The organism is Ramlibacter sp. Leaf400, assembly GCF_001424545.1.
GTDB lineage: Bacteria > Pseudomonadota > Gammaproteobacteria > Burkholderiales > Burkholderiaceae_C > Ramlibacter.
This window is the reverse complement of the sequence record NZ_LMQL01000010.1, coordinates 443,565-498,987: the sequence shown is the minus strand read 5'-3', so window position 1 is coordinate 498,987 and position 55,423 is coordinate 443,565. Positions and strand designations below refer to the sequence as shown.

The 55,423-nt window shown below is 67.6% G+C and carries 60 protein-coding genes and 1 tRNA gene (2 of these 61 only partly in view); 36 read left to right on the top strand and 25 right to left on the bottom strand.

Translation table 11 applies throughout. The annotated features are described in order from the left end of the window. The 3 genes in view from glgX to glgB are tightly spaced (each overlapping or abutting the next) and all read right to left on the bottom strand, a layout consistent with a single transcriptional unit that may run on beyond the window. Positions 1–1,276 carry the 5' portion of a glycogen debranching protein GlgX gene (glgX, locus tag ASG30_RS13420; RefSeq protein ID WP_082522089.1) on the bottom strand. 887 nt of this gene lie to the left of the window's left edge, so the window shows 1,276 of its 2,163 coding nt (coding positions 1–1,276); the start codon lies at positions 1,274–1,276; the stop codon falls past the left edge of the window. Then, entirely contained in the window at positions 1,273–2,556 is a 1,284-nt protein-coding gene (locus tag ASG30_RS13415) for a glucose-1-phosphate adenylyltransferase (protein WP_055897338.1), read from the bottom strand. The genes glgX and ASG30_RS13415 overlap by 4 nt, the downstream gene beginning before the upstream one ends. Continuing rightward, entirely contained in the window at positions 2,553–4,490 is a 1,938-nt protein-coding gene (gene glgB / locus ASG30_RS13410; RefSeq protein ID WP_055897336.1) for a 1,4-alpha-glucan branching protein GlgB, read from the bottom strand. The genes ASG30_RS13415 and glgB overlap by 4 nt, the downstream gene beginning before the upstream one ends. Positions 4,491–4,793: 303 nt before the next feature. Between glgB and ASG30_RS13405 the strand changes: the two genes are divergently transcribed. Next, positions 4,794–6,026, top strand: a complete 1,233-nt coding sequence (locus tag ASG30_RS13405; RefSeq protein WP_156385535.1) for a hypothetical protein — start codon at positions 4,794–4,796, stop codon at positions 6,024–6,026. Between the two features lie 126 nt (positions 6,027–6,152). On the opposite strand, the gene ASG30_RS13400 is transcribed toward ASG30_RS13405, so the two are convergent. The 8 genes from ASG30_RS13400 to ASG30_RS13365 form a co-directional block, all read right to left on the bottom strand. Further along, complete coding sequence (locus ASG30_RS13400) at positions 6,153–6,866, bottom strand: ABC transporter ATP-binding protein (protein WP_055897330.1); 714 nt, start codon at positions 6,864–6,866, stop codon at positions 6,153–6,155. 1 nt (position 6,867) lies between these two features. Beyond that, positions 6,868–7,620, bottom strand: a complete 753-nt coding sequence (locus ASG30_RS13395) for an ABC transporter ATP-binding protein (protein ID WP_055897328.1) — start codon at positions 7,618–7,620, stop codon at positions 6,868–6,870. Next, positions 7,613–8,638 (bottom strand): branched-chain amino acid ABC transporter permease, encoded by a 1,026-nt coding sequence (locus ASG30_RS13390; RefSeq protein ID WP_055897325.1) that lies wholly within the window; start codon positions 8,636–8,638, stop codon positions 7,613–7,615. Before ASG30_RS13390 ends, ASG30_RS13395 begins: the two co-directional genes overlap by 8 nt. A 97-nt stretch (positions 8,639–8,735) precedes the next feature. Beyond that, on the bottom strand, positions 8,736–9,599 hold the full coding sequence (locus ASG30_RS13385) for a branched-chain amino acid ABC transporter permease (protein WP_055897322.1): 864 nt from the start codon (positions 9,597–9,599) through the stop codon (positions 8,736–8,738). 9 nt (positions 9,600–9,608) lie between these two features. Continuing rightward, complete coding sequence (locus tag ASG30_RS13380) at positions 9,609–10,232, bottom strand: LysE family translocator (protein ID WP_055897320.1); 624 nt, start codon at positions 10,230–10,232, stop codon at positions 9,609–9,611. A 145-nt stretch (positions 10,233–10,377) separates the two neighbouring features. Beyond that, positions 10,378–11,565 (bottom strand): ABC transporter substrate-binding protein, encoded by a 1,188-nt coding sequence (locus tag ASG30_RS13375; protein WP_055897316.1) that lies wholly within the window; start codon positions 11,563–11,565, stop codon positions 10,378–10,380. A gap of 101 nt (positions 11,566–11,666) precedes the next feature. Continuing rightward, a complete protein-coding gene (locus tag ASG30_RS13370; RefSeq protein ID WP_055897313.1) occupies positions 11,667–13,244 on the bottom strand; it encodes a benzoate-CoA ligase family protein in 1,578 nt (525 codons plus the stop codon). A 52-nt stretch (positions 13,245–13,296) separates the two neighbouring features. Next, the gene (locus ASG30_RS13365) at positions 13,297–13,776 is read right to left on the bottom strand and encodes a flavodoxin domain-containing protein (RefSeq protein WP_055897534.1); all 480 of its coding nucleotides are present in this window, start codon (positions 13,774–13,776) and stop codon (positions 13,297–13,299) included. Between the two features lie 119 nt (positions 13,777–13,895). Here ASG30_RS13365 and ASG30_RS13360 point away from each other — a divergent pair, with 119 nt between their 5' ends. The 4 genes from ASG30_RS13360 (at position 13,896) to ASG30_RS13345 (ending at position 19,056) form a co-directional block, all read left to right on the top strand. Next, positions 13,896–14,807 carry a helix-turn-helix transcriptional regulator gene (locus tag ASG30_RS13360; RefSeq protein WP_082522088.1) on the top strand — a complete coding sequence of 304 codons (912 nt, stop codon included), beginning with the start codon at positions 13,896–13,898 and terminating at the stop codon, positions 14,805–14,807. A gap of 101 nt (positions 14,808–14,908) precedes the next feature. After that, positions 14,909–16,600, top strand: a complete 1,692-nt coding sequence (gene boxC, locus ASG30_RS13355; protein WP_156385534.1) for a 2,3-epoxybenzoyl-CoA dihydrolase — start codon at positions 14,909–14,911, stop codon at positions 16,598–16,600. A gap of 97 nt (positions 16,601–16,697) precedes the next feature. After that, on the top strand, positions 16,698–18,122 hold the full coding sequence (gene boxB, locus ASG30_RS13350; RefSeq protein ID WP_055897310.1) for a benzoyl-CoA 2,3-epoxidase subunit BoxB: 1,425 nt from the start codon (positions 16,698–16,700) through the stop codon (positions 18,120–18,122). A 286-nt stretch (positions 18,123–18,408) separates the two neighbouring features. Next, a complete protein-coding gene (locus ASG30_RS13345) occupies positions 18,409–19,056 on the top strand; it encodes a hypothetical protein (RefSeq protein WP_055897307.1) in 648 nt (215 codons plus the stop codon). Between the two features lie 66 nt (positions 19,057–19,122). Here the strand turns inward: ASG30_RS13345 and ASG30_RS13340 are convergent, their stop codons facing one another. Next, entirely contained in the window at positions 19,123–19,515 is a 393-nt protein-coding gene (locus tag ASG30_RS13340; RefSeq protein ID WP_055897304.1) for a DUF488 domain-containing protein, read from the bottom strand. Positions 19,516–19,562: 47 nt separating this feature from the next. Here ASG30_RS13340 and ASG30_RS13335 point away from each other — a divergent pair. Next, positions 19,563–19,639, top strand: a tRNA-Pro gene (locus ASG30_RS13335). A gap of 83 nt (positions 19,640–19,722) precedes the next feature. Here ASG30_RS13335 and ASG30_RS13330 read toward each other — a convergent pair. From ASG30_RS13330 to ASG30_RS13315, 4 genes are all read right to left on the bottom strand, one after another. Further along, positions 19,723–20,265 (bottom strand): hypothetical protein, encoded by a 543-nt coding sequence (locus tag ASG30_RS13330; protein ID WP_156385533.1) that lies wholly within the window; start codon positions 20,263–20,265, stop codon positions 19,723–19,725. 44 nt (positions 20,266–20,309) lie between these two features. Further along, complete coding sequence (locus tag ASG30_RS13325) at positions 20,310–21,176, bottom strand: DUF4747 family protein (RefSeq protein ID WP_055897298.1); 867 nt, start codon at positions 21,174–21,176, stop codon at positions 20,310–20,312. Between the two features lie 73 nt (positions 21,177–21,249). After that, positions 21,250–22,317: a tyrosine-type recombinase/integrase gene (locus ASG30_RS13320; RefSeq protein ID WP_055897294.1), complete on the bottom strand. Its 1,068-nt coding sequence runs from the start codon at positions 22,315–22,317 to the stop codon at positions 21,250–21,252. Next, positions 22,314–22,550: a hypothetical protein gene (locus tag ASG30_RS13315; RefSeq protein WP_055897290.1), complete on the bottom strand. Its 237-nt coding sequence runs from the start codon at positions 22,548–22,550 to the stop codon at positions 22,314–22,316. Before ASG30_RS13315 ends, ASG30_RS13320 begins: the two co-directional genes overlap by 4 nt. 119 nt (positions 22,551–22,669) lie before the next feature. On the opposite strand from ASG30_RS13315, the gene ASG30_RS22565 reads away from it, so the two are divergent. Continuing rightward, a complete protein-coding gene (locus ASG30_RS22565) occupies positions 22,670–23,323 on the top strand; it encodes a hypothetical protein (RefSeq protein ID WP_156385532.1) in 654 nt (217 codons plus the stop codon). Between the two features lie 377 nt (positions 23,324–23,700). On the opposite strand, the gene ASG30_RS13300 is transcribed toward ASG30_RS22565, so the two are convergent. Continuing rightward, a complete protein-coding gene (locus ASG30_RS13300) occupies positions 23,701–25,269 on the bottom strand; it encodes a DNA cytosine methyltransferase (RefSeq protein ID WP_055897282.1) in 1,569 nt (522 codons plus the stop codon). A gap of 68 nt (positions 25,270–25,337) precedes the next feature. Between ASG30_RS13300 and ASG30_RS22780 the strand changes: the two genes are divergently transcribed. The 3 genes from ASG30_RS22780 (at position 25,338) to ASG30_RS22770 (ending at position 26,369) form a co-directional block, all read left to right on the top strand. Continuing rightward, positions 25,338–25,565, top strand: a complete 228-nt coding sequence (locus tag ASG30_RS22780) for a hypothetical protein (RefSeq protein ID WP_055897279.1) — start codon at positions 25,338–25,340, stop codon at positions 25,563–25,565. A 10-nt stretch (positions 25,566–25,575) separates the two neighbouring features. Beyond that, on the top strand, positions 25,576–25,803 hold the full coding sequence (locus tag ASG30_RS22775) for a hypothetical protein (protein WP_055897276.1): 228 nt from the start codon (positions 25,576–25,578) through the stop codon (positions 25,801–25,803). 131 nt (positions 25,804–25,934) lie between these two features. Next, positions 25,935–26,369 (top strand): hypothetical protein, encoded by a 435-nt coding sequence (locus tag ASG30_RS22770; RefSeq protein ID WP_162243728.1) that lies wholly within the window; start codon positions 25,935–25,937, stop codon positions 26,367–26,369. Between the two features lie 190 nt (positions 26,370–26,559). Here the strand turns inward: ASG30_RS22770 and ASG30_RS13280 are convergent, their stop codons facing one another. From ASG30_RS13280 to ASG30_RS13255, 7 genes are all read right to left on the bottom strand, one after another. After that, complete coding sequence (locus tag ASG30_RS13280) at positions 26,560–26,826, bottom strand: hypothetical protein (RefSeq protein ID WP_235579793.1); 267 nt, start codon at positions 26,824–26,826, stop codon at positions 26,560–26,562. Continuing rightward, the gene (locus ASG30_RS13275; protein ID WP_055897270.1) at positions 26,823–28,496 is read right to left on the bottom strand and encodes a ParB/RepB/Spo0J family partition protein; all 1,674 of its coding nucleotides are present in this window, start codon (positions 28,494–28,496) and stop codon (positions 26,823–26,825) included. The genes ASG30_RS13280 and ASG30_RS13275 overlap by 4 nt, the downstream gene beginning before the upstream one ends. 51 nt (positions 28,497–28,547) lie before the next feature. Beyond that, positions 28,548–28,859, bottom strand: coding sequence for a hypothetical protein (locus ASG30_RS13270; protein ID WP_055897266.1), 312 nt, complete (start codon positions 28,857–28,859; stop codon positions 28,548–28,550). Beyond that, positions 28,856–29,107 (bottom strand): hypothetical protein, encoded by a 252-nt coding sequence (locus tag ASG30_RS13265; protein ID WP_055897262.1) that lies wholly within the window; start codon positions 29,105–29,107, stop codon positions 28,856–28,858. The genes ASG30_RS13270 and ASG30_RS13265 overlap by 4 nt, the downstream gene beginning before the upstream one ends. After that, complete coding sequence (locus ASG30_RS22555) at positions 29,104–29,322, bottom strand: hypothetical protein (protein WP_156385530.1); 219 nt, start codon at positions 29,320–29,322, stop codon at positions 29,104–29,106. Before ASG30_RS22555 ends, ASG30_RS13265 begins: the two co-directional genes overlap by 4 nt. Continuing rightward, positions 29,319–29,843, bottom strand: a complete 525-nt coding sequence (locus ASG30_RS13260) for a DUF7673 family protein (protein ID WP_055897259.1) — start codon at positions 29,841–29,843, stop codon at positions 29,319–29,321. Before ASG30_RS13260 ends, ASG30_RS22555 begins: the two co-directional genes overlap by 4 nt. An 80-nt stretch (positions 29,844–29,923) precedes the next feature. Beyond that, the gene (locus tag ASG30_RS13255) at positions 29,924–30,634 is read right to left on the bottom strand and encodes an XRE family transcriptional regulator (protein WP_082522086.1); all 711 of its coding nucleotides are present in this window, start codon (positions 30,632–30,634) and stop codon (positions 29,924–29,926) included. Between ASG30_RS13255 and ASG30_RS22175 the strand changes: the two genes are divergently transcribed. Continuing rightward, entirely contained in the window at positions 30,525–31,022 is a 498-nt protein-coding gene (locus ASG30_RS22175; protein ID WP_327212924.1) for a YdaS family helix-turn-helix protein, read from the top strand. The genes ASG30_RS13255 and ASG30_RS22175 overlap by 110 nt on opposite strands. 203 nt (positions 31,023–31,225) lie before the next feature. Here ASG30_RS22175 and ASG30_RS13250 read toward each other — a convergent pair whose 3' ends face one another. Continuing rightward, positions 31,226–31,711, bottom strand: coding sequence for a hypothetical protein (locus ASG30_RS13250; RefSeq protein WP_055897254.1), 486 nt, complete (start codon positions 31,709–31,711; stop codon positions 31,226–31,228). Positions 31,712–31,901: 190 nt separating this feature from the next. On the opposite strand from ASG30_RS13250, the gene ASG30_RS22550 reads away from it, so the two are divergent. The 25 genes from ASG30_RS22550 to ASG30_RS13125 form a co-directional block, all read left to right on the top strand. Next, positions 31,902–32,381 carry a phage regulatory CII family protein gene (locus tag ASG30_RS22550; RefSeq protein ID WP_156385529.1) on the top strand — a complete coding sequence of 160 codons (480 nt, stop codon included), beginning with the start codon at positions 31,902–31,904 and terminating at the stop codon, positions 32,379–32,381. Next, entirely contained in the window at positions 32,381–33,445 is a 1,065-nt protein-coding gene (locus tag ASG30_RS13240; RefSeq protein WP_055897248.1) for a toprim domain-containing protein, read from the top strand. Before ASG30_RS22550 ends, ASG30_RS13240 begins: the two co-directional genes overlap by 1 nt. Then, on the top strand, positions 33,445–35,022 hold the full coding sequence (locus ASG30_RS13235; protein WP_156385528.1) for a primase-helicase family protein: 1,578 nt from the start codon (positions 33,445–33,447) through the stop codon (positions 35,020–35,022). The genes ASG30_RS13240 and ASG30_RS13235 overlap by 1 nt, the downstream gene beginning before the upstream one ends. Positions 35,023–35,258: 236 nt before the next feature. After that, on the top strand, positions 35,259–35,960 hold the full coding sequence (locus ASG30_RS13230; protein WP_055897243.1) for a phage tail protein: 702 nt from the start codon (positions 35,259–35,261) through the stop codon (positions 35,958–35,960). A gap of 101 nt (positions 35,961–36,061) precedes the next feature. Next, positions 36,062–36,703, top strand: coding sequence for a hypothetical protein (locus tag ASG30_RS13225; RefSeq protein WP_055897241.1), 642 nt, complete (start codon positions 36,062–36,064; stop codon positions 36,701–36,703). Next, positions 36,700–38,706: a phage terminase large subunit family protein gene (locus ASG30_RS13220; protein WP_055897238.1), complete on the top strand. Its 2,007-nt coding sequence runs from the start codon at positions 36,700–36,702 to the stop codon at positions 38,704–38,706. Before ASG30_RS13225 ends, ASG30_RS13220 begins: the two co-directional genes overlap by 4 nt. Beyond that, a complete protein-coding gene (locus tag ASG30_RS13215) occupies positions 38,707–39,009 on the top strand; it encodes a hypothetical protein (RefSeq protein WP_055897234.1) in 303 nt (100 codons plus the stop codon). It abuts the gene before it with no gap. Positions 39,010–39,077: 68 nt separating this feature from the next. After that, positions 39,078–39,305, top strand: a complete 228-nt coding sequence (locus ASG30_RS13210; protein WP_055897231.1) for a DUF6148 family protein — start codon at positions 39,078–39,080, stop codon at positions 39,303–39,305. A 1-nt stretch (position 39,306) separates the two neighbouring features. Further along, positions 39,307–41,025, top strand: a complete 1,719-nt coding sequence (locus tag ASG30_RS13205) for a phage portal protein (RefSeq protein WP_055897228.1) — start codon at positions 39,307–39,309, stop codon at positions 41,023–41,025. 78 nt (positions 41,026–41,103) lie between these two features. After that, a complete protein-coding gene (locus ASG30_RS13200) occupies positions 41,104–42,531 on the top strand; it encodes a S49 family peptidase (protein WP_055897226.1) in 1,428 nt (475 codons plus the stop codon). Between the two features lie 32 nt (positions 42,532–42,563). Further along, positions 42,564–43,469 (top strand): hypothetical protein, encoded by a 906-nt coding sequence (locus ASG30_RS13195; protein WP_055897223.1) that lies wholly within the window; start codon positions 42,564–42,566, stop codon positions 43,467–43,469. A 41-nt stretch (positions 43,470–43,510) separates the two neighbouring features. Further along, positions 43,511–44,461, top strand: coding sequence for a Mu-like prophage major head subunit gpT family protein (locus ASG30_RS13190; protein WP_055897220.1), 951 nt, complete (start codon positions 43,511–43,513; stop codon positions 44,459–44,461). Between the two features lie 22 nt (positions 44,462–44,483). Continuing rightward, positions 44,484–45,050, top strand: a complete 567-nt coding sequence (locus tag ASG30_RS13185; protein WP_055897217.1) for a hypothetical protein — start codon at positions 44,484–44,486, stop codon at positions 45,048–45,050. Positions 45,051–45,056: 6 nt separating this feature from the next. Further along, positions 45,057–45,341, top strand: a complete 285-nt coding sequence (locus tag ASG30_RS13180) for a head-tail joining protein (RefSeq protein ID WP_055897214.1) — start codon at positions 45,057–45,059, stop codon at positions 45,339–45,341. Further along, positions 45,341–45,784 carry a hypothetical protein gene (locus ASG30_RS13175; RefSeq protein WP_055897211.1) on the top strand — a complete coding sequence of 148 codons (444 nt, stop codon included), beginning with the start codon at positions 45,341–45,343 and terminating at the stop codon, positions 45,782–45,784. Before ASG30_RS13180 ends, ASG30_RS13175 begins: the two co-directional genes overlap by 1 nt. An 11-nt stretch (positions 45,785–45,795) precedes the next feature. Beyond that, positions 45,796–46,047: a hypothetical protein gene (locus ASG30_RS13170; protein ID WP_055897208.1), complete on the top strand. Its 252-nt coding sequence runs from the start codon at positions 45,796–45,798 to the stop codon at positions 46,045–46,047. Between the two features lie 3 nt (positions 46,048–46,050). Beyond that, a complete protein-coding gene (locus ASG30_RS13165; protein WP_055897207.1) occupies positions 46,051–47,025 on the top strand; it encodes a phage tail tube protein in 975 nt (324 codons plus the stop codon). A gap of 4 nt (positions 47,026–47,029) precedes the next feature. Next, positions 47,030–47,371, top strand: coding sequence for a hypothetical protein (locus ASG30_RS13160; protein ID WP_055897204.1), 342 nt, complete (start codon positions 47,030–47,032; stop codon positions 47,369–47,371). A gap of 110 nt (positions 47,372–47,481) precedes the next feature. Next, a complete protein-coding gene (locus ASG30_RS13155; protein ID WP_055897200.1) occupies positions 47,482–47,766 on the top strand; it encodes a DUF1799 domain-containing protein in 285 nt (94 codons plus the stop codon). An 8-nt stretch (positions 47,767–47,774) separates the two neighbouring features. Continuing rightward, on the top strand, positions 47,775–50,123 hold the full coding sequence (locus tag ASG30_RS13150) for a hypothetical protein (protein WP_055897197.1): 2,349 nt from the start codon (positions 47,775–47,777) through the stop codon (positions 50,121–50,123). A gap of 31 nt (positions 50,124–50,154) precedes the next feature. After that, entirely contained in the window at positions 50,155–50,760 is a 606-nt protein-coding gene (locus ASG30_RS13145; protein ID WP_156385527.1) for a hypothetical protein, read from the top strand. Next, the gene (locus ASG30_RS13140) at positions 50,757–51,347 is read left to right on the top strand and encodes a hypothetical protein (protein WP_055897193.1); all 591 of its coding nucleotides are present in this window, start codon (positions 50,757–50,759) and stop codon (positions 51,345–51,347) included. The genes ASG30_RS13145 and ASG30_RS13140 overlap by 4 nt, the downstream gene beginning before the upstream one ends. 5 nt (positions 51,348–51,352) lie before the next feature. Continuing rightward, a complete protein-coding gene (locus tag ASG30_RS13135) occupies positions 51,353–51,784 on the top strand; it encodes a DUF6950 family protein (RefSeq protein WP_055897190.1) in 432 nt (143 codons plus the stop codon). After that, a complete protein-coding gene (locus tag ASG30_RS13130) occupies positions 51,772–54,831 on the top strand; it encodes a phage tail protein (protein ID WP_156385526.1) in 3,060 nt (1,019 codons plus the stop codon). The genes ASG30_RS13135 and ASG30_RS13130 overlap by 13 nt, the downstream gene beginning before the upstream one ends. Positions 54,832–54,846: 15 nt before the next feature. Continuing rightward, positions 54,847–55,423: the 5' portion of a hypothetical protein gene (locus ASG30_RS13125; RefSeq protein ID WP_055897185.1), read on the top strand. Its footprint extends 506 nt past the window's final position; only the first 577 of its 1,083 coding nucleotides appear in the window; the start codon lies at positions 54,847–54,849; the stop codon falls past the right edge of the window.

Here is a 55,423-nt window from a genome sequence, read left to right as displayed (position 1 = left end):
GGTAGCGCCCGTTCCACTCGGACCAGCCCGCGGGGAAGCCGCCCACCTGGTAGCCGTTGTCGCCGATGTCCCAGGGCTCGGCGATCAGCTTGACCTTCTGCAGCACCGGGTCCTGCGCGGCGGCGGCCAGGAAGGGCGAGCGGTGGTCGAACTCGTAGTTGCCGTTGCGGGCCACGGCCGGCGCCAGGTCGAATCGGAAGCCGTCGACGTGCATCTCCTCCACCCAGTAGCGCAGGCTGTCCATCATCAGGCGCAGCGTGGCCGGGTGGCTGATGTCCAGCGTGTTGCCGGTGCCGGTGACGTCGTTGTAGTAGCGGCGGTCCTCGGGCACCAGCCGGTAGTACGAGGGGTTGTCGATGCCCTTGAGGAACAGCGTGGGGCCCAGGTGGTTGCCCTCGCAGCTGTGGTTGTAGACCACGTCCAGGATCACTTCGAGGCCGGCCGCGTGCAGCGTCTTGACCATGCGCTTGAAGTCGTTGGCGTCGTTGCCGGCGCAGTAGCGCGGCTCCGGCGCGAAGAAGGCCACCGTGTTGTAGCCCCAGTAGTTGGCCAGGCCCAGGTCGATCAGGCGGCGCTCGTCGTTGAAGGCATGGACGGGCAGCAGCTCGACCGACGTCACGCCCAGGCGCTTGAGGTGGGCGAGGGCCGGCTCGCTGGCCAGGCCGGAGAAGGTGCCGCGCAGGCCGTGCGGCACCTCGTCCATGAGCTTGGTGAAGCCGCGCACATGGACCTCGTAGAAGACCGTGTCCTCCATCGGCACCTCGGGCCGGCGGTCGTCGCCCCAGTCGAAGGCGTCGTCCAGCACCACGCACTTGGCGGCGCCGGGCGCGTTGTCGACCAGGTCCATGGCCAGGTCGCGCGCGGGGCCGCCCAGGGTGTAGGCGTACTGCCAGGCGCCGCCGCGCAGCGGGCGGTCCAGGGCCTTGGCATAGGGGTCCAGCAGCAGCTTGTGCGGGTTGCAGCGCAGGCCGTCCTGCGGCTGGTAGGGCCCGTGCACGCGCAGCCCGTAGCGGGTGCCGGCGGGCAGGCCGGGCACGAAGCCGTGCCAGACGTCGTCGCTGCGGCAGGGCAGGGGCAGGCGGCGCACCTCGCGCGTGCCGGTGCGGTCGAACAGGCACAGCTCGACCTTCTCCGCCACGCTGGAATAGACGGCGAAGTTGACCCCCTGCGCGGTCAGCGTCGCGCCCAGGGGCCACGGCCGGCCGGGCTCGCAGTGGTCCGGCAGCTGGGCTTCGAGGGGAGGCTTGTGGGCTGCGGCAACGGCCGCCGCCGTCATGCAACCACCTCCAGCTTGCCCTTGCCGGCGCGCACCGTGCCGCGCGTCGTGGCGTGGTGCCCGGAGCCGGGCCGGAAGTAGCCGGCCGGCACCACCACGATGCCGCTCTCGGTGACGTGGAAGCGGCGCCGGTCCTGCTCCAGGTCGAAGCCGATGCGCTCGCCGGCGGGCACGTCGTTGTCCTGGTCGATGATGGCGCGGTGCACCTGGGCGCCGCGGCCGATGCGCGAGCGCTCCATCACGATGCAGTGCTCCAGCCGGGCGCCGCGGTCGACGTGGACCGAGCGGCGCAGCATGGCGTGGTCCAGCGCCGCGCCGTCGACGATGCTGCCCGAGCCCACCACCGAGCGGTTGATCACGCCGTTCTCGATCTGCGCCGATTCCGCCTGGTCGGGGCTGGCGTAGATCGGCCAGCGCGAATTGGTCATGCGGAACTTGGGCGCCGCGCCCAGGGTGTCGAAGTGCGCCTGGAAGTAGGCGTCGATGGTGCCCACGTCGCGCCAGTAGCCGTGCTCCTCGTAGGGCTCGGTGCCGGGGATGTGGTTGGTGTCGAAGTCGTAGGCCACCAGCTTGTGGGTCTTCACCATGGACGGCAGGATGTGCTTGCCGAAGTCGCTGGTGCCGTTCTCGTGCATCTTGCGCAGCTGCTCCAGCAGCACGTCGGCGTTGAAGATGTAGTTGCCCATGGAGCCCAGCGCGTGGCTGGTGCTGCCCGGCATCGGCTTGCAGGCCTTGGGCTTTTCCTTGAAGTCGACGATCCGGTTGTTGTCGTCGATGTCGACGATGCCGAACTGGTCGCTCTGCGACAGCCGCACCGGCAGCGTGGCCACGCTGGCGTGGGCGCCGCTCTGGAGGTGGAAGTCGATCATCTGCCGCACGTCCATGCGGTAGATGTGGTCGGCGCCGAAGACCGCCACGATGTCCGGCTTCATGCTCTCGATCAGGTGGATGTTCTGGTACACGGCGTCGGCCGTGCCCTGGAACCACTCGGGGCCGTTGCGCATCTGCGGCGGCACGCAGGTGACGAAGTGCTGCGGCATGAAGCGCGCCATCGTCCAGGTCTGCCGCACGTGCTCGATCAGCGACTGCGACTTGTACTGCACCAGCAGGTAGACCGAGTAGATCTCGGAATTCACCAGGTTGGACAGCACGAAGTCCACGATCCTGTGCTTGCCGTTGAACGGGACTGCAGGCTTGCAGCGGTCCGCGGTCAGCGGGTGCAGGCGCGAGCCTTCCCCGCCGGCCATCACGAAGGCCAGCACATTTCGATGAACGGTCATTGGCGATTTCCTCCAGTCATGGGTGCTTCGGGCGCCTGTTCCACGAGCACCAGGGTTGCCAGGGGTGGCAAGGTGAGCGATGCGCTGGCCGGCAGTCCGGCCAGGGGGGTGTCGTGCGCGACCACGCGGCCGAGGTTGCCCATGCCGCTGCCGCCGTAGTGGGTGGCGTCGCTGTTGAGCAGCTCCTCCCACGTCCCCGCACGGGGCAGGCCCAGCCGCAGGCCCAGGCGCGGCTCGGGGGTCAGGTTGGTGACGGCCACGGCCAGCGGGTCGCCCGGGTTGCCGCGGCGCACGAACGCCAGCACGGTCTGCGGCTCCGAGGTCTCGACCGGCAGCCAGCCGAAGCCCTCCGGATGGAAGTCGTTCGCGTGCAGCGCGCCCAGGCGGCGGTAGGTCGCGTTGAGGTCGCACACCCAGCGTGCCACGCCCGCGTGCAGCGGCCGCGCCCACAGGTGCCAGTCGAGCGTGCGCTCGTGGTGCCACTCCTGCAGCTGGCCGAACTCGCCGCCCATGAACAGCAGCTTCTTGCCCGGGTGGGTCCACATGTAGCCGTACAGCGCGCGCAGGCCGGCGAAGCGCTGCCACTCGTCGCCCGGCTGGCGCCCGAGCAGGCTGCCCTTGCCGTACACCACCTCGTCGTGCGAGAGCGGCAGCATGAAGTTCTCGTCGAAGGCGTAGACGGAGGAAAAGCGGATGTCGTCGCCGTGCCAGCGCCGGAAGAAGTGCGGCCGCTGCGCGTAGCGCAGCGTGTCGTTCATCCAGCCCATGTTCCACTTCATGCCGAAGCCCAGGCCGCCGTGGTGCACCGGCCGCGAGACGCCGGCCCAGGCGGTGGACTCCTCGGCGATCATGTGGACGTCGGGGAAGGCGGCGTACACCGCGCTGTTGAGGTCCTGCAGGAAGCGCACCGCCTCCAGGTTCTGGTTGCCGCCGTGCTCGTTGGGGATCCACTCGCCCGGCTCGCGCGAGAAGTCCAGGTACAGCATCGACGCCACCGCGTCGACCCGCAGGCCGTCGAAGTGGTACTTCTCCAGCCAGAAGATCGCGTTGCTGATCAGGAAGTCGCGCACCTCGTAGCGGCCGTAGTTGAAGATCAGGCTGTTCCACTGCGGGTGGAAGCCCAGGCGCGGGTCGGCGTGCTCGTACAGCTCGGTGCCGTCGAACCGGGCCAGCGCATGCGGGTCCGAAGGGAAGTGCGACCCCACCCAGTCCAGCAGCACGCCGATGCCGTGCTGGTGCAGCGTGTCCACCAGCACCATCAGGTCCTGCGGCGTGCCGTAGCGGGCGGTGGGCGCGTAGTAGCCGGTGGTCTGGTAGCCCCAGGAGCCGTAGAACGGATGCTCGGCCACGGGCATCAGCTCCACGTGGGTGAAGCCCATGGTGCGGCAGTGCGAGGCCAGGCGCACGGCCAGGTCGCGGTAGTTCAGGACGCGGCCGTCCTCCTCGCGCTGCCAGGAGCCCAGGTGCACCTCGTAGATCGACATCGGCTGGCGGTGCCCCTGGCGCTCGGCGCGCCGGGCCATCCACTCGCGGTCGCCCCATTCGTGGGAGAGCTCCCAGACCTGGGAGGCGGTGTGGGGCGGGTGCTCGCAGCGGAAGGCGTACGGGTCGGCCTTGTCCATCCAGCCGCCGTGAGCGCCTTCGATGCGGTACTTGTAGTAGTCGCCCTGCCGGGCGCCTTCGATGCGCCCGTGCCAGAGGCCGCTGCCGTCCTCCAGCCGTTGCAGGGGTTCGCAGTGCCAGCCGTTGAAGGAGCCGGTGACGCCGACGCTGCGGGCGTTGGGCGCCCAGACGGTGAAGCGCGTGCCGCTGCCGTCCGGGTGCGCGCCCATGACGTCGTACTGGCGGAAGTGGTGGCTGGCCCGGGGGGCCTGTCGTTGCGTGCCCGTCGAGGGCGAGTTCACGGCGCCGGAAAGGATTTGCGAAGGCGTCATGTCCTGTAACTTGCGTGAGGAAAGATTGTGGGTGCCAAGGTCCGAGGAGGATGAAGGAAGCGCTGGCGAAATGCCGTAGGCAGACGCCTACAGAGCGGCGTCGATCCGGCCGACGCGGGTGCGGGCGCAGAGGTAGCTGAGCAGGGGGGCGATTCGGCGACGCCTGCGCGGCCTGCGGGCTGACAAGGCCGCGCCACGGTCGGGTGGCCCGAATGACCTTCAGGCTGGCCGCGCACGAAGTCTCTTCCCAAGCTGCGCGGCGCGGCGAACTTGCCCGCGACCCGAAGGAGAAGAGAAGTGTTGATGCGACCCCTTGCCCCCTTGTTGCTGGCCTGCCTGGGGGCCTCCGCCGCGGCCCAGGGTGGAATGCCCGGCCTGCTGCGCGACGCCTTGAAGGCGCTGCCGGAACGGCAGGCCCCTGCTGCTTCCCAGCAAGGCCAAGCCCCCGCCGCCCCCGCCCCCGCCGATGGCGCGGCGCCCGCGGCCCCCCAGATGCAGGCGCAGGCGCCCGCAAGCACGGCAGCGATGCCCGACATCGAGCAATGGAGCACGCAGCTGCCGCCGGCCAGCCCGGCTTCGCCGTACGTGGCGCTGCCCGGCCTGCGCTTCGAGGCTTTCTCCAACCCCTGCCCCGACGGCAAGGGGCGCTGCTGGGTGCCGATCGTCCAGCTGCCCGTGTCCGGCCGCCTCCCGACCGGCCAGGAAGTGCACGTCGCCTACCGGGCGGGCGGCAGGCCGTGGTTCACGGAACGCTTCCGCGGAACCGACGCCACCGCGCTGCTGCGGGACCGCAACAACACCTGGCTGCTGTACCGCTTCCGGTCGGGGCGCAACCAGGAGCATCTGGCCCGACACACCGGGCGGATCGAGTTCGAGGTGACCCACGTGGACGCACTCAATGGCAGCGCCCGCAAGATGGCGGGAGGCCACTTCAACGTGGGCAAGGAGGCCAGGCGCTCGGACGTCGCGGACAACGTCGACTACTACGTGTCCTACGACTGGGCGACCGAGATGGTGACGGTCGACTTCATGGGCAGCGGCAACCCGAACCTCGACTACCCCGGTCTCACGGTGAACGCCGTTTTCCTGCAGCCGGTAGAGAAGCAGGAATCGATGTCGCTGCACTTGTTCCACGGCGGCAAGGAGATCGCCTCCGCCACGCGCTGGCGCTGGGGCGAAGGGCAGGCGAACGCGCGCAACGGCAAGACTAGGGAAGGTTACGGCGCCGTGGAAACGGTCTGGGCGTTGCCCAACGTGGTCGCCTACGACCGGCGACCGGACAAGGGGCCGGGGTTCTTCGTCGTCGGCGAGAACCCGGGCGAGTACACGGTCAAGATCCTGCGCAACGGGGAGCTGGCGCGAGAGGCGAAGTTCATGGTCACGGCGGACGGCAGGATCGACCGCTCGCTGAACATCGCGGGCAACCTGCCGCACGGGTACACGGTGCTGCGGGCGAAGGCGCTCGGCACGCAGGACCGCGCACGGGCCAACTTCAGGGCGGATGGGTTCTGGGGGAATGCGGCCGGGTTGAAGTGAGGAGAGGAGCCGCAAGCGCTGGTTTCCCGCCTCCGCGGGAATGACGGGGGAGGGGCGGGAATGACCGATTCTTCTTTCGTCATCCCCGCGAAGGCGGGGATCCAGTGCTTTCCTCTGAACCGAGCTCTAGACGCCCAGGTGCTGCGTCAACACCTCGGGCCGCGACCGCAGCTCCTGCGACGTCCCGCTGAACACCACCTCGCCCTTCACCAGGATCAGGTTGCGGTTCGTCAGCTGCGTCACGTGCTTCCAGTTCTTGTCCACGATCACCGTGGAGATGCCCGACTCGCGGATCAGCCCGCAGATGCGCCAGATCTCGCGCGCGATGAGCGGCGCCAGGCCCTCGGTGGCTTCATCCAGGATCAGCACGTCGGGGTTGGTCATGAGCGCCCGGCCGATCGTCAGCATCTGCTGCTCGCCGCCGGACAGCTGCTGCCCGCCGTGCGACAGGCGCTCGGACAGGCGCGGGAAGGTCTCCAGCACCCTCTCATACGTCCAGTCCCGCTGACCGCGCGTGCCGGCGCGGGCCGCCATCTTCAGGTTCTCGACCACGCTCAGGTTGCCGAAGATGCCGCGGCCCTCGGGCACGTAGGCCACGCCCTTCTGCGCGATCTCGTACGGCGCGCAGCCGGTCATGTCGCGGCCCCGCACGTGCACCGTGCCGGCGCGCGGCTTGACCAGGCCCATGAGCGTCTTGAGCAGCGTGCTCTTGCCCATGCCGTTGCGGCCCATGAGGCCGATGGTCTCGCCGGGCCCGACCTGGAAGTCGATGCCGCGCAGGACGTGGCTCTGGCCGTAGTAGGTGTGCAGGCCGCGGGCGTCGATCAGGAGGTCCGCCATGTCAGTGCTCCTCGCCCAGGTAAGCCGCGCGCACGCCGGCATCGGCGCGGATCTGCGGCGGCGTGCCGCTGGCGATGACCTGGCCGTTGACCATCACGGTCAGGCGGTCGGCCAGCGCGAAGACGGCGTCCATGTCGTGTTCGACCAGCATGATGGCGTGGGCCGCCTTGAGCCGCTGCAGCAGCGCCACCATGCTTTCAGCCTCCACCGTGCCCATGCCGGCCAGGGGCTCGTCCAGCAGCAGCACCTGCGGCTCGGTGGCCAGCGTCATCGCGATCTCCAGCTGGCGCTGCTCGCCGTGGCTGATGGTGCCGGCCACGACGTCGCGGCGGTGTTCCAGGCCGGCCAGCACCAGGGCGTTCTCGGCGCGCTCGTTGGTGGCCGAATGCCCGGTGGCGCGGCTCAGCCAGCTGGCGGGGCGCTGCGCGCGCGATTGCGCCGCCAGGCGCACGTTCTCCCACACGGTGAAGGGCAGGAAGATGTTGGTCTTCTGGTAGCTGCGGCCCAAGCCGGCACGCGCGATCTTCTCGGGCGAGCGGCCGGTGGTCTCCGCGCCGCCCAGGTGGATGGTGCCGGTGGTCGGCGCAAGGTCGCCCGACAGCAGGTTGGTCAGGGTGGACTTGCCGGCGCCGTTGGGGCCGATCACCGCGTGGATGCGGCCGCGCCAGAGGTCGACCGACACGTCGTTCACCGCGGCCAGGCCGCCGAAGCGCTTGGTGAGGTTCTTCGCGGACAGCAGCACTTCGTCAGCCACGGCCGGCCCCCTTGCCGCGCAGCAGGCGATCGGCCAGGCCGAGCAGCCCGCGCGGCGCGAAAGCCACCACGGCGACGATGAACAGGCCCATCCACAGCTGCCAGTGCTTGCCGGCGCGAAAAGCCCCGACGTCGGGCAGGTCCTTGAACAGGTGCAGCAGGTACTCGAAGGCGAAGGCGCCGACGATGGCGCCCGCGAAGTTGCCCATGCCGCCGAGGATGACCATCATGATCGCGTGCGCGCTCATGTGGAATCCCATCAGCTCGGGGTTCACGAAGCCGGTCTGCGCGCCCCACAGGTAGCCCGCGAGGCCCGCGAGGCCGCCCGCCAGCGTGAAGGCCGCCAGCTTGTAGCCGAAGGTGCCGTAGCCCAGCGCGCGCATGCGGTGCTCGTTGACGCGGATGCCGGCCAGCACGCGGCCGAACGGGCTCCACAACAGCCGGCGCAGGAACAGGTACACGCCCACCAGGCAGGCGAGGGTGAAGAAGTAGAAGGTCTTCTTCTGCTCCAGGTCGAACACGGCGGCATCGGGCTTGAGGTTGATGTACACGCCGTCCGAACCGCCCGTGCGCAGCGACAGGCCCAGGAGGCCGATCTCCTTGTTGTCGAACACCAGGTAGAACAGCATCTGGGCGAACGCCATCGTGACCATGATGAAGTAGATGCCGTGGGTGCGCACCACGAAGAAGCCGATCACCAGCGCGAACGCCGCCGAGGCCAGCACCGCGCCGGGCAGGGTCCACCACAGGCTGACGGTGCCGCTGTCGGAGGACACCAGCGACAGGAAGTAGCCGCCGATGCCGAAGAAGGCCGCATGGCCCAGCGACACCAGGCCGGTGACGCCCTGGAGCAGGTCCAGGCTCATCGCGAAGATGGCCAGGATCATCATGCGGGCCATCATGGCCGCGTAGAAATCGGTGCTGACGAAGGGGAACACCGCCAGTGCGATGAAGCCCAGCACCAGCAGGAACTGCAGGCTGCGGGGCAGGACTTCGAGATGGGATTTGGCGGCGCTCATCGCGGCACTCCGTCATTCCCGCGGAGGCGGGAATCCAGTGCTTCCCGGGACCGACTGGACTGGGTTCCCGCCTTCGCGGGAACGACGATGATTTTTCTCATTGCTTGAACAAGCCTTCCGGCTTCCACAGCAGCACGGCCGCCATCAGCATGTAGACCAGCATCCCGGCGACCTGCGGCAGCAGCACCTTGCCGAAGGTGTCGACCGTGCCCACCAGCAGCGCCGAGATGAGCGCGCCGCGCACCGAGCCGATGCCGCCGATCACCACCACCACGAAGCACATGATCAGCACCTGCGAGCCCATGTTCGGGTAGACGCTGGAGACCGGCGCGGCGATCATGCCCGCGATCGTCGCCAGGCCCACGCCGATGGCGAACACGATGGCGTGGATGCGCTTGATGTTGATGCCCAGCGCCTCGGTCATGTCGTGGTTGAAGGCGCCGGCGCGGATCTTCATGCCCAGGCGGGTCTTCGAGATCAGGAAGTACAGCCCCAGCGCCAGCGCGATGCACACGCCCGACATGAAGAGCCGGTACACCGGGTACGACAGGTTGTCGGTGAGCGGGATCGAGGCGCCCAGCGTGGCCGGGATGTTGACGCCGTGCACGTCGTCGCCCCACAGGATGGAGCGCATCTCCTCGAAGACGTAGATCAGCCCGAAGGTGAGCAGCACCTGGTCGAGGTGGTCGCGGTGGTAGAAGTGGCGGAACAGCAGGCGCTCCAGCAGCAGCCCGAAGGCGACCGCGAGCACCGCGCCCAGCAGGATCGCCAGCGTCAGGCTGCCCAGTCGGCTGGAGAGCGACCAGGCCAGGTAGGCGCCCAGCATGTAGAAGCTGCCGTGGGCGAGGTTGACCACGCCCATGATGCCGAAGATCAGCGTGAGGCCGGCCGCCAGCATGAACAGCAGCAGGCCGTACTGCACGCTGTTGAGCAGCTGGAGCAGGAAGAGGGACAGGTCCATGCGTGAGGCCTAGGCGTTGCGGCGCGAGAGCAGCAGCAGGGCGCCCATGAGGGCGAACAGGCTGCCGCAGACGCGGTTGATCCAGCGAACCACGCCGGCCTGGCGCAGCCAGCCGGCGAAGCGGCCGACGCCTAGGGCGCAGGCCACCAGCATCAGGAAGTCGCCGGCCACGAAGGTGAACGACAGCAGCGCGAACTGCGGCAGCACCGGCGCGGCCGGGTCGATGAACTGCGGGAAGAAGGCGGCGAAGAAGAGGAGCGACTTGGGATTGCTCGCACCGACCAGCAGCCCCTGCATGAACAGCGAGCGGTGGGCGGGCGCCGGCGCGGCCGAGCCGAGCGACAGCGCATCGCCGCCGCGGAAGGTCTTGATCCCCAGCCACACCAGGTAGGCGGCGCCCAGCACCTTGAGGACGGTGAAGGCCGCCTCCGACGCCGCCAGCACCGCGCCCAGGCCGAGCGCCGACAGGGCCATCGCGCCCAGGCTGGCGGTGAGCGCGCCGGCCGACGACACCAGCGCGCGCGCCGGCCCGTGGTTCACGGCGTTGGCCAGCGTCATCAGCATGGTCGGCCCCGGCGTCACGATCAGCAGCCCGACGGCCGCCAGGTAGAGGAGGTAGGTGGGGGAGGACACAGGGGCCAGGGGCTAGGGGCTAGGGGCTAGGGGCTGGGGGCTGGGGAGAAGGCGGGGAAGGGAGCATAGTGGAAGGGGCTAGCGGCATTCCCTAGCCCCTAGCCCCCAGTCCCTAGCCCCTGCGAGCGCGCGCAGCGCGCGAGACTCAGCCCAGCTTGCAGCCGGCGCCCGAGTCGGCCAGTGCCTTGGCGGCGATGCCGACCACCTTGTTGTCCTTGTTCTCGACGCGGCGCAGGTAGATGTCCTGGACCGGGTTGTGGGCCTTGCTCATCGACCACTTGCCACGCGGGCTGTCGATGGTCTGCGTTTCCAGGGCCTTGTAGAGCGCCTGCTTGTTCGCGATGTCGCCCTTGACCGCGGCCATGCCCTGCGAGAGCAGCAGGCCGGTGTCGTAGCCCTGCACGGCGTACACGTCGGGCTGCAGCTTGAAGGTGCGGGCGAAGTCGCCGCGGAATTTCTGGTTGCGCGGCGTGTCCAGCGAGTCCGCGTAGTGCATCGTGGTCATGATGCCGTCGGCCGCGGGGCCGGCCGCATCGAGCACGCCTTCGGTCAGGAAGCCCGAGCCCCACAGCGGGATGCGGTCCTTCAGGCCCGCCGCCGCGTAGTCGCGGATGAACTTGGCCGCGCCGCCGCCGGCGAAGAAGCAGGCCACGGCGTCCGGCTTGAGCGAGGCGATCTCGGTGAGCAGCGCCTGGAACTCCACGTTGGGGAAGGGCAGGCCCAGCTCCTTGACGATGGTGCCGCCGGCCTTGGTGTAGCTCTCCTTGAAGCCCTCGAAGGCCTCGTCGCCCGCGGCGTACTTCCAGGTGATCCAGACGGCGCGCTTGAGGCCCTTGTCCACCATCGGCTTGCCCAGGGCCAGCGTGGGCTGGCTGTTGGTGAAGGAGGTGCGGAACACGTTGGGCGCGCACAGGGCGCGGGTGGCGGCATGAACGCCGGCGTTGGGGATGAGGCTGAGCACGCCGGACTCGCGTGCCACGCGCTGGATGCCCATCTGCACGCCCGAGTGCACGGTGCCGATCAGCACGTCGACCTTGTCGCGCTGCACCAGGCGCTGCGCGTTCTCCACGCCCTTGGACGGCTCGGATTCGTCGTCGACCTTGAACCACTCGATGTCGCGGCCGCCCAGCTTGCCACCGCGCTCGTCGATGGCCATGCGCACGCCGTTCTCGATGTTCACGCCCAGCTGGGCGAAGGTGCCCGTGTAGGGAAGCATGAAGCCCACGCGCACGCGATTGGACTGCGCGCGGACGATCTGCGGCAGCAGCAGGCCGACGGAAGCGGCGCCGACGGCGGCGGCACCGCGGGTGAGGACGAGGCGGCGGGTGGTCATGGTGGGCTCCTTTATCGTTTGTTTAGGCTTGAAGCATTTGTACCTGATGTCCCCGCCGGGTCGCCACATGAATAACCCGGAGGCGTGGGTGCCGCGAGCGCTCAGCGCGCCTGCGCCGAGGCGCGCAGCTTGAAGCGCTGGATCTTGCCGGTGGCCGTCTTGGGCAGCTCGGGCACGAACTCGATCCAGCGCGGGTACTTGTAGGGCGCCAGCTGGTTCTTCACGTGCTGCTGCAGGTCGGCCTGGCTGGCCGGCTGGCCGGGCTTGAGCACCACGTAGGCCTTGGGCTTGACCAGCTGGTCGCTGTCGGCCACGCCGATCACCGCGGCTTCCAGCACCGAGGGATGCGTCATCAGCGAGGCTTCCACCTCGAAGGGCGAGACGTAGATGCCGCCCACCTTGAGCATGTCGTCGCTGCGGCCGCCGTAGGTGTAGTAGCCGTCGGCGTCGCGCACGTACTTGTCGCCGCTGCGGGTCCACTCGCCGGCGAAGGTCGCCTTGGTCTTGGCGCGGTTGTTCCAGTACATCAACGCGGCGCTCGGTCCGCTGATCTGCAGCTCGCCGATCTCGCCCGCGCCGCACTCGCGGCCGTCGTCGCCGACGATGCGCAGCTCGTAGCCGGGGACCGCCTGGCCGGTGGTGCCGTAGCGCACCGCGCCCGGCCGGTTGGACAGGAAGATGTGCAGCATCTCGGTGGAGCCGATGCCGTCCAGGATCTCGACGCCGTACTCGGCCGTCCAGCGCTTGCCGATCTCGGCCGGCAGGGCCTCGCCGGCGCTGGTGCACACGCGCAGGTTCAGGTCCGCGCGCGCGGGGCGACCCGGCTCGGCCAGCAGGGCCGCGTACAGCGTGGGCACGCCGTAGAAGAGGGTCGGGCGGTGCTTCTTCAGCACGCCGAACACGTCGGCCGGCGTCGGCCGCGAGGGCAGCAGCACCGAGGTGGCGCCCACGCTCATCGGAAAGGTGAGGGCGTTGCCCAGGCCGTAGGCGAAGAACAGCTTGGCGGCCGAGTAGACGACGTCGTCCTCGCGGATGCCCAGCACGCCGCGGCCATAGAGCTCCGCGGTCTGGACCAGGTGGCCGTGCAGGTGCACCGTGCCCTTGGGCGTGCCGGTGGAGCCGCTGGAATAGAGCCAGAAGCAGGGGTCGTCGCAGCTGGTGGCGGCGACCTGCGGCTTCGCATCGCCGGCGGCCACCAGGCCCGCGACCGAGTCCGGGCCGTCGACGCCGGCCACGATCACCGCCTTGAGCGGCGGCACCTTGCCGACGATGCCGTCGAAGGCGGCGGCCAGCGGCTGGGAGACGAAGAGGGCCTGCGCGCGCGAGTCGCGCAGCATGAACTCGAAGTCCTGCGGCGTCAGCAGGGTGTTGGCCGCGACCGGCACCACGCCGGCCAGGATGCAGCCGAGGAACACCACGGGCCACTCGGGGGTGTCCAGCATCGCCATCAGCACGCGCGACTCGGGCGCGAAGCCGCGGGCGCGCAGCGCGTTGGCGAAGCGGTGCGCCTGCTGCTCCAGCTCGCCGTAGCTGAGGGCGCGGCCGCTGGCGGCGTCGATGAAGGCGGGCTTGGCGGCGCGGTCCGCGTTGCGCGCGAGCAGGTCGTGCGCCGCGTTGTACTCGCGCGGGATTTCCACCCGAGGCGGGCGGGTGCTGTGGTCGGCTTGGCTCAGGCGCATGGGTCTCCTCTTTGTCGTCGCCCTGGGTTCGCGGGACCGCGGCCCGCGGGGCTCAGGCCGCCGTTTCCTTGTCTTCCTCGTTCGCCAGGGCTTGCGACAGCCACTCGCGGCACCAGGTCGTGCCTTCTTCTTCGGGCATGGTCCCGGCGCTGGCGTCGTGGCACCAGACTTCGCCGATGCGGCGTGCGCCCAGGCCTTGCAGGCGCTCGTCGAACTTCTTGCCGCCGAAGCAGAAGGTCTGCTGGTAGGTCCAGTCGCCCAGGGCGATCACGCCGTAGCGGACCTGCCCCAGGTACTTGGGCGAGGTCTCCAGCGAGTCGTAGAGCGCCCGCGCGTTGTCCGGCACGTCGCCCGAACCGTAGGTGGAGCAGCAGATGAGATAAAGTGCATCTTCGTCGAAGGCCGAGATGTCCAGGCCGTCCATCAGGACGACTTCGATGTCGTCCACCAGATCGGCGCAATCCATCTGGATGGCTTGCGCCACGTAGTCGGCGGTACTGGTCATCGTGCCGACGAGGATCTTGAGCTTCATGTTCATGCGTCCCGGTTGACCCGACATGCACTAAACTGCTTGACATGTCGTTGACCGGAAGTATACTGCAAACATGATCCGCGTCAACCCGGATCGAAAAAACTTCCAGGTACCGACCCATGCAGCTCATGACCGACACCGACGCCAAGGCCACGCTGGCCGAGCTGGGCGCCCGCGTTCGGGCCTGGCGCGCGCGCCGGGGCATGACGCGCAAGCAGCTGGCCCACGACTCGGGCCTGTCCGAGCGTTTCCTGGCCGACGTGGAAAGCGGCAAGGGCAACGTCTCCATCAATTCGCTGGAGGCCACGGCCCGCGCGCTCAACATCACCATCCTGGAGCTGCTGCAGGACGCCCCGCGTCCCGCGCTGGCCCGGCTGCACCACCTGCTGGGCCGGCTGGACGAGGCGCAGCTCGAGCAGGCCTACGCGCTCCTGGCCGGCGCCTTCGGGCTGGGCGATGCGCAGGGCCGCGAGCGGCGCATCGCGCTGATCGGCCTGCGCGGCGCCGGCAAGTCCACGCTGGGCGCCCAGCTGGCCGCGCAGCGCGGCGTGCCCTTCGTCGAGCTCGACCGCGAGATCGAGCGCGAGGCCGGCACCAGCATGAACGAGATCCTGCTCTTGCACGGCCAGGCCGGCTACCGCCGCTACGAGCGCCGCGCGCTCTTTCGCATCGCCGAGGACCATGAAGGCGGCGTGGTGATGACCACCGGGGGCAGCATCGTGAGCGAGCGCGAGACGTTCGACCTGCTGCAGAGCCGCTTCTATTGCGTCTGGCTCAAGGCCAGCCCGGAAGAGCACATGAGCCGCGTGGTCGCCCAGGGCGACATGCGGCCCTTCGACACGACCCGCGGTGCGACCAGCGAAGCGATGGAGGACCTGCGCCGCATCCTGGTCAGCCGCGAGCCCCTGTACGCCCGTGCCGACGCGGTGGTGGACACCGCCGCCCGCTCGGTCAAGCAATCCCTGAAGGACCTGGAACGCGCCGTTCCGGTCCTCGTGCCCCGTAGCAAGGAGACGACTCATGCAGCGTAGGGCGAGGGGCCCCAGCTTGCTGGGGATCGACCCGCGGAATGAGGCGATGCGGGCGACCGCCCCGAAGTGAAGTTCAACCTGAGATTCAAGGAGCCCGTCTGATGAATGCCATGACCGAGCCGCTGCTGTTCAAGCAGGGCGACCGCGAACTGGTCCGCTTTGCCACGCATCCTGCCCAGTACCAGCACTGGACGCTTTCCGTGGAAGGCGACGTCGCTCGCCTGAAGCTGGACATCAACGAGGAAGGCGGCATCAAGCCGGGCTACAAGTTGAAGCTGAACTCGTACGACCTGGGCGTGGACATCGAGCTGCACGACGCGCTCAACCGCGTGCGCTTCGAGCACCCGGGCGTGAAGGTGGTGGTGTTCGAGTCCGGCAAGGAAAAGATCTGGTGCTCCGGCGCCAACATCTACATGCTGGGCCTGTCCTCGCACGCCTGGAAGGTGAACTTCTGCAAGTTCACCAACGAGACGCGCAACGGGCTGGAGGACTCCTCGCGCAACGAGGGCCTGAAGTCGGTGGCGGCCGTGACCGGCGCCTGCGCCGGCGGCGGCTACGAGCTGGCCCTGGCCTGCGACCGCATCGTGATGGTGGACGACCGCGCCTCCACGGTCAGCCTGCCCGAGGTGCCGCTGCTGGGCGTGCTGCCCGGCACCGGCGGCCTGACCCGCGTGACCGACAAGCGCAAGGTGCGCCGCGACCTGGCCGACATCTTCTGCACCACCAGCGAAGGCGTGCGCGCCGACCGCGCCAAGGACTGGAAGCTGATCGACGCCCATGCCAAGCCGCAGCAGTTCCAGCAGCTGGTCGACCATGAAGTCGACGCGCTGCGCAGGCAGTCGGACCGCCAGGGGCCGGAAAAGGGCATCGAGCTGACCCCGGTGGGCTGCACGCTGGACGAGAAGGGCTACCACTACGCCACCGTCGACGTGGCCATCGACCGCGACGCGCGCATCGCCACGCTGACGGTGAACGGCCCGGCCGGCGCCATCGAAGCGACGCCCGACGCCATCGTCGCTGCCGGCGTCAACTGGTGGCCGCTGAAGTTCGCCCGCGAGCTGGACGACGCCATCCTGCAGATGCGCACCAACGAGCTGGAGATCGGCACCTGGGTGATCAAGACGCGCGGCGACGCGCAGCGCGTGCTGCAGATGGACCAGGTGCTGGAGCAGCACAAGGCCCACTGGCTGGTGCGCGAGACGCTGGGCCTGCTGCGCCGCACGCTGGCCCGGCTGGACGTCACCAGCCGGTCGCTGATCGCGCTGGTCGACCAGGGCTCCTGCTTCGCCGGCACCCTCTACGAGCTGGCGCTGGCCTGCGACCGCATCTACATGCTGGACCTGCCCGATGCGCCGGATGCGGCGCCCGCGCTTCGCCTGTCGGTGGCCAACTTCGGCCGCTACCCCGAGGTCAACGGCCTGACCCGCCTGCAGACCCGCTTCAACGAGGACGCCGCCACCATCGAGCAGCTGCGCGGCCTGGGCGACAGCCCGCTGCGCGCCGACCAGGCGCTGGGCCTGGGGCTGGTGACGCTGACGCCCGACGACATCGACTGGGACGACGAGATCCGCATCATGCTGGAGGAGCGCGCGTCGCTGTCGCCCGACGCCCTGACCGGCATGGAAGCGTCGCTGCGCTTCCCCGGCAAGGAGACCATGGAGACCCGCGTCTTCGGCCGCCTGTCGGCCTGGCAGAACTGGATCTTCATCCGCCCCAACGCCGTGGGCGAAGAGGGCGCGCTCAAGCTGTTCGGCACGGGCAAGAAGTCCCGGTTCGACTGGAAGAGAGTCTGAAATACAGGGGCTAGGGGCTGGGGACTAGGGGCTAGGGAAACAGCCCCGGAACCCCCCCTAGCCCCTAGCCCCTAGCCCCTAGCCCCTAGGAAAATCCATGAGCACCATCGACCTGCAAGCCCTCATCCCCAACAACGTCGGCCTGTCCGACAACCGCCAGCTGCAGCGCGCGCTGGAACACTGGCAGCCGGCCTTCCTGCGCTGGTGGGACGAGATGGGCCCGAGCGACTTCAAGGCCAAGGACGTCTACCTGCGCACCGCCGTCGGCGTGGACGCCTCCGGCTGGGCCCAGTACGGCTACACGCCCATGCCCGAGTACCGCTGGGGCATCTTCCTGGCCGACAAGCAGGAAGGCCGCAAGATCGGCTTCGGCGACTTCATGGGCCAGGACGCCTGGCAGGAAGTGCCGGGCGAGTTCCGCTCCACCTTCCGCCGCCTGATCGTCACCCAGGGCGACACCGAGCCCGCGTCGGTCGAGCAGCAGCGCCTGCTGGGCCACACCGCGCCCTCGCTGTACGACCTGCGCAACCTGTTCCAGGTCAACGTGGAAGAGGGCCGCCACCTCTGGGCCATGGTCTACCTGCTGCACGCCTACTTCGGCCGCGACGGCCGCGAGGAGGCCGAGGAGCTGCTGGAGCGCCACTCGGGCGACCCGGACAAGCCGCGCATCCTGGGCACCTTCAACGAGCCGATGGACAACTGGCTGTCCTTCTTCATGTTCACCTACTTCACCGACCGCGACGGCAAGTTCCAGCTCAAGAGCTTCGCCGAGAGCGCGTTCGACCCGCTCGCGCGCACCTGCCAGTTCATGCTGACGGAAGAGGCGCACCACATGTTCGTGGGCGAGACCGGCGTGGGCCGCGTCATCCGGCGCAGCCTGGAGGTGATGAAGGAGCTCGACACCGACGACTGGAAGCAGGTTCGCAACGCCGGCGCCATCGACCTGCCGACCATCCAGAAGTTCATGAACTACTGGTTCAGCAGCTCGCTGGACCTGTTCGGCTCGGAGGCTTCGTCCAACGCCGCCAACTACTTCAGCAACGGCATCAAGGGACGTCCCGACGAGGCCCGGTTCGCCGACCACCTGGAGAGCGACACCAGCATGACCATCCACGTGCCGGACGGCAAGGGCGGCGTGATGGACGAGGCGATCTCGGTGCGCAACGGCATCAACGAGATCACCCGGCTGGAGTACGCCAAGGACTGCAACGTCGGCGTGACGCGCTGGAACATGGGGGTCAAGAAGGCGGGCGTGCCCTTCGAGTTCAAGCTGCCGTCCACGCGCTTCCGCCGCCAGGTCGGCGCCTGGGCCGGCCTGCACACCGACCCGCAGGGCAACCCGATCAGCGCCGCCGAGTTCGAGGCGAAGAAGGCCGAGTGGCTGCCCACCGAGGACGACATCCGCTTCGTCAAGAGCCTGATGCAGCGCGTGACCGAGCCCGGCAAGATGGCCGGGTGGATCGCGCCGCCCGACCGCGGGATCAATGCGCAGCCGGTGGACTACGAGTACGTGAAGCTCTGAGACTTGGTTCCGTCATCCCCGCGGAGGCGGGGATCCAGTGCTTCCCTCCCCACGCGCCACCTGGATTCCCGCCTTCGCGGGAATGACGGTGTGGCTCGAATAAGCGCCGGCCTCAGAGCCGGCTTTTTTTTGCCTCAGCACGAGGCATCTCCTACGCCCGGTCGGAATCGCCCCACTGGGATGCTTTCCCATGTCCGACCACCCGCAGCCCGGCCGCAGGCCATGCTCATCCCATGTCCCGGCGCCACCCGTCGCGCCAGGGCTTCACTTTGATGGAGATGAACGCATGAGCAAACTTCTGAGTCTTCTGGTCGCTTCGCTGCTGGCAGGGGGCGCCATTGCCCAGACCACCACTTCGAGCTCGACCACCACGCCGGCCGGCGTGTCTTCGAGCAGCAGCGGCAGCCAGGCGAGCGACGCCAGCGTCACGGGACAGGGCGCCACCACCACCGGCACCCTGGGGGCGAGCGGCGGGGCCATCGTGCAGCCGGGGGCGACGTCGGCCACCTCGGGCGTGCGCCCCAGCACGACGACGACGCAGCCCAGCGGCAGTGCGGGCACCACGGCCGGGACCGGCACGGCTGGGACGACTGGGACTACCGGGACTACCGGCAGCACCGCGGGCAGCGGCACGACGCTGTCGGGCAGCACCGGCACCGGCGCCGCGGTGGGCGCGAACGTTCCGGGGGCCTCGGTCGGCGCGAACACCCCGGCCGGCTCGGCTGGAGTGACCACTCCGGGTGTCTCGACCCATACGGGCACCACCGGCCACGCAGGCACCACCGGCCACGCAGGCACCACCGGCACGCTGGGCGCCAGCGGCTCCTCGGACACCTCGACGATGGGCAACCGCCGCGACTGCCCGCCGGGCCTGGACAAGAAGGACAACGGCTGCCTGCCTCCGGGACAGGCCAAGAAGGTCCAGCCGCAGTAAGCCATGGCCATGGCCCATGAAGAACGCCGGCCATGCGCCGGCGTTTTTTCTTGTCTGCGGGGCCGTTCAGCCGGCAGCGATGTCCGCGCCCCGCTTGGCCAGCAGCTCGCGCAGCACCGACCGGTGGCAGCGCGTCTCGTCCTCGCAGTAGCAGCCCATCGAGAAATTGCCCTGGTGCGACAGCGCCGCCAGCAGGTCCAGCGTCCGGCTGGCGTCGGGCTGCGCCATCTCGGCGCGGAATTTGCGCACGAACGTCGCCCACTCCTTGTCGGTCTGCGCGGCAAGCCCGGTCTGGACGTTGTCCGCGCTGGGCGACAGGTTGGGGAACCACACGTCGTACCAGTTGCCCGACGCGAACTGCGCCTTGGGCACGCCGCGCGGCGGCCGCCGCACGGTGCCGATGCGCAACCCCTCGTCCTTCGCCCTCGGGGTGCCCAGCCTCACGATCCGGATCGCCATCGGTCTGACTCCTGGGCCGACGGTCCGGCCGGTAGAATGCCTGGGTTCGGAGCGTAGCGCAGTCTGGTAGCGCATCTGGTTTGGGACCAGAGGGTCGTAGGTTCGAATCCTATCGCTCCGACCATCTAACCCGTTGATTCAAAACGATTTTTATCGTTTCTGCTGCTGCTCAAGAACCGAGCGGTTTTCTAACGCCGGCCGATTCTTCTAACGCGATCCGCCTGACGCACCGTCTTGTTCCGCATTGCGCATCGCCACGATGAACGAGTTGTACCAGCGGCTCAGACGGAAGATCCGCAGAGCAGCTCGCATCGAGAGAGTGATGCTGAGCACGAAGATCAGATAGCCAATGCCCCACGCGACCGGGGTAGCGCTTTCCAGAAACGGCCCCAGAGGATCCAGGATGGGCGGCCGGGGAAAGTACAGCGCCGCACAGATCAACGCGTAAAGAAGCGCGACGCACTGCGCCGTCACGAAAATCAAAAAGGCCGCACTGACACTCAGATAAGGAGAGGTCAGCTGGTTCTCGGTGGTGATCTGTTCACGGAAGCTGTCGCTGCCGAAACCGAGAAAGATCGCGAACCCCCCAAGAGTGAAGCCGAGCAGACTGGGCACTATGGCGATCGCCTGGTCCCACCAGCCTTGCCCAAGCCACTTATTCGCGCACAGCGCCGTGATGGCGAGTGCCACGACGAAATCAGCGCTGCGCACGAACGCGCGGGTGCCTCCCGTGATGCGCCACGCCAGCAAGAGAACCTGATGGTTCCTAAGAGGGCCGCTCAGGGAGGGCATCGCTATTTGAACTTGGCTTTCACTAAGCCGATGAAAGCGTCGGAATGCATCTGCACGTCCGGATCGTACAGGCCTATTTCCGTTCGGGGGTATTGCTCGGAGGAGGCCTCTTCCGCCTTTCCTTCTGGGTTGACCCCGGTCTGCTTGTAGATGCCATCGGTTACGGCGCGCCCGAACATCGCGACCATCTCGTCGTCTGGTGTGATTGTTGGAGCGTCTTTGGCCTTGTAGAAAACGTGCTCTTCTCGTCTGAGATTCCTTCGTTCGAGCATCTCGTAGAAGGCTTGGTCGTCCTCGTACTCGCTGGGATTCGGACGGTCGAGGACCACCCGGATCTGACGGATCACAGGCCAGGCGAGTAGTTCATCGATCACGCCTTCGCGGGTCATGATCGTCTTGTCTACGTCGCCGAACCGACTTATCACCTGTGGAGCCGAGCAGAGGAACTCGAGCAGACCGTGCACCATGCCCGGAGATACGCCGCCGTGCGTGCCCCCCGATTGGAAGTAGAGGCGATGCTTCGCGACGTCAAAGATGTACGGGATCTCTTCAAGATTCGGCTTCAGCTTCGGTGGGATTCGGACCTGCGCGACATCGTCATCGTCGGCCTGCTTCTGTTGCTCGATGTCAAACCAAGGTTCGTCCGGGTTGATGTTGAGGAAGCGGTACAGGTACCCGAACAGAGGCGAATTCGGGTTGCCGGATTCCAATGCGCGTGAGCTACCGATCATCAGCGCAGTGTCTCCGCGCAATTTGTGTTGCTTGAGCCGCACCAGCAACCGCCAGAGCGCAACGTACTCCTCGGGCGCATGTTTCGTGTGGACGCGCAAATTGATGCCGCTGGCTTTGATGGTTCGCTTTCTGGCCATTTCCCCTCCCTTTTCCTGCGAGGTGGGGTTATACCGAACTCAGCAGCACCCGGACATCGGGAATTCCGCGAACTCAGCGAGTGGCTGGCGTAATCTGCGCTTGGCGGTGTCGCACGTAATCGGCCGTTTGCGCTTCCGTGCTGTGCGCGCCCATTCGCCGTGCTGCCTGCATGCCTTGGGCTGCTTCCTTGTCCGTGAGCGCCTTGGCGCGCAGGTCGTTGAAATGGCAGTCGTTCACTCCAGCCAGCTTGACGGCGCGCTTCCAGCGTCGGAAGAACCCGCTGTAGGTGTAAGGTTGGGCGTCCTCCTGGGTGATCACCCAGTGCGTGTTCCGCCGCTTCATCGCGCGGATCCGCTCGACGACGGCTGACAGCCGCGGTGTCCAGGCGATCAAGACCTTGGCTCCGGTGCTGCCCGCCGTCTTGCTTGGCTTGAAGTAAATCCCCGCGGTATCGATGTAGGGCGCCACCACCTCGCCGGCCTTGTTCATGGTCAGCTTCTTGGACCAGCGCAGGTCCAGGATGTCGCTGACGCGCTGTCCCGTCAGGTAGGCCATGTCGATCGCGGCGCAGATCATCGGGCCCGCGCGCGTGATCTTGCCGCGGTAATCTCGCATGGCGGCGACCTTGATGCGCCGCAGTTCGCTGTCGGTGATGTACTTGTCCCGCGGCGGAGCACTGATAGTCCTGATGCTGTCCGCCGGGTTCGTGCCGGCCTCGCGGAAGCCCTTCTCCTCGGCAAATCGCATCAGCTCGCGCACTCCTGCGCGCATCTCATTGTGCGTTCGCGGCTTCAGCCGGAACGGCTTCAGGAAGGTGGCCACGTCCGGCGGCTTGATCTGGCTCGCGCGGAACTCGGCCAGGCTCTCGCTGATCACGCCCATCACCCAGCGGTCGTTCGCCTGGGTCTTCTTGGCATGCGACGTAGACACCTCGGCCAGCCAGTCGGAGACCAACGCCGGGATCCGGTCCGGCGCCACATCGCGCGCGTGAATGTCGGCGAGCTTCTGATACAGCGCGGGAATGCCGTCGTGGATCTTCGTCAGCTTGGTCCAGAGGCGCTTCCTCCCCTCCGCCGTGACCAGGTAGTACCAGCGGCCCTTCGGGTACACCCTGGGCGGAAGCTCGACGTGCTTGCTCATTTCACCCGACGCATCGGTGGCGGCCGCACGCGCGGCCGGTTCTCCTCGTTTGCTGCCGAGCCAGCCCCGGCGCAGACCGCATCATAGTGAGGACGCTCCAGGATCACCTCCCCGGTCACCCTGGCCCGCCGGGCGCGGTAGAAGCCGCGTGCCTTCAGCTCGCGCAGCTGGTCCCCCGGCCGCTTGTAGCCGGTCAGCTGCTCGATCTGGGCCGACGAGAGCAGGACCTCCATCAGAGTCACGACTGAAGTTGTCGGGACGCCATCCTCCGGGGGCTGACGTGCCAGCGGCAAGTGGCGGTGAGCTTCACCGTTCCGCCATACTTAGGTCGCGTACTGGACGGAGCTTCACGGTGAAGGAAGAAGAAGGGCTGCCAACATACATTGGTATCGGGATCGTGCTCGTGCTGCTCCTCGCGCTGGCACTTGCTGTCTATCCTGGATTGCCCACCGTGGGCACTTGGCTGGGCAACTCGGACGCCGCGGCTTGGGTACAGGCGGTCGGATCCATTGGCGCCATCGTGGCCGCCATATGGGTCGCCAACCGACACTCGAACCAGCAACGACTGGATCGAGTTCTGCAGGATGCGAATCGCCTTGCCGAGCGGTTTGCCCCAGCGATCACGCTTGCAACGGAGGCGCACGAAGAACTGAAGGAGCTGGCGCAGCTCCGAAAGCAGCCGCTTCGCACCGCTACAGGCGAGCGGTACAAGGTTGCTTCGCGAGCAGAAGAACGTCAGCGGACCCGTGCCCAGCGAATCTTGCAGGAGGTGACCCGGCTGGATCCGCTGGCAATGCCCTCCGTCGACAGCATCTTGGCAGTCCGGGAAGTGGTGAACGCTGTGCAGGACGCCGAGCGAGAGCTGCAGGAAATGTCCAATCGGCCTTGGATCCTCAGCCTGCAGGAGGCGATCGCCGAAGCCGAGTTCGGCAAAGCACTGCAACGAGTTCGTGATGCGAAAGCGGCACTTCAGACGGAGCTGGATAAGCTCTCCCGGACCGAGTAGTGTTGGTGTCCACCTTTCGCCCACCAAAACCTTCTCGAGGCACCACGGGCCGGTAGCCCGGGCACGACGCCAACCTTGCTCAGCCCTGGTCACCTTCCAAAGCGTGCTACCGTCCTCGGCTTTGCGGAGATGAGCATAAAGACCGAGTACCAATCTGGTCCGCGGGACGTGTCGTGCTATGCCCAGGCGTATGCGGACGGCACCTGGGGCGGCCGCGTGTGCGTCACCGCGCACCACGGCTCCCACTCTGACGACCAAATCCATGAGATGGACGCGCAAGACCCCAGCGAAGAGGCTGCCGTGAAGCGCGCCAGGAAGTGGGCGGAGGCCAAGTTCCCGCCGATACCCTGATCGTTGCAAGGCGATGGTCGCGGGCATCAGGCGGCCCTCCGCGCGAGTTGCTGTTCGCTGTAGTTCGCCGCCACGATCGCGCGGGCCAGCGGCGGGCAAACGCTGTTTCCGCACATGCGCACCTGGGCGGTCTTTGTCAGCGGCCGGCCGTCCGCGCCGCGGTCGATCACGTACTCGCACGGGAAGCCCTGCGCCGTGTAGAGCTCGCGCGGCGACAGCATGCGCAGGCCGATGTCAACGATCGCGTACGGCTGGCCGTGCACCATCACCAGGCTGAAGCGATCGCGCGTGGTGACCGTGGGCAGCGGCTCCTCAATGCGGGTGTCCTGGTCGACGCCGTAGTAGGTCTGCAGGAACGCGCGCACCTCGGCATGGTGCGTGCCGCCGGCGCTGATGGTGTGCAGCGGCTCGTCGGCGCCGGCGGCGGTGCTGGTGCCGCGCAGCTTCACCAAGCTGGACGTGACCAGTTGCTGGTGGCTCCCGCTCGTCGTCACGGTGCTGAGCGGCGCATCCGCCGCGCGGCCTGCGTGCGGGCGACTCCCCTCGTGGTTGTTGAACTGCGCCAGGAAGGCGGTGACGAGCGCGTGCCGGTTCTCCGTCGTGGTGGTGCGCAGTGGTTCGGTGGCGCTCCAGCTGCCCGCTCGTGAACTCTGGTTGTCGATGCCGACCAGCGTGGGCGCGACCAGGGCGTGCTTGTTCGCGCCCACGGCGGTGGCCAGCGGCTGCCGGATGCTGGCGGTGCGTGGCTGCTGGCCCGCGCGCTCGCCATAGCCGATCGGCACGATGAACGGCTCGGCCGCGTCCACCACGTAGCGCTGGATGCCCTTCGCGATCCGCCGCATCGTCGCCGCGGCCAACGGCCGCTCCCGCTCGAAGATCGAAGGCGCCGGCAGGCTCCAGTCGATGCAATCGGCCGCCACCGGCCAGGGCTTCAGCTTCTTGGCCTGCACCGGCAGGCTGCCTGGCGCGCCATGCGTCGGCTCGGGCCAGACAATCGGCTCCCCATCGCAGCGCGCGACCAGGAACAGGCGCTTGCGGATAGTCGGCGCCCCGTAGTCGCAACCGCGCAGCTCGCGCCACTCGACCTGGTAGCCCAGGTTGCGCAGCTGGGCGACCCAGCGCTTGAAGCTGTGGCCGCGGCGCTCGGGGCAGGGCTGGCCGTCGTCCAGCAGTGGGCCCCAGTGCTGGAATTCCTCGACGTTCTCCAGTGCGATCACGCGCGGCCGAACGGCCTTCGCCCAGCGGACCACCACCCACGCCAGCGCTCGGCGGCGCCGGGCTTGGTTTCGGTCGCGGTGCGGCTTGCCACCGCGAGCTTTGCTGTGGAAGGTGCAGTCCGGCGACGCCCAGAGCAGGCCCACCGGCCGGCCCTCGGTCACGGCGCGCGGCGCCGCGGCGAACACGTCGCTGACGTAGTGCCGCGTCTGGGGGTGGTTCGCCTGGTGGAGGCTGACCGCCTCCGGATCGTGGTTTATGGCGATATCGACCGGCCGGCCGATGGCCTGCTCGATGCCGGTGCTGGCGCCCCCGCCACCCGCGAACAGGTCCACCGTGATTTCGTCGTGCACGGGCAGGAGGAATTGAGGCGTCAGCATCCTGCCCCCTGCTTCTTCGGTTTCCGCTCCGCCCGACAGGTAGCATCGGCACTGGAGGAATGACAGACATGGACATACGCGCCTTCGAGATCGAAATGATCCGTCTGGTGCTCTGGTACGGAGCGGTCAGTCTCATAGGCTTCATCGTCACCATGTGGTGCCTGTACCACGTGATCCGTGCCGCGATTCGCGACGGAATCAGGGAAAGCGGGTTGGTCGGCACGTGGACGTCGGTCGTGGCGAGGACGCGGCGGGAATCTGCGGACACTCTGCCGCCCGATTTCAGCGCTCGGTGAGGAGTCAGGTGTGAACGATCCCGTCGATATCATCAAAGTCGGAGCCAGCGTGCTCGCGCAACAGCTGTTCCTCTCGGCCTTGCTGCGGCAGCAGCAAGGCAATGCAGCTCTCATCCGCGATGTCGAACAGACGCTCGCGACAACGAAGGAGGCTATGGCAGGGCCAGACGGGGATCCGTTCAGAGAAGACTTCAATCGGACAGTAAGCCAGCTCCTCGCCGTTCTGCGCGGTGTATGACGGGGGCCAGCGGGATGGGTGATCTCTGGCAGACCTGCTTTTTTGTGCCTGGGCCAACCAGGAGTGAGTGCGCGGCTTGGGTGCAGGCGTGGGGATCGATTCTGGCCATCCTCGCAGCCGTAGGATTGGCGATGTGGCAGCAGCGAGTTGCCCGCACCGGTGAAAGGATGCGTGCGCAGGTGCGGGCCGAACTTGCGGCCACCAGCATCCTCTTGCACATGTCGCCGGTGATCGGGGGGTTGCAAGCGCTTCGAGCCGCGGCAGGCGCTGCCTTTGAGATGGAGACGGCCGCCGACCTGCATCGACGGCTGAAGAACCTCCCATTCCCGTCGGAGGAGGACGTTGCCTCGGTGGCTGCGCACGACATCGACTGCGCCCGACATCTGGTCCGAGGAAGGAAGCTTGCGATGCAAGCCGAACTGTTCCTGGGCCTTCTGGTCACAGGCGAGCACCTGAACCAATCGATCAAAAAAATGACGTGGGGCACTCTTGCCGACCTGCTTGGGAACGCAACCGGGCAGTACGACGCTGCGCGGGCGGCATTGGAAAAACTGGCGCCGGTCTAGGCAACGGCGCAGGATCACCGCCTTCGGCGGCTCGTAGTTGATGGCAATGTCCAACGGCCGGCCGGTGGCCTGCTCGATGCCGGTGGAGGCGCCGCCGCCGCCGCCGGCGAACAGGTCCACGACGAGCTCGTCGTGCACGGGTAGCAGGAACTGCGGAGTGATCATGAAGATTCTTTTCTCGGGGCTTGGCTCAGAGGTGCCAGCGCCAGATTCCAAGCACGCTTGTCGCGGTGAAGCCCAGCTGTTGAAGCAGCAAGAACCAGTGCCGTCGTGCGGACGCAAATGCGATCCAAGCGACGTTGCTGGCAAGGAAGGCAACCCACCCCCAGCTGGCGTGGTCCCCCTTGACGGCCAGCAGCAGCGACCCGAACAGGCCGCACGCGGCCGCGACAGCCTCGAGGGCGACCGTGCGCCATCGCGGTGCTTGTTCGTCAGCGGCCCGGGCGTCCTGCGTCACGTCGATGCCTCCTCGCTCTCCTGTTCCTCTTTAAGCGGCTTGGCCTCTTCGCGCTGCAGATCCTCGGCGACCTTGTCGCGTACGGCGATCACGTCGATGCCGTAGCTCTCAGCCAGCTTCACCCGCGTCGCTGCGGGGATGCTGGTGTCCCATTCGCCGAAACCGATCTCGACTGCCGACATGGCCAGCAGCTGCCCGAGCTGCGCGGGCAGCAGGGCGTCGATCCAGGTCTCCATGTCGTGCCGGTCGGCCGCATCGCCGCTGAAGCCCATGTACTCCAGCGTCTCGTCGCAGCCTTCCTGCTCGACCAGGAGCAGCTTGAGCGCGAGCCGCAGTTCGTCGGCGCTTCGCTCGCGGGTGCGGATCGCGTCGAGCATCCGCAGGAGCACCGCGCGCTGGACGTTGTGGTCGTCGAGTGCGCGTTCTGCCGGCGTGCGGCCATCGTCCGGCGGAAGCCGGTCGGTGCTGCCCGGGCTGGCGGCGGCCGCGCCCGCCGTCTTGCCCTTGCCCGACGGCTTGCCGTCCTCAGTCGGCTGGAGCTTGTCCGCCAGATCCGTGGTGATCACCTTTTCGGCGGCGCCGGTGTGCGGGTCGATGAACACCCGCGGCTTGGGGGCTCGCTTACCCAGGGCCCGGAGCTTGTCCTCGAAGGTGACCTCGCGCTCGACACCGTCGTCACCCGTCTCGGTGGCGGCCACGTCGGTCAGGCGGACGTAGCCGCTGATGGGCCGCTGGTGCGGGCTGGGCCGCACGCGGTGCGCCTCCTCGCCCTCGATCACCTTGAAGCCGTCCTTCTGAGCCTTCGCCTTCACGATGGCCACATGGGCCTCGCGCTTTGCGGCGAAGCAGTCCGGGTCGGTGCAGCTGTCGGGCGAGTCAGTCGCGTCGCCAAACAGATCGCCATGGGCGCCGCTGCGCTTCGGACACGCGCTGCACGCGCCGGCGTCCGGCAGCAGCGACGCATCCTGGATGTCCCACACGGCCTGCTTCAGATCGAGGTTGAAGCGCTTGAACACCGCGACAGAGACCTTCCGGAAGGGCGCGGGCTCACCGGCCTCGGCCAGTGCTCTGATGAAGGCGACCACATCGGCCTGCTGGCTGGCGGGGTAGCGGGACACCAGGAGCCCGGTCGATCGGCCCAGCACGCCCTCGGACACGGCCTCGCGGCTGTCCGGCGTCAGGTCCAGCAGCTTCATCGTCTTGTAGATGTAGCTGGCCCCCTTGCCGCCGCCGATGCGCTCGGCGATCTGCTCGACCGTGTAGCCCAATCTCTCGCGCAGGAGTTCGAAGCCCTCCGCCTCCTCCATGGGGTCGAGGTCCTCGCGCTCGATGTTCTCCACCAGCTGCAGCTCCAGCGCTGCTTCGTCGGAGAGGTCCCGCACCAAGATCGGGATGAAGTCCAGGTCTGCGATGCGACTGGCGCGCAGGCGGCGCTCGCCGGCCACCAGCTCGTACTCCGGCAGCGGGCGGCCTAGCTCGCGATCCAGGAACGTGTCGTGCAAGCGGCCGGCAGGCAGCGGACGGACGAGGATCGGCTGCAGCACGCCTTGTGCGCGGATGCTGGTTGCGAGCGCGTTGAGGCTGTCGATGTCCAAGCCGCGGCGCTTGCGCGGGTTCGTCGCGCTGGTGGTAACTAGCCAGGGGCTGGCTTCGATGAGGTTGGTGGTCATTGGAAACTCCTCCGGGGTTTTTGAGAGAGCGGCCCGCTGGCCGCGGCGGGCTCAGTCGTCGCGATCGCCGGCGGCGGCTCGCTTGAGGTCGTGGAAGTGCGGCGCCGTCCAGGTGCCAGCGTGAATGGTCGAGCGCGAGCGGTGCCGCGGCGCTGCCATGAAGGGCCAGGCGTGTGCCCGCGCAGGCGTGACGCTGCCCGGATGCCGCGCGTTCATGGCCACCAGGCGCGAGTACGTCGGGTGCTCCATGGCGGCCTCGTAGGTCACCGGCCAGAAATCCTTGCGGCAGCGCTCGTAGGCGGTGCGCAGCGAGATCTCGTCGGGCTCGGTGGTGGTTGCCGTGAGTGGGTGAGCAATCGTCACAGCGGAGCGGCCAGCGTGCGCTGGCACCTTTGCTCGAGTGCCGCCCGGGCGCCGGCGCGGAACGCCTCGATACGCGCGCGCGCCAGATCCTGCTGGGTGTGGACCGCAGCGGCCTCGTCGAGCTGCACCTGCATCCAGGCCCACAGCACGCCCGACAGCGCCAGCAGCGCAGCCAGCACGAGCGGCCGGATCTTCGGCGCCGGGCGCTCGGCCGGCGTCGGTGGGAACGTGAGGCGCCCGGTAGTCATGCCGATGCGAAGCGCGCGTTTGGTGCGTCTTCCGCGGCCCCGTAGACCGCCTTGGCTATGGCGGCGTCTTCGACGAAAGCGCCCGACCGATAGCCGGTGCGTCGAAAAACATGCAGATGTCCGCGGCAGCCGAGATAGAACCGAGCCTCCGGAAGGCCGAGGTGCACCCAGCGCACCTCGCGCACGGTCCGCGGCGTGTGCTGCGGCGCGCTCATTGCACGCCTTTCCACTGCGGTCCGTATTCCTTCGGGGAGGAGAGGTGCTCGCGCTTGCAGCGGTTCTTCAGGCGCAGCAGATGGGCCCAGTGCTCGAACTCCGCGCCGACGTTGCGGCCATCGGCGTACATCGCGTTCAACACCTCGTGCACCTCGGTGTACGTGTGCCGCGCGTCCATGCGCAGCACCACCATGGCGGCCTCGAACAGGCTGCTGTCCAGGAGGCGCAGGTCGGTCAGGTCGAACCGGAACCTGGTGCCGTTGTAGAGACCCAGGAGCAGCTTGCCGCACGTGCTGCCCCCGCTGGTGTCCAGCATCGTCTGGGCCGCCACGTACAGGCGCTGGATGGCCTGCTGCTGCTCCGGGCCGTAGCGGGCGATGATCTGCGCGTAGAAGGGAGTCAGCCTCTCGTGCTGCGCAGCGCGCGCGGCCGCTGCTGCGGCATCAGCCGCTGGAACGCCTTGGAGGGTGGGTTGAGCGGGGGGCGTCTGCTCGACGCTGGAACTGACCTGCTGATGCACTGTTCGCTCCTTTGCCCGGATGGGCTACGGAGCTGCAGTATGCACAAGAGAAACTAGTAATGCAAGACTAACTTGTGGTTCTAGGCGCGCTTGCTGTTCCAAATCCAGACAACTCGGCCGAGAACCTCGAAGTTGGGGCGATCTTGAATGACTTCGACAGTCTTCGCCGTTGGGTTATCGCTGGTGATCTCGTGTCCACCGTCGAGGCGCTGGCGAACGCGCCGAGCGTGAACACGTCCAGTAGCGCTGAGCACGTAGATCCCATCCTCCTGGATCGCCCTGACGCTCGTGTCAACGAGCAGCATGTCCCCGTCGGTAAAGGTCGGCTCCATTCCATCGCCAGCGCCGTGAAGAAGGCGCAAGTCGGTGGGTGCAACGGTTGGGCACGCTCGCGCCACCCAAGCAGGGGCGAGAGGTAGCCGACCAGCGACGACGGCCGCCCGGCGCTGCTCAGAACCGGGCAGAGCGGGAAGCTCCAGCGCGCGGACCATCAGCTCTTCTTCAGCGGCCCCTTCAAGAAGGACTGCCGTTTCGCTCTCGTGGAGGTTCAGCAGCTTGGCCACAACCTGCATCCGAGTGCGCTTTGGGGCAGAAGTCCCGTTCTCCCACTGCTGCACGGTCTGCCAGCTCAGCTTTTTTGCGAGACCTTCTGCCTGGCTGATCTCATGCGCCAACCGCTGCATGGACCATCCCCTCCGCTCACGAGCGGCCTTGATCTGCTCGTGGATCGACTGCATGGACGCAAGTTTTTCATGTGTGAGCTTGCTCAACAACGCAAGATGTTCTAGCATCACTAGACGTTCTTGTGGGGCTCAGATGGATCTCCGACCGACATCACTCGTAAACCCGGCAGCTAAAGCTATCCGACTTCTTGGCGGGCCGGTACGTGCCGCAGCCAGCATCGGAGTGGAGCGCTACCAGACTGTTCAGTCGTGGGTCCGAAATCGTGTGCCGGCGGAGTACTGCCCCCTGATCGAGCGCGCGACTGATGGCGCCGTGCGCTGTGAGGAGCTTCGTCCGGACGTCGCGTGGGATGTGCTCAGAGCGAAAGCAGCGGCGAACGATGCGCCGCACGAAACGCCTTCGAGCACGGCCGCGGCAGGGCAGGGCGCCCACCGCGACACCGGCGAGCGCCGGCGGATCACGGACGGCGAGCCGCGCGTGGCGGTAGAGGGCTGAGATCGTGGGGCCGCTTGAAATCCTCCCCGACGCACTGGTGGTGCACGGCCGGAATGGCTTGGTGCTCTCGTTTTCAGCGCAAAACGCCCCCCCGGAGCCGGCGTTCTGGATCACGCTCGGAGGTTCGTTGACGGGCTGCCATGTCGAAGAGGCGCCCCACGCCGGGTATGTTCTGTTCGAGCGGGTGCCAACGCCGGAGGGACTCAACGAAGCAACGTGGAAATCCACTCGATGGCATCCGGAGCCTTTGCGAGCGCTTGGTCCAGTAGCTTGTCTGCGAGGCGTTCTATGGACTGCGCGGGGAGTTGCTTCAGTCGCTCGAGCAACGAGTCCTTCCTTTCGGCCGGAAGGTCGCTCGCTTTGATGCGCGCCGCGATCAGACCCCGGATGGTGTCCTCGTGCAACCGCACGGTGGTCACCTTCAGCACGGCAGACAGGCCGCCGTCTTGCTGGAGAAAGTCGAGCCCGTCGTTCGTGGCGCGCGCGAACCGGATAGAAAAATTGTTCGTGTCGATGTTGAGCGTGGCATCCAGGTGGATGAGGCCGTGCTCCTTCAGGTACTGCAGGTTGAACTTCACCGCGGGATCGTGGAAGTCCACCAAGCCATCGTGTGCACGAATGGCCCCCGGATACTCGTCGCTGATCTTCTGCAGTAGATCCAACTGCAACGCTCGATCCAGTCGCGTCATGGGTGCCCCTTCCTCGTTGGGTGGTCAGTTGCCAGCCCCATTCTGCGAGGTTGCGGGCAGCCCGCCAAGAAATCCCGCGCGCTCGCGCCGCCCGCGTCTTCATCTGCCGCCCTCTGCTCCTGTGTGAATGGCACGACTGTGCGACAGGGCGGGGCAGGGTGTCAGCAACAACGAAAGAGGGGATTCGTAGATGGACGTGATGACCGCAGCATGGAACGTGGCAGAGGACTACAACCCGGGGCAGGGTGCACCCCGCGGGGCTCACGGCCTGGCCAAGGCGATCGGCGAGGTCCCTCACACCTTCGGGCATGCCGTTGCTGGGCGGGGCGGAGCCAAGTTGGGGCTTCTCACCGCGGTGAAAATGACCAAGCGCACCGGGGATCTGCGCATCCTCCATGCATTCGCTGCCGAATGCGGCCAGATGTGCGTCGCACTGCCGGAGTCGCTTTGCCTGGAGAGCAACGACTGCATGAAGGCGCTCGCGGAAACTGCCAAGGAGTTCAACGATCTGGTGCAGGCGGTCTGCGGCTCGCTCGCCGACGACGGCGACATCAGCGAGAACGATCTGAAGCGGATCGATCGCGAGGGCGGCGAGGCCCTGGTCAAGCTGCAGCAGCTGCTCAATGCGGCGCGCGCGCTCCATCTTTCCCAGGAACGCAGCCGGCCCTGATGGAGAACTACGAAGACGTGGTGCGGCAGATGCGCGCCTACGGCGTGCTGCTCGACCGCGACTTGCCCCTGCAGGTGCCGACGCACAAGAGCCGCAGCTGCGGGCCGAGGAAGAAGTGCTGGTACTTCACCCGGGAGTTCCGCCGCGACGATGGCAGGCGCTTCGTGGTCGGCGCTTTCGGCTCGTACAGCCCCAAGCTGGCTCAGGAGCTCGGCCTGCCAGGCACGAAGGTCAAGATCGAGGTCGACTGGAGGGGACTTTCCGAGGAAGAGGCCGAGCGGATGAATGCCGACCGCGCCGCGGCTGCGGCAGCTGCAGCCACCGCGAAGGCCGAGTCCGCGCGCCTGGCCGCACTCAGCGCCGGCGCGCTGTGGTCCCTGATGGTGAAGGAGGGCCGGTCGGACTACCTGGTGCGCAAGGGCGTGACGGTCGAGAGTTGCAGGTTCGTGTCGCACACGATGCGGCTCGCCCGCCGCGATCCGCGGGACCAGCCCATCGTGCTGCCGGCCGGCACGATCGTGCTGCCGCTGATCCGCTATGACTTCTCACGCGAGGAGGCGCTGCGCGGCCTCCAGTTCGTAAAGCCGGACGGCTTCAAGTGCTTCACCGAGGGCTTCGGGAAGACGGGCTGCGCGATCCGGCTGGGCACGGTGGACGCGTCCACCCGCGTGGTCCTGGTCTGTGAGGGCTACGCCACCGGGCTGTCGATCCGCATGGCCACCGGCCGGCGCTGGCCGGTCTACGTCGCGCTCGATGCCTACAACCTGGGCCCGGTGTTGGAGATCCTGCGCAAGCTGCACCCCAGGCAACACCTGCTGATCTGCGCGGACGACGACTGGAAGTCGGCCGACCACGACGGTTCCAACCCGGGCTGCCGCAAGGCCACCAAGGTGGCCAAGGTGACGGAGCGGTGCGAGATCGTCTGGCCGGTGTTCGAAGCCGCGACGCGGCAGGAGAAGGACACCGACTTCAACGACCTGCACCAGCGGCAGGGCATCGAGGCGGTCGAGCGGCAGCTGTTGCGCGTGCTCAGCGCGATCGAGCGTGGAATGGAGGCGCTTTAGTGGCCGAGACGCCCGACACGCCTCCCGCACCCTCGAATGTGGTCGATCTCGCGGCCGCGCGGCGCGGAGAGGCGTCTGCGGGCCCTTCCGAGAAGGGTCCGCCTCCGGCCCACGACGGCGGCGCTGATGCGCCGAAAGAGGGGAAGGGGGGCAAGCGCGAGAAGAAGATCGACTGGGGTCGCTACAGCTACATGCTGGAGAACTTCGTCCTGATCTACCCCACCGACACGGCCTGGGACCGAGACAAGCGCAAGCAGGTGAAGATCGCCAACATGGCCCACATGTTCGGGGCCGACTACGTGCGGATGTGGAAGGGGTCGGCGGACCGCAAGACGATCGACGAGGAGGACCTGGTCTTCGATCCCACCCTGACGTGCGGGCCGGAGGCAATCAATCTGTACGACGGGCTGTCCGTCGCGCCAGTGCCGGCGAAAGATGGCGAATGCGACGTGATGCTCGAGCTGCTGAGGCACCTGTGCAGCCGATGCGACTCCGGCGTGACGAATGCCGACGACGTCATGGAATGGGTTCTGCGTTGGCTCGCACTGCCATTTCAGAAGCGAGGAGCCAAGATGGCCACCGCCCTGGTGTTCCACGGCCCTCAGGGAACGGGGAAGAACCTGTTCTTCGACGTGATCCGCGACATGTACGGCAAGTACGGCGTGATGGTCGGCCAGACCGAGATCGAAGAGAAATACAACGGGTGGGTGTCGGCCAAGCAGTTGGCTGTCTGCAATGAGGTGGTGAGTCGCCAGGAGCTGTATCACCATAAGAACCGCCTCAAGTGGATGATCGACGCGCCGAAGATCCCGATCCGCACCATGCACACCGACACCAGGTGGGAGAGCAACTGGTGCAACTTCGTCTTCATCTCCAACGAGAACAAGCCGCTGGTGCTCGAGGTTGGCGATCGTCGCCACCTGGTGGTCTACACGCCCACACCTGAAGACCGCGGACTCTATGACCGAGTGCGCGCGTTCCTGAAGGATGGCGGCGCGACCAAGTTCCTGGACTACCTGATCCGGTATCCGATGGGCGACTTCCATGAGCACACGAAGCCGCTGATGACGGAAGCCAAGGAGGAGCTCATCAGCTTGGGCATGTCGCCGGACGAGCGCTTCATGGCCGAGTGGCTCGATGGCTACCTGCACCTGCCTTTACGCGTGTGCTCCGCTGAGCAGCTGTACCGGGCCTTCCAGCGGTGGTGCCAAAGCGCCGGCGAGCGGTACGTGCCCCCGCGTGCCTCCTTCACCACCACGGCAAAACGCTGGGCCATGGAGCGCCTAGAGCGCGACCAGAACGGCACTCGCTTGCCGCCGTGTCTGTCCTACAAGATCGTGAACTTTCCGAACCAGCCAACGGCCAGCAGCTACCGCAGCGCCCGCATCTGGATTCCGCGCGGATCTGGGCCGCTCAACGGCGTGACTGAGGGAGAGTGGGCGCTGGGTGCCGTCGAGGCCTTCGAGGCCGATCTGGGTCGCTTCCTGCGCGCGCGGGACACCCTTGACGATCACCCCCCGCCCCCCCATGGCTCGAAGAAAGGGGGCGGAGATGGCTCCGTTTCGTCTGGTGCGTAACGACTATGCGCCGCAAACCCGCGCCGTTACGTGCCATGCGCTCGTTTCGCCGCTTTCCCCCGCAGGTGCGCGCACGTCACGCGCGTGTGGGTATGTGCGTGTGCACGTGGCGCACCCCCCGTAACGGACGCATATGACGGAACGGCGCGGGCTGGCGGCGCATACGCGCGCGCCTAGGGGCGTAACGAACGGGTCTTTCCTCTTCCCAGAAAAGAGGAGATGGATGGAGAGAGGGCATGGACGTTTCGATCAAGGTGGACCTGGGTGGCGCCTTTGCGGCGCTGGACCTGCTGCAGGCGGACATCCGCGAGCGGGCGGCCGTCTCGGCCATCAACAAGACGCTGGCCAAGGCCAACACCAACATGATCCGGGCCATCACCGGCGAGTTCGCCGTCACGGCCGCCTACGTCCGGGAGCGGCTGCGGATCAAGCGCGCCAGGTACGAGGCTGGCAAGGCGGTGATCACCGGGGAGCTCTTCGCCGGCAGCCGCCGCGGTCGCTCGGCCAACCTGATCCGGTTTGTCGAGAAGTCGGTGAGCCTGGCCCAGGCGCGCAAGCGGATGAAGGCGGGCGAGGGCGGCAGCTACCTGCTGCGCAACGGCGTGCAGGTGACCAAGGCGCTGGAGCTGCGATTCAAGATCAAGCGCAGCGGCCCGGCCAAGGTGATCAAGGGGGCGTTCATCGGCAACGATGGCCGCACCGTCTTCATCCGCGAGGGCGCGAGCCGGCTGCCGCTCAAGGCACTGAGCACGATCGACGTCGAGCAGATGTTCAACACGAAGCGCATCAACCAGGTGGTGGTGCGCGCGATCGAGCAGGATTTCCCGGGCATCTTCGCGCACGAGTCGAAGTTCTACATCGACCGCTTCAACCGGCGCCAGGCGGCGGCCCGCGGCCCGTCCGTGAGCATCGGTCCCCGCGGCGCAACCATCAGGTGAGAGCAATGGGTCCTTCCACGGCGATGCTCCTCACGGGGCGAAACGAGCGCGAAATCGCGCTAGCGAATCGGCCGGGAAAAGGTTGACAGGGCGGTTGACAGATGGCCAAGAGCGATCCGAAATTGTTGACACAGGCGGAGTACGCGCGCTCGCGCAAGGAGCGCGGGCTGCCCGGCGGGTCGAGGGAGGCCGTGCGGAAAGCGGTTGAAGAGGGACGCATCAGCGCTTTCGGGCCCGACAAGCTGATCGACCGTGAGCTGGCGGACGCCCAGTGGGAGCGCAACACCCGTGCCCGCCTGAGCCCCGAAGCTGCAGCAGGTGCTGTCCGGCCGGCGCCGGAGGCTGGTGGCCAGGATCTCGTCGACCAGGCTGGCAGCACCCCGGCGGCACCAGCGCCGGCGCCTGCTGCACCGGCGCCGGCGGGCGCGGAGACCGGCTACAGCGCCGCCCGCGCACGCCGCGAGATCGCCGAGGCAGAACAGGCCGAGATCGACCTGAGAAAGGCCAAGGGCGAGCTCGTGGCCTGGCAGGACGTCGCCCGAGGCGGGTTCGAGGTGGGACGCGAGCTGAGGGACACGATGGAGTCGGCAGTCAACGCCCTCGCGGCGGAACTGGCCGCGGTCGGGAGCGCCGAGCAGTGCGCGGAGATCTTGCGCCGGCACAACCGGGCCGTGTGTGACGTCCTGGTGAAGTCCTGGCGCGAGAAGATCGGCCCGGCGCCGGTTGAGGGCCTCGCCGCATGAACATGCGAGACGGGTACCGAGAGATCCTGGAGGCGATCGCGCTCGGCCTCGAGCCTGACCCCAACTTGCCTGTCGACGAATGGGCCGACGAGTTCCAGATCGTGCCGAAGGAAAGTGGCGCGTCGGAGCCTGGCCCCTACCGCACCAGCCGCACACCGCATGCCAGGCTGCCGATGCGGTGTTTGTCCGCCGCCCATCCCGCGAAACGCGTGGTGGTGATGGGGGCCTCGCAGATGCTCAAGACCCAGGTGGCCCTGAACTTCCTGGGCGAGACGGTGCACCAGCGGCCAAAGAACTTCCTCTGGCTGGTACCCACAGGGAAGCTGCACAAGCGCGCCGCCGCACGGATCGACAAGAACGTGGCTGCGGTGGCCCCGCTGCGGCAGCGGTTCGCCAAGCCGAACAGCCGAGACGCCACCAACAACAACGACATCAAGGCTTACCCCGGCGGCGCACTGTACCTGGCCACCGCCGGTGCCGCGGCCAACCTGTCCGAGCTGTCGGTGACGTACGTCGTGTTCGACGAGATCGACCGCGCGAAGGACAACGTGGGCGGGGAGGGGGATCCGCGCGAGCTGGCTGAGACGCGCCAGACCTCACACGAGCGGGACCGCAAGACGTACTACCCGAGCTCGCCAACGATCGAGGGCGAGTCAGCCATCCAGACGCTGTACCAGCTGGGCAGCCAGCGCCAGGCGCTGGCTGAATGCATCCACTGCGGGCACGCCCAGCCCCTGGACTTCTTCCGCCTGATTCGCAGCGATGACGGCAAGCGGGCGATGTACCCCTGCTTCGAGTGCGGCGGGCTGCACGAAGAGGGCGACAAGTCGAGGATGTTCGCGCGCGGCCTCTGGAGCGACGGCGTTCCCGGCGACGGCGAGACCGAGAGCTTCCAGATCTCCGCGATGTTTCTGCCCTACGGGTGGATGCCGTGGATCGCGCTGCTGAAGCAGTACGACGCGGCCAAGGCCAAGCTCGAGGATGGCAGCGAGGAATCCATGATCACGTTCTACAACACGCGCCTGGCGCTGTGTTGGGAGCGGACGAAGGAAGCCACGAAGTACGACGAGCTGATGAACCGGGCCGACGCCTACCAACTCGGCACCGTTCCCGCCGGTGGCCTGGTGCTCACGGCATCGATCGACACACAGGCCTACCGCCTGGAGTTCATGGTGATCGCCTGGGGCGAAGGCATGGAGGGGTGGATCGTCGACTACCAGGTGATCCACGGCTCGCCCGCAGAGGCGGAGACCTGGCAACGTGCCGACGAGTTGCTCAAGAGCCGATACCGGCACACCAGCGGGCAGATGCTGAACATCTCCGCTGCCTTCGTCGACTCGGGCGGATCGAACACGCAAGACGTCTACAACTTCACCGCGCCGCTGAAACGCCGCAAGGTGTTCGCCGTGAAGGGCCACAGCCGCCCGAACCGGCCGATCCTCTCGGGCAAGCCCACGATCGTCGATATCAACTGGCGCGGCAAGACGCAGAAGAACGGCGCCGAGCTGTGGCTGGTGGGCCCCGACACCACGAAGGACTACCTGCAGGCCCGGTGGAAGCGCGCCGCAGGGCCGGGCGCCATCCACTTCCCGGCCAACCTACCCGAGGCGTTCTACAAGGGCCTGGTGGCCGAGTACCGCACCCATGGCTACAAGCGCGGCCGCAAGGTTAGCTGGTGGGAGCAGAAGAAGGGCGAGGCCAACGAGCCGCTGGACCTGACGGTCTACAACGTGGGTGCGGCGCACCTGCTCGGCCTGCACAAGAAGACCGAAAACCAGTGGCAGCTGCTGCGCGACCGTCTGGTGCCGACACAGGGCGACTTGCTGGCGCCGGCTTTGGAGACGTCTCCAACTCCGCCCCCGATCGAAGTCCGGCCCATGCGAGACGGCGATCCGCCGCCCCGTCGCGTGGAGGTCCAGGACGGACGTGCCGTGCCGACGCAGCCGTCGAGGGTGGTGAACGGGAAGATCTCGCTCGGCCTGGGCGGAAGGCGGGGTGGCTGATTGAAGCCGCCCGGCGTCGACTCCGAACGTGAGCCGGACATCGTCCTGGTGATCCTGCAGATGGTTCAGCAGGAAGTGCCGGCGCTATCGGCGGAGACGGCGCGCGCGATCGAGCTGCAGGTGCGTGACCAGTATGGCGGCTTGCGGACGCGCATCGCCAAGCGCAAGAAGCACCCCACGCCGGAACTGCGGGCGAAGGTGTTCCAGGAAGCGCTGACCGCGACGCCCGACGCGGAGCTCACCGCGAGCTACGGGATCAGCCGGCGCACGCTGTACCGCTACCTGAAGCGCGGCGGTCAGTGAGGCAGTGCCAATTTGCCCTAGTTTCCAAGCTCATTGGTTCCTAGACTGCCAGCGCACAAAGGACAACCATGGCCGGAATCACCCTCGCACAAGCCGAAGCCCAACTCGCGCTGTACCTCGCCGCCGAACAGAAGGTCCTGCAGGGCCAGTCGTATGAGATTGCGGGGCGCAAGCTCACGCGCGCCAACCTGGGCGAGATCCATGCCGGCATTACCCTCTGGGATGGGCGGGCCAAGGAACTCTCGGCTCGTGCCGCCGGCCGCGGCCGCACCCGCACAGTGGTGGTGGGGGGCTGAAATGGCGAAGGATCCGGACGCAGCCCTGCGCGCCTTTGCGCGCCGGTTCGAACCCAACCTGGTCGAGCGCATGCTGGCGCATGTTCTGCCGAAAACGGCGCAGCGCCTGCACCGCGGCCGCATGCAGTTCGAGATGCAGGCCAGCATCGGCCGGGGGATCGGCGGCTACGTCGGGGCGCGCCGCGATCGCGCTGCGACCGCGGAGTGGCAGCCGGGCGGCGGTTCGGCCTCCTCAGACATCCTGCCCGACCTGCCGATGCTGCGGGACCGCAGCCGCGACCAGGTGCGCAATGCTCCGGTGGCTACCGGAGCCCTGAACACCGAAGTCACCCATGTCGTGGGGACCGGCCTGTCCTACACCCCTGCCATCGATGCGGCGCGGCTCGGTATCACCGAAGACAGCGCGCGGGAGTGGACGGCCGGGACCAAGGCACGCTTCAAGGCGTGGGCGGAATCCACCGACTGCCACCTGCAGCGGCAACTGGATTTCTACGGCCTGACGGACCTGGCCTATCGGTCCTGGATGGAGAGCGGCGACGTCTTCGTGCTGACCCCCATGATCGAGCGTGGCGGCGAAACGATGCTGGCGCTCCAGGTCATCGAGGCGGACCGGGTCTGCAATCCGCGCGGCAAGTTCGACAGTGACACCCTGCAGGACGGGGTTGAACTGGACCCGACCACGGGCGAGCCGGTGGCCATCCACGTGGCGAAGTACCACCCGGGCGATTTCCGCGGCCAGGCGAACAGCTGGGAGCGGATTGCGATGCGTGCAGACAACGGCCGCCGCAACGTGCTGCACCTGTTCGATAGCCTTCGGCCCGGCCAGGTGCGCGGCGTGCCGTGGTTCGGCCCGATCCTGGAGCCCCTCAAGCAGCTGCAGAAGTGGAGCGACGCCGAGCTCAATGCGGCGGTGGTGTCGAGCATCTGGGCCGTGTTCGTGGAGATGGACCACGAGGCCTTCGCGGAGATCTTCGACGACGAGTCGGCCTCCAGGCTGGTAAACGACGCGCAGCGGTGGTCCGGCAAGATGGACTCGGGCAAGACGATCAACCTGCTGCCGGGCGAGAAAGCCGAGATGAAGACGCCCGGGCGTCCGAACCCGCAGTTCGATCCGTTCTTCCAGGCCATGATGACGCAAATCGGCATGACTCTGGGCGTGCCGAAGGAAGTGCTGATGATGGCCTTCCAGAGCAGCTACACCGCCGCGCGCGGCGCGTTCGTGATGGCCTGGCGCCGGTGGAACACTCGCCGCGACAAGGTGGCCAAGATGCTGTGCCAACCGGTGCTCGAGCTGTGGCTCACGCACGATGTGGCCGAGGGCCGCATCGCTGCGCCGGGGTTCTTCGCAGACAAGGTAGTGCGAGCCGCCTGGTGCTCCAGCATGTGGACCGGCGATGGCCCCGGCTCCGTCGATCCGCTGAAGGAGGTCTCTGCAGCGGAGAAGCGCGTGCAGTTGGGCATCAGCACACTGCAGGCCGAGAGCATCCTGCACGATGGCCAGGACTGGGAGGCCAAGCAGCGCCAACGCGCCAAGGAGGTCCAGCTCCAGCGTCGGGACGGCACGCTACCGCAGACGACGCCGAGCGGCGCAGCGACGGCGCCCGAGTCTGCGGACAACGGCTCGGACGACGACACCGAGGCGCCTCCGCGGCGACCCGCCGCCCCGCCCGCGCAGCCGATGCCTCGGGCGCCGAGGCCTGCGGCACCGCCGAGTCGCTAGCTCAGCAAGTAGTGCCAATTTGCCCTATTTTTTAAGCTGAGCAATTCCTAGAGTCACGGCACTGAACTGATCGGTGCCATGCAACTGCTAGACATCCTTACCTCGCCCTGGGCCATCGAGCTGCCCAAGCTGCGCGAGATCCAGGCGATCTACGCCGCGCACCTGCGTGGCGAGAAGATCGATGTCGACGCGGTGGAGGCGCGCTTGCAGCGGCCGCTGGCCAACGAGCAGCAGGAGTACCGGATCCAGGACGGCGTGGCCGTGCTGTCGCTCGAAGGGGTGATTGCCCCCAAGGCTAACCTCTTCACCCGCATCAGCGGCGGCGTCTCGACGCAGCTGGCGCAAAAGCAAGTCGAATCGGCGATCGCGGACCCGCGGGTGCGCGCCCTGGTGCTGCAGATCGATTCGCCCGGAGGCAGCATCTTCGGCACCCCGGAGCTGGCCACCAGCATCCTCGAGCTCTCGAGCGAAAAGCCGATCGTCGCCGTCAGTGATGCCGTCATGGCGAGCGCGGCCTACTGGATCGGCTCGGCGGCCAACGCCGTCTACATCACCGGGCGGACGGTGCAAGTGGGCTCGATCGGGGTAGTGGCCACGCACAACTACAACCCGCGAGTGGCAGAGGGCACCACCGAGATCACCGCCGGCCGCTACAAGCGCATCGCCTCGGACACCGCCCCCCTGACCGAGGAAGGCCGCGCCTACCTGCAGGAGCGGGTCGACCACATCTACACCGTCTTTGTCGACGCGGTGGCGCAGCACCGCGGAGTCACGGTTGAACAGGTACTCGAGCACATGGCCGACGGCCGCGTGTTCGTTGGCCAGCAAGCGATCGACGCAGGCCTGGTGGACGGTGTCTCCACCGTGGATGCGCTCGTCGAGCAGCTGGCCGACAACCCCGAAGCCTTCAGCAAGCGCCGCCGCACGGCGCTACGCGGTGCGTCGGGGCCTGCGGCACAAGGCGCCGGTGTTGCGCAAGACCCGCCGAACCCTCCCACCTCAATCACAGGATTCCAAATGGACATCGAAAAACTGAAGGCCGAGCACGGATCCGTGTACCAGGCCGTTCTCGCCCTGGGCATCGCGCAGGGCGCCGACGCCGAGCGCGCCCGAATTCAGGCCGTCGAGGCCGCGCTGATCCCCGGCCACGAGGCCCTGATTGCCTCGCTGAAGTTCGACGGCAAGACCACAGGCGGCGACGCCGCGCTGGCAGTGAACGCCGCCGAGCGCCAGATCCGCCAGGCGCAGGGCAAGGCCAACACCGAAGCCGCGCCGAAACCTGTGGCCCAGGTGCCGGCCCCCACGGTGCCGGCGGATGCCGCGGCGAAGGACGCAGCCGAGCAGCAGCGCCTGGCAGCCATGCCGATCGACGAGCGGTGCAAGGCCGAATGGGACGCAAACGCCGAGATCCGCGGTGAGTTCGGCACCCTGAGCGCCTACACCGCCTTCGCCAAGGCGAGCGCCGCCGGCAAGGTTCGCGTGCTCAAGCAGCGCGCCAGCGCCTGACCTCCCACCCCTTTATCACTCAAGGAATGACCATGAAAAAGTCCCTGATTCTGGTGGCGCTGCTGGTTGCTGCGGCCGCCGCCACCGCGATGCCGGTGGAGACCCTGCAGCACTTCGTGCAATGGGTCGGCGCCGAGAACATCGCGGCGCTGTCCCTGGCCGGCACCACGCTGGCCACCAACTCCCCGCGGGCCTACGAGATTGGTAGCCGCAACGAGTTTCCGGTGATCGCGGCCGACATGATCTATGAGGGCGCGGCCGTTGGCCTGGTGGACGCGAGCGGCCATGCGCGCCCCCTGGCAAATGCCGATCGCTTCGCCGGCTTCGCCGAAGCCAAGGCGGACAACAGCGCCGGCAGTGCTGCAGACATCAATGTGCGCGTGGTGGAGAGCGGCAAGGTGCAGCTGGCCGTCACCGGCGCCGTGATCACGGACGTGGGCCAGCCGGTCTACGCCAGCGACGACGACACCTTCAGCTTCAACCCTGCCGGCGGCGCCTTCGTGGGCTTCGTGCACCGCTTCGTAGGCGCTGGCGTCGTCGTGGTTGCGTTTGATGCGCTGAAATACCGCGACCCCTGGGGCCACTACACCGTTCGCGAAACGCTGTCGGCCATCAAGACCTTCGACGCCGAGGACTGCGGCAAGCTGTTCTGCGTCGACGCAGACGCCGACGACGACGCGCTCACCCTGCCGGCGATCGCCGACGGCCTGGGCGGCATCACGATCCTGGCGGTGGGCGCCTTCGGCACCACCAAGGTCAAGATCAGCCCGGCCGCGGCCGACAAGATCCACGGCCCGGACATCACCAGCGCCGACGACAAGGACCTGATCCTGACCAAGGCTACCCAGCGCCGCGGCGACTTCGTCACCCTGGACCTGGGTGACGCCGACGGCTACGTCGTCACCGCACTGCGCGGCTCCTGGGCCCGCGAGGCCTGACCACCGGCCCCACCTGAACACAGCACACAAGGACCACCACCATGGACCAGCAAATCCTGTCGAGCCGCTCGATCATGGGCATGTACTTCGCCCGCCTCGAGCTCAACCCGGGTATGGCCTGGGTCAACGGCCTGTCCAACTTCTTCCAGTCCGACCAGGCCGGCGAGACCTACGCGTTCCTGGGCCAGTCGCCGCAGTTCCGCGAGTGGATTGGCGGGCGCCAGGGCAAGGGCCTCGCCTCCAGCAGCTTCGCCATCACGAACAAGCATTACGAGGCGACGCTAGAAGTCAGCAAGCGCGACGTGCGCCGTGACAAGACCGGCCAGATCATGGCCCGCGTCGAGGAGTTCGCGGACAAGTCCGTCACGCACTGGGCCAGCATGCTCTCCACGCTGCTGCTTAACGGAGACTCCACCGTCTGCTACGACGGGCAGTACTACTTCGACACCGACCACAGCGAAGGCAGCTCCGGTACCCAGAGCAACAAGATCTCGGTGACGATCGCCGGCCTGCCGGCGGCGGTTCATGGCAGCACCACGGCGCCGTCGGTGGAGGAGTTCCAGCAGTGCATGCTCAAGGGCATCGCCGCGATCCTGGGCTTCAAGGACAACCAGGGCGAGCCGATGAACGAGAACGCTCGCGACTTCGTGGTCAAAGTGCCGGTGGGTCTGTACCTCACGGCCACCGCGGCCGTGAGCACGCTTGCCACGGCGGCCCTAGCGCAGAACCTGAACCCCAACCTGATCGCGGGCCTGAACGTGCAGGTGGTGATGAACCCCCGCCTGACCTGGACCAACAAGTTCAGCGTCCACCGCACCGACAGCCCGATCAAGGGGCTGATCCGGCAGAGCGAGCAGGACGTCGAGCTCAAGGTGAAGGCCGAGGGCAGCGAGTTCGAGTTCGACAACGACGCTTGGCAGTTCGGCTTGGACAGCTGGCGCAACGTCGGCTACGGCTACTGGCAGCGCAGCTGCCAGGTGATCATGGCCTAACGGCGGCGAGGTACGCACCGTCATGAAGAAATTCACCGTGCTAGCGGTGCTGGGCTTGCCGCCCGGCACCATCGTCGGCCTTACCCACGCCCAGGCCGAGCCGCGCGCCCAGAGCCTGAAGGCGCTGGAGGTGGACGACAAGGCCAAGATGGGCCGCTACGAGGTCACCGCCCCCATCCAGTTCAAGGTGGGCGAGACCATCTGGTCGGACGCCGAGTTGAACAAGGCGATGGCCACCTCGCTCGAGCCGGAGGACGCAACCCGTCAGAAGGCCCGGGATGTCGCGAAGGCGCAGGCGCAGTCTAAGGACCTCGGGGAACTGCGGGCCAAGGCCAAGCAGCTCGAGGAGCTGCTGCCGGAGCTGGAGCGGCTGCGCGCCGCCTCGGCTCAGTTCGAGACCAAGGCGCTGGACGCCGAGATCCGGCAGCTGCGCGAGAAGGCCAATCAGTGGGACGAGGTGCAGGAGGAGCTCGCGGCCCTGCGCGCCTTCGTGGGCGAGATCGAGGCCCTGCCCAAGGAGCTGCACGACCAGGTGAAGGCCGAGGTCGAGAAGGCTCGCACGGCCGCCGCCGGCGACCAGAAGAAGTAAACGACCATGGCCTTCGTCGAAGACTTCACCGTGTTCTTCGCAGACTTCAGCGTCCCCGCGACGCCGGAAGGCGGCGCCGCCGTCACGGTGATCTTCGACCGGGCCCACATCGAGGCGATGGGAGGGGACATCAGCGGGACGCGGCCGGTGGCACTGGCCGTGTCTGCGGATGTCTCCTCCTGGCTGCCCCGAACCACGCTGGTGGCGATCCAGGGCAGCACCTACCTGCTGTCGGATGTCCAGCCTGACGGAACCGGCTTGTCGCTTCTGATCTTCGAGGTGGCGACCTGATGGCCACGAGCAAGCATCTCGCGATCAGAGCCGCCGTCGCGGCCCTTTTCGCAGCCGGGACCCCGGTGTCGGCGCACGTCTTCCAGAACCGCGGCTTCAGCTTGGCGCAGGGCCTGGCCAGCCAGGTGCACGTGAACTTCGACGGCGGCGCGCCGGCGGAGGACGAGGTCTACCAGAACCACCCGATCGACTGGGAGAGCCGCTTCGAACTGCGCTTTCTGGCGCGGGCGGGCGGTGGCCTCGAGGCTCACGACGTCGCCGACGCGCTTTGGACCGACGCCTACGCCCGGATCATGGCCGACCGCAAGCTTGGCGGCCTGGTGTGGGATCTCACGCCCGCGGACGTCGACGTCGACACCGATGAGGCCGACACCAGTGTGGCCGTCGTCATCTGGCGCTTCACCTGCAAGCACCGTACCACCGACAACTCCATCTCCTCCTGAAAGGCACTGCCATGGCCAACAAGAAGACCGTGATCCGCGCCGAGCCGGGCAAGCCCTGGCCGAACCCGCCGGCGGGCGGCAGCTGGATCCGCGACACCACCACCGGCGACCTGACGCTGGACGTCCCGCCGGCCTCCGACACCGATGCGGACCGGCAGAAGCGCCGGGCCGAGCAGCGCGCGGCGGCGCTCGCCCGGGGCGAGCAGCAAGCCTCGGCCGAGCAAGTCCAGCCCGACGCCGCGCCCAGCGGCTCCGAGGAGTAAGCCATGGCCGACCGTCTCGACCGGGACGCAATCATCCTGTCCAAGGAAGAGAGCTCCTACAACACCGACTCCACCCCCACCGCCGGCAGCGACGCGCTGCAGGTGAGCGGCTTCACCCTGGATCCGTTGAACGCGCAGAACGACAAGCGCGAACTGCTGCGCGGCTTCCTGGGCGGCTTCGAGGAGCTGGTGGGCGATCGACACATCGCCGCGCAGTACTCGGTGGAGTTGGTCGGCTCGGGAAGCGCCGGCACCGCGCCGGCCTGGGGAGCGCAGCTCAAGGCCTGCGGCTTTGCCGAGACGCTCAGCGCCACCACCCGCGCCGACTACACGCTGGTGTCGGGGAGCATGGGCAGCCTGACCAGCTACTACCACGACTCGGGCGTCAAGCACCTGTCCACCGGCGTGCGTGGCAACGTGGTGTTCGACTTTCCCCTCGGCAAGCGGCCGATGATGGAGTTCTCCATGCTGGGGATCCACAACAACGAGTCGGCCGCCGCCAATCCCACTGGCACCTTCACCGCGTTCAAGACCCCCGAGGCCGTCACCAACGCCAACAGCGGTGACATCACCTTGGGCTGCACGCACAGCTCCAGCGGCGCGCCGGCGCTGGTGGGTGGGCTGGCCTACCCCAGCCAAGGCATCCGCATCAACATCGGGAACGTGGCGGAGCACTCGGCGCTCCTCGGCGGCGAGAGCATCGTGATCCAGGACCGCGAGGTCACCGGCACCATCACGATCGACGCCACGGCGGCGCAGGAAGTGCAGCTGCTGTCTGACATCCGTGCCGCCACGCTGACCTCCATCGGGTTCGTGCACGGCACGGTGACGGCCCGCAAGGCACTGGTGTTCATGCCGTACTGCCAGTTCGTGCGCGAGCGCAAGATCAACTACAAGGGCAAGCGCATGGTCCAGATCGACTTCCGTGCGATCCCCAGCGCCGGGAACGACGAGTTCCGCCTGGTCACGAGCTTCTGACGCCATGCCGAAGTTCAAGCTCGCGATCGCCGACACGATCGGCGTCCTGGTCAAGGGCGCCTACATGGACGAGAACGCCGCGGAAAAAGAGTTCTCCTTCACGCTGTTCTGCGTGCGCCTCGCCAACGAGGAGCTGCGCCAGCTCTCCGAGAAGTACCCCACCGCGTTCGAGTTCCTGCGCGCGCATGCCCGCGGCTGGAAGGACCAGACGCTGGTGGTGGACGAGGCCAACCAGCCCGCCCCATTCAGCCCGGACGCACTCGAGGTGCTGCTGAACATGGGTGGCATGGCGTCGCTCTGCTACTCGGCCTACCGGGCGCAGGTAACGGTCACCGCAAAAAACTGATCGAGGCCGCCAGGCTCTGGGCTGGCGGCCAGTTCATCAGCGACTCAGAACAACGCAAACGAGACGAAGAAAGGCGAGGGGCCCTCCATGCAGACGCCGCGGCTTGGGGAATGCGGATCGAAGCTGACCCGGCACCTGCACGGGAGGAGCCCGAGGTCTTTCACCTCTGGCCGGAGAACGTCCGCACCTGGGGCCTGTTCCTGGAGTGTTCGAGCCAGTGGCGCACGTCCATGGACGGTCGCGAAGGGCTGGATCTCCCGGGTGTCGAGATCATCCTGCGGCGGTCGGGCCTGCCACGTGATCGCCGCGACCAGGCCTGGCACGACATCATGGCCATGCAGTTCGCCTGCCTCGAGGTCTGGGCGAACCGGCGCTCTGAGCGTGAGCGTGACTGAGGGTCGCCATGTCTGACCCGAAGATTCGTCTCACAGCCGAGGACGCCACCAAGCAGGCGTTCGAGTCGGTCAAGTCCGGCCTGACCGGAATCCAGGCCAAGGCCGCGGCCGTGACCGGCGCGCTCGCCGCCCTGGGCGTGACGGCCTGGGCAACGGACATGGCGAACGGCGTGATCGCCGTGATCGACGAGTGGGACGAGCTGGGTAAGGCCGCCCAGCGAGCGGGCTTCCAGTCCGCGCAGGCCATGGCCGAGTACCAGTTCGCGGCCAAGCTCGCCGGAGTGGAGGCGGCCGGGTTCGAGGCCGCCCTGAGCAAACTGAATGGGAAGATGGCGGACAGCGCCGGGGGCAACAAAGAGGCCACGGCGCTGTTCAAGGCTCTGGGCATCCAGGTGAAAACGGCCACCGGGGAGCTCCGGGCCAGCGATGCGGTGCTGGCCGACCTGGCGGAGAAGTTCGCCTCCTGGAAAGATGGCCCCGAGAAGGCAGCTCTGGCCGCAGACCTCTTCGGCGACAAGATCGGACGCCAGCTGATCCCCTTGCTCAACGGCGGCCGCGCCGGCATCGAGGCACTGCGGGAGGAGTTCCGCCGCCTGAACGGCGAGATCACCGACGAGAGCGTCAAGGCCGCCGAGACCTACAACGACAACCTGACGAAGCTGGAGACCGCTGCGGGACGGCTGAAGCGCGAGATGGCCGAAGGCATGCTGCCCGGTCTCGTGCAGGTCACCGACGCGATGGTGAAGCAGGCCGAGAAGGGGAACACGCTCTTGGCCATCTGGGCCGGGCTGGCGGAGTTCGCGAAGATCGGCACGAACACCGATGCCCTGGGCGGCAAGATCGTCGCCCAGCGCAACGCGGGCGCCGAGCTGGCCACCGCCGGCGGCAAGCTGGAGTTGCTGCTGCAGGCCCAGCGCAATGGCGGCGACAGCGACGCCCTGCAGGCCGAGATCCGCAAGGTACGCGCCGAGCTCGAGCAGCTGCAGAAGAAGGCACTGGACGCGACGGCAGCGGTCAAGGGGGCGCTCAACCCCAGCTACGACCCGGCGGCGGGTGGCACCGGCGATTTCGCTCGCGCGGACCGCGCTGCGCAGCGCACCGCCGCGCCTGTGGTGAAGAAGGACACCGGTGGCAAGTCCGAGTTCGAAGCGCTCATGGGGCGTATTCGCGAGCGGGTTCAGCTGCAAACCGCAGAACTTCAGAACGGGCGACAGCTCTCCGAGCAGGACAAGTTCGAGATCAAGGTCAAGGGCGAACTGACCGCTGCTGAGGGCGCGTACACCGCGGCCCAGCGCCGTGCAGCGGAAGCGGAACTGGCCAAGTCGCGGGCCAAGTACACCGCCTCGATCGCGCAGGAGAACCAGCGTGCCCAGAACAAGGCCTGGGCCGAGGAGCAGCAGCGCCAGGACGACGAGCTCGCTGCCTTCAACGTCGCCCGCGACAACGAGCGCAACCGCTTCCAGGCGCAGACGTCGGGCGAGACACGCGCGCTGGAAGACAGCGGCCGCATGCTCGAGCTCGAGGCCAGGTTGATCAAGGCCTCTGGGACCGAGCGTGCGATCGCGATCGAACACCTGCGCATCGAGCTGGACCTGCGCAACAAGCTGCGTGAGCTGGACCAGAACTCGATGCTCACCCCTGAGGCGCGCGACTCGCAGCGGAGCCAGTTGGTCGGCAATGCCCAGACGGCCAAAGATCAGGCCTCGATGCGCATCGGCCTGAATGAGAGTCGGGAGTTCGGAGAGACGCTGCGCGGCGACGTCCGCGGCGCGCTGCAGCGGGCCTTCGAAGACACCAAGAACCCGCTCAAGGCGTTCGGCGACGCCCTGGCCAGCACCGTCTACACGCGGCTGTCCGGCGCCCTGACCGACGCGATGCTGGATGGCATGGGCCTGCCGGGTGGGGGTGGAGGCGGCAACTACTTCACCGGCCTGGTCAGCGGCGCCATGGGGCTGTTCAGCGGCGGCGGTGCAGTCAACCTCGGCTCGGCCGGTGCGGATCTCGGCCTGTTCTATCACGGGGGTGGCATCGCTGGCGGCGCGCCGACCTTCACCCGGCCCGTGGATTCGCGGATCTTCGCTGGCGCGCCGCGCTTCCACGGTGGCCGCATGCCCGGGCTTGCGCCCGGCGAGGTGCCGGCGATCCTGGAGGAAGACGAGGGCGTCTTCACCCCGGAGCAGATGAAGGCGCTCGGCCGCGGCCGCGGCGGCGGCCTGACCTTCGCTCCGTCCTCTCAGATCGTCGTGCAGGGCGGCGGCGACCGCGGCGCGATCCTCACCGACGTGCAGCGTGCGCTCGACGCGCGCGATCAACAGTGGTCGGAGCAGCTGGAGCGCCTGGGCGTTCTGGGGGGCTGAGATGGCCGTCATCACCCTACCCAGCGGTCTGTTGGTCAAGGAGCAGCTCCCCGGCCAGAAGCGCTTCGACCTGCTGTTCGGCAGCGCCGAGTCGGGCGCCCAGCAGGCACGACTGCTCGGCCCGCCTCGGTGGATGTTCTCCATGGTGGCGCCGGATGCGCTCGAGACGGCGGCCGCGGCGCTCTGGCGCAAGCTGATCCTGTCGCTCGAGGGTCGGGTCAACCTGCTGGCGGTCTACGACCTGCTCAACATCGAGCCGCGAGGCACTGCACGCGGCACCTGGACCTGCAACGGCGGCGCTGCCGCGGGTGCCACGAGCATCCCCATCGCCGCCGGCGTCGGACAAGCGGGCACCACCGTGCTATCGGGCGACTGGGTTGGTGTGGGGCAGGGCTCCACCGGCCCCGCCCGTCAGCTGCTGCACGTTCAGGCGGACGTGACGCTGAACGGATCTGGCCAGGGGCAGCTCACTGTCACCCCGCCACTGCGCGTGGCGTTGACCAACGGTGCCGCCATGGTGTGGGACAAGCCCACGTGCCTGTGCCGCCAGACGGCCGACGAGACCCGCTGGAGCTCGCGCCGTGGCCGCCAGAGCGGCTTCAGCCTGGACCTCGTTGAAAGCTGGGAGGGCTCGTGAGCCTCACGACGGACGCTGCCTGGGACACTGCCGCCGCTGGCGGCGCGGTGGGCGCCCTCTACCTGATCGACCTGGACTTCGCCGGCGGCCGCCTGCGCGTCACCAACTTCCCGCTGGACGTCACTGCCATGGGCCATCCCTGGACCGGGGTCGGCATGCTGGGCGAGGTGGGGCAGCTGCAGGAGTCGGAGGACGGCAACTATCAGAAGGTGCGCCTGACGCTCACCCAGGTGCAAAGCTCCATCCTGGCTCTGGCCATGGGCTCGGCCGAGACCTACCAGGACCGGGACGCCATCGTCTACGTGGCCCTCTTCGACCAGACCTTCCAGATCCAGGGCGCGCCCGTGCGGCGCTTCGCGGGGAAGATGGAGAACGTCTCCATCGCCGAGCGCGACGACAAAGGGATGGGGAAGATCCACCTGGATCTCCAGGCCGGCGCCTACAACGTCCGCACCAACCCGGCCGCCCTGCGCATGAACCATGCGCAGCACGTGGCCCGTCATCCCGGCGAGACCGGCTTCCGCTACGTGCCGACCCTGATTGGCCAGCCCAGGCAGTGGCTGAGCGCGCGCTTCCAGCGAGTCTGAGCAGCATGCACGACGCTGTCCGTCCGCCCCGCTGCGAAGACTGGAAGGTGCGCCTGGACGCCTATGTGGCGCTGCACAGGGCCACCCCCTTCGATTGGGCGCTGCATAACTGCGTCACCTTCGCGGCCGGCTGGATAGAGCTGGCCACTGGCCATGCGGTGCAGCTGCCGCCCTATGACGGCGCGCTTTCTGCCCACCGCCGGATAGACGCGGTCGGCGGGCTACTCGCCGGCGCGCGCGACCGCCTGGGCGCCCCCGTGCCTGGCACGTTCGCTCAGTGCGGAGATGTGGTGCTGGTGCGGCTGCCGAGCACGGAAGAGAGCTTGGAGGGGCGGCGGGCATTCGGCGTTTGCATTGGGCCGACTGTGGTTGCGCCTGGGCCCACTGGCCTTCTCAGGGTGCCGATGGTGCAGGCGGAGGCCGCATGGCGCGTCTGAGACTCACCCGAGTCGCTGTGGCTGCGGTGGCCATGTTCTGCAGCGCTGCTGCGGTGGCCGACCCGATCACGATCGTCGCTGGACTCGCCCCCATCATCGGCGGCTCGGCCGCGGCTTTCATCGCCAGTCACGGGTTGATGATCGCCGTGGCGGGCTTCGGGCTGCACCGCACGGTCCAGGCGCGTCGCAAGCAGAAGGCCGCAGCTGCCCGAGCGCGCTCCGATTACAACGCCAATCTGCAGGACCGGAACGTCACGGTCATAAGCGCCGAAGCGCCATGGCAGGTGGTCTACGGAAGCCCCTCGCCCGTGGGCGGCGCCATTGTGGGCCTGTTCACCAGCGGCAGCCGCGACGAGTACAAGCACGTAGTGGTGGTGTTCGCCTCCCACCAGTGCGAGGCAGTTGACGAGATCTACATCGATGGCGAACCGCTGGGCGCGCGCGACAGCTCGGGCTGGGTGACGGGCGGCACCTTCCTGGAGCAGTTCGACGTCGGCACCTACTCGGACGTCTACTTCAACGACAGCGGCCAGGCGACGCTCGCGGGCGAGGTGCTGGGGCTGTCGCTGGTCCATGGCCTGCCGCTGGCAACGTCGGAGTACCCCGGCCTCACCTTCAACGTCAACTCCGTCGCGCGGACGACGGACTTCTCGGGCGGGCCTGTCGGCGGGCGCCTGACGCTGCACTACAACGTGCGCCAGAGCTACTCGCGCGTCAATGCTCAGATCCACCTGTCGCCTGGCGGCGCGGACACGGCTGACGCCTACCTGATGAACGCCGTGCCGGGCCAATGGGCGGCGGCGGACAAGCTCTCCGGCTACACGTACGCCGTCATCACGCTGGATCTCAACATGGCCCGCTTTCAGGGTGGGCCGCCCAACGTCTCCGCGAAGCTGCGCGGCAAGAAGATCCACGACTTCCGTACGGGAACGACCTACTACCACGCCAACCCGGCCAACTGCCTGGCCGACTTCCTGATGTCCGAGGCGGGCTTCTCTTGCACCCAGGCGCAGATCGAGAGCGCCGCCGCGATCGCCGCGGCCAACGCCTGCGACGCGGTTGGATTCAGCTGCGATGGCGCCTTCTTCACCAGCCAGGATCGCGAATCCACCAAGCAGCAACTCGAGGACTGCTTCGGCGGCGGCTGCTTCCAGTCCGGTGGGGTATGGCGCATTCGCGCCGGCTCGTGGACCACACCGGTGATGACGATCGACGAGGGTGACCTGGCGGGGCCCATCGAGATCCAGCAGATGAGCCACCCCAGCCGCGAGCGGTTCAACACCTGCCGGGGCACCTACGTCGATGGGGCCGGGCTGGGGGTGGCTACCGACTTCGCCCCGTGGTCCAACAACGCGCACCTCGCAGCTGACGGCTTTGCCAAGGTGAAGGACGTGAGCTTCCCGTTCACCAAGGACCATCAGCGTTGTCAGGATCTCGCGCGAATGCTCGTGGAGCGCTCGCGCGGCGGCATGACGATCGTGCTGCCGTGCCACATGGTCGCTTGGCCCGTGCAGCCCGGTGACCGCGTGGCTGTTAACAACGCGGAGTTCGGCTTCGTCAACAAGACGTTCCTGATTCTGGATTGGACCTTCCATCCCCGGGCGCCGGTCGGCCTGATTGGAGTGGAGGACGTGGCCGTCTACTATGACCCCGCTGCGGTGATCACCGTGGATGCTGCGCCCAACAGCGTGCTGCCCAACCCGTTTGCACGTCCTGCAGCGCCGCAGTCGTTCCGCGTGGAAAGCGGCACCGAGCAGCTACTGGTGCAGGCCGACGGCACGATTGTCACGCGCGTGCTGGTGCAGTGGGCCCAGGCGGACGCGTTGATCTCGGCCGCCGGCGAGGTTCACGTGCGCTGGTCGGACGCGCTCACCGGCGCTACGCAGACGGTGGTGGTGCCCGGCTACGAGACCAGCTGCTACCTCACCGGCGTCCGCGACGGTGCCATGCTGTTCCTGGCTGCGCGCTTCGTGCGATTTGTAGGCAACCTCAAGGTAGTCGGCAACGAGGCGGTGACCATCCACACCGTTATCGGCAAGACCGAGCCGCCCAGCGATGTCCAGACCTTCACCCTGGACGGCGACGTACTGCGCTGGCCCGCGGTGGACGACCTGGACCTGGCGGGCTACCAGATCCGCTTCGCCTACGGCAACAACCCGTTCTGGAATTCGGCCGCACCGCTGCACGAGGGCCTCGTCACCTCCAGCCCGTACACGATGGCGGCTCGCCCGTCGGGGGTGATGACCCTTCTGATCAAGGCGGTAGACACCTCGGGCAACGAGTCGCTCAATGCAGCGGTCATCGTGGCCAACCTGGGCGACACGGAGATCAGCAACGTCCTTATCAGCTATCCGGAAGCGCCGGACTTCACCGGGACGATCACAAACGGAGGTGTGAGCGGCGGGGTGCTCCAGGCGGACGCGACGGACCTGTTCTATGGCGACGACGCGCAGCCCTTCTACGGGGTGGACACCGACGACTTCTACTCGGCCGGCACGTACGCCCAGCTGGTGTACGAGTGGGGCCGGGCGCCGGAGGCCGAGGGCCGCGTCGTGCTGCAGCACACGATCGTCGCCAGCGACTACGCCATCGAGTTCCGCCGCGACAGCCAAGACGCCTTCTACGGCGGCGACGGCGACCTGTTCTACGGCGACGACGACGATCCGTTCTACGGCACGCCGGGCGACTGGAGCACCTGGCCGGGCGAGATCACGCTGCGCGCGCCCGAGACGATCACATGGCGGATCACCACCGCCGGCGGCCCAACGCAGGGCCAGGTTTCCGAGGCGACGGTGGTGCTCGATGTGCCGGACGTCACCGAGGAGCTCAACGACGTCGTCATCGGCTCGGGGGGCACGCGCCTGCCGGTCACCCAGAGCTACCGCTCGATCGAGAACCTGCTGCTCACCGTTCAGACCGATGGCAACGGCGGGGTGTCGGCGCGCATCGAGGACAAGAACGCCGCGCTGGGGCCCCTCATCACGGTGCGAAACGCCGCAGGCACCGCCGTGGACGGGCTGGTCGACGCGCGGATCAGGGGTTACTGAGAGAGGAAAACCACGATGAGTTCTCTACCGGACCGAACCGACGTTGCTGGCACCCCCAGCAACAGCACGGCCAAGACCGCCCTGGCGGCGCTGTTCGACTTCGTCGCGCAGCGGATGGCGCGCGGCACTACGGGCGCGGGCAGCGCTTCCAGCGCCGAGCTGGCCAGTGCCCGCGACTCGCTCGGGGTGCCGCTGCCCAATTGGCTCTACAACCCAGACGGCGCGATCTACCAGCGCACGGTCGCGGCAACGGCGGACGACACCTATGCCGAGGATCGCTGGTACGTCCTGACGCAGACGGCGTCGGTGACGCCGAGCCAGCAGAGCAACCCGGAGAACGGCTACCGCTATGCCTCACGCCTGACCCAGAGCCAGGCCGCGGCGCAGCGGATGGGGTACGCCCAGATCATCGAAGGCAAGGATGCGATACCGCTGCGCGGCAAGACGGTCACCTTCGGTGGCCGCTTCAAGTTGTCGACGTCCGCGAACCTGCGGCTGGCGATCCTGGCCTGGACTGGTACCGAGGACTCCGTCACCTCTGACGTCGTGAACGACTGGACGAACGCCACCATCGCGACGGGCGCCTTCTTTG

Coding starts and splice junctions, on each gene's coding strand:
- ASG30_RS13415 (WP_055897338.1), bottom strand. CDS start 2,556: ATGACCGTTCATCGAAATGTGCTGGCCTTCGTGATGGCCGGCGGGGAA.
- glgB (WP_055897336.1), bottom strand. CDS start 4,490: ATGACGCCTTCGCAAATCCTTTCCGGCGCCGTGAACTCGCCCTCGACG.
- ASG30_RS13405 (WP_156385535.1), top strand. CDS start 4,794: ATGCGACCCCTTGCCCCCTTGTTGCTGGCCTGCCTGGGGGCCTCCGCC.
- ASG30_RS13400 (WP_055897330.1), bottom strand. CDS start 6,866: ATGGCGGACCTCCTGATCGACGCCCGCGGCCTGCACACCTACTACGGC.
- ASG30_RS13390 (WP_055897325.1), bottom strand. CDS start 8,638: ATGAGCGCCGCCAAATCCCATCTCGAAGTCCTGCCCCGCAGCCTGCAG.
- ASG30_RS13385 (WP_055897322.1), bottom strand. CDS start 9,599: ATGGACCTGTCCCTCTTCCTGCTCCAGCTGCTCAACAGCGTGCAGTAC.
- ASG30_RS13375 (WP_055897316.1), bottom strand. CDS start 11,565: ATGACCACCCGCCGCCTCGTCCTCACCCGCGGTGCCGCCGCCGTCGGC.
- ASG30_RS13370 (WP_055897313.1), bottom strand. CDS start 13,244: ATGCGCCTGAGCCAAGCCGACCACAGCACCCGCCCGCCTCGGGTGGAA.
- ASG30_RS13365 (WP_055897534.1), bottom strand. CDS start 13,776: ATGAAGCTCAAGATCCTCGTCGGCACGATGACCAGTACCGCCGACTAC.
- ASG30_RS13360 (WP_082522088.1), top strand. CDS start 13,896: ATGCAGCTCATGACCGACACCGACGCCAAGGCCACGCTGGCCGAGCTG.
- boxC (WP_156385534.1), top strand. CDS start 14,909: ATGAATGCCATGACCGAGCCGCTGCTGTTCAAGCAGGGCGACCGCGAA.
- boxB (WP_055897310.1), top strand. CDS start 16,698: ATGAGCACCATCGACCTGCAAGCCCTCATCCCCAACAACGTCGGCCTG.
- ASG30_RS13345 (WP_055897307.1), top strand. CDS start 18,409: ATGAGCAAACTTCTGAGTCTTCTGGTCGCTTCGCTGCTGGCAGGGGGC.
- ASG30_RS13340 (WP_055897304.1), bottom strand. CDS start 19,515: ATGGCGATCCGGATCGTGAGGCTGGGCACCCCGAGGGCGAAGGACGAG.
- ASG30_RS13325 (WP_055897298.1), bottom strand. CDS start 21,176: ATGGCCAGAAAGCGAACCATCAAAGCCAGCGGCATCAATTTGCGCGTC.
- ASG30_RS13320 (WP_055897294.1), bottom strand. CDS start 22,317: ATGAGCAAGCACGTCGAGCTTCCGCCCAGGGTGTACCCGAAGGGCCGC.
- ASG30_RS13315 (WP_055897290.1), bottom strand. CDS start 22,550: ATGGAGGTCCTGCTCTCGTCGGCCCAGATCGAGCAGCTGACCGGCTAC.
- ASG30_RS13300 (WP_055897282.1), bottom strand. CDS start 25,269: ATGCTGACGCCTCAATTCCTCCTGCCCGTGCACGACGAAATCACGGTG.
- ASG30_RS22780 (WP_055897279.1), top strand. CDS start 25,338: ATGGACATACGCGCCTTCGAGATCGAAATGATCCGTCTGGTGCTCTGG.
- ASG30_RS22770 (WP_162243728.1), top strand. CDS start 25,935: ATGTGGCAGCAGCGAGTTGCCCGCACCGGTGAAAGGATGCGTGCGCAG.
- ASG30_RS13275 (WP_055897270.1), bottom strand. CDS start 28,496: ATGACCACCAACCTCATCGAAGCCAGCCCCTGGCTAGTTACCACCAGC.
- ASG30_RS13265 (WP_055897262.1), bottom strand. CDS start 29,107: ATGACTACCGGGCGCCTCACGTTCCCACCGACGCCGGCCGAGCGCCCG.
- ASG30_RS22555 (WP_156385530.1), bottom strand. CDS start 29,322: ATGAGCGCGCCGCAGCACACGCCGCGGACCGTGCGCGAGGTGCGCTGG.
- ASG30_RS22175 (WP_327212924.1), top strand. CDS start 30,525: ATGGACCATCCCCTCCGCTCACGAGCGGCCTTGATCTGCTCGTGGATC.
- ASG30_RS13255 (WP_082522086.1), bottom strand. CDS start 30,634: ATGCTAGAACATCTTGCGTTGTTGAGCAAGCTCACACATGAAAAACTT.
- ASG30_RS13250 (WP_055897254.1), bottom strand. CDS start 31,711: ATGACGCGACTGGATCGAGCGTTGCAGTTGGATCTACTGCAGAAGATC.
- ASG30_RS22550 (WP_156385529.1), top strand. CDS start 31,902: ATGGACGTGATGACCGCAGCATGGAACGTGGCAGAGGACTACAACCCG.
- ASG30_RS13240 (WP_055897248.1), top strand. CDS start 32,381: ATGGAGAACTACGAAGACGTGGTGCGGCAGATGCGCGCCTACGGCGTG.
- ASG30_RS13230 (WP_055897243.1), top strand. CDS start 35,259: ATGGACGTTTCGATCAAGGTGGACCTGGGTGGCGCCTTTGCGGCGCTG.
- ASG30_RS13225 (WP_055897241.1), top strand. CDS start 36,062: ATGGCCAAGAGCGATCCGAAATTGTTGACACAGGCGGAGTACGCGCGC.
- ASG30_RS13220 (WP_055897238.1), top strand. CDS start 36,700: ATGAACATGCGAGACGGGTACCGAGAGATCCTGGAGGCGATCGCGCTC.
- ASG30_RS13210 (WP_055897231.1), top strand. CDS start 39,078: ATGGCCGGAATCACCCTCGCACAAGCCGAAGCCCAACTCGCGCTGTAC.
- ASG30_RS13205 (WP_055897228.1), top strand. CDS start 39,307: ATGGCGAAGGATCCGGACGCAGCCCTGCGCGCCTTTGCGCGCCGGTTC.
- ASG30_RS13200 (WP_055897226.1), top strand. CDS start 41,104: ATGCAACTGCTAGACATCCTTACCTCGCCCTGGGCCATCGAGCTGCCC.
- ASG30_RS13195 (WP_055897223.1), top strand. CDS start 42,564: ATGAAAAAGTCCCTGATTCTGGTGGCGCTGCTGGTTGCTGCGGCCGCC.
- ASG30_RS13190 (WP_055897220.1), top strand. CDS start 43,511: ATGGACCAGCAAATCCTGTCGAGCCGCTCGATCATGGGCATGTACTTC.
- ASG30_RS13185 (WP_055897217.1), top strand. CDS start 44,484: ATGAAGAAATTCACCGTGCTAGCGGTGCTGGGCTTGCCGCCCGGCACC.
- ASG30_RS13180 (WP_055897214.1), top strand. CDS start 45,057: ATGGCCTTCGTCGAAGACTTCACCGTGTTCTTCGCAGACTTCAGCGTC.
- ASG30_RS13175 (WP_055897211.1), top strand. CDS start 45,341: ATGGCCACGAGCAAGCATCTCGCGATCAGAGCCGCCGTCGCGGCCCTT.
- ASG30_RS13170 (WP_055897208.1), top strand. CDS start 45,796: ATGGCCAACAAGAAGACCGTGATCCGCGCCGAGCCGGGCAAGCCCTGG.
- ASG30_RS13165 (WP_055897207.1), top strand. CDS start 46,051: ATGGCCGACCGTCTCGACCGGGACGCAATCATCCTGTCCAAGGAAGAG.
- ASG30_RS13160 (WP_055897204.1), top strand. CDS start 47,030: ATGCCGAAGTTCAAGCTCGCGATCGCCGACACGATCGGCGTCCTGGTC.
- ASG30_RS13155 (WP_055897200.1), top strand. CDS start 47,482: ATGCGGATCGAAGCTGACCCGGCACCTGCACGGGAGGAGCCCGAGGTC.
- ASG30_RS13150 (WP_055897197.1), top strand. CDS start 47,775: ATGTCTGACCCGAAGATTCGTCTCACAGCCGAGGACGCCACCAAGCAG.
- ASG30_RS13135 (WP_055897190.1), top strand. CDS start 51,353: ATGCACGACGCTGTCCGTCCGCCCCGCTGCGAAGACTGGAAGGTGCGC.
- ASG30_RS13130 (WP_156385526.1), top strand. CDS start 51,772: ATGGCGCGTCTGAGACTCACCCGAGTCGCTGTGGCTGCGGTGGCCATG.